The sequence below is a fragment of the Sporosarcina sp. Y838 genome (genome assembly GCF_056786515.1).
Genome location: NZ_JBXCJD010000012.1, coordinates 1 through 57,671, shown reverse-complemented (window position 1 = coordinate 57,671; position 57,671 = coordinate 1). Strand labels below are relative to the sequence as shown.

Below are 57,671 nucleotides of genomic sequence, written 5' to 3'. Positions count from 1 at the left end.
ACGATGTGGGCGTCAATATCGTCCAAGGAAACATTTCCCATACACATGGTGGAGCATATGGCTCACTTATCCTCCAGCTCCTTGGAGATTCAACAATTATTGAGGAAGCAATTCAATACCTCAATGAAAATGATGTTCAGACAGAGGTGATCGGTAATGATTGAAAACCTTTTTCCGAATGTTGATTGGACTAAGATGTGGGAAGCGACAGCAGAAACGCTCTATATGACAGCAATTTCAACACTGTTCACATTGATTATTGGACTCGGACTCGGAATCGTACTCTTCCTAACAAGTCCCGGACAACTGTGGTCGAATAAGTTGGTCAATGTTATTTCAGGGGCATTCGTCAATATTTTTAGATCAATTCCGTTTATCATATTAATCATATTGCTTATTCCGTTTACGAAATTTCTTCTTGGCACAATTCGCGGACCGGATGCAGCATTGCCGGCACTTATTATTGGAGCGGCTCCATTCTATGCAAGAATGGTGTTGATTGCATTGCAGGAGATTGATAAAGGTGTAATTGAAGCTTCGAAGTCAATGGGAGCGAAAACGAGGACGATTATTTTTAAAGTTCTCTTACCGGAATCGATGCCAGCACTTGTCTCGGGTATCACCGTAACAGCAATCGCACTTGTCGGGTACACCGCTATGGCGGGGATCATCGGCGCAGGTGGACTTGGGAATCTCGCGTTTTTGGATGGATTCCAGCGCAGCCGTGAGGACGTTATACTAATTGCAACAATCTTAATTTTAATTATCGTTTTCATCATTCAATTCATCGGGGATTTCGCGGTAAGGAAATTTGACAAGAGATAATTCTACGACAGTAACATCAGGCATTGCCTGTAAACTATAAAAAAGAATAGAAAAAAGGGGAGAAATGATTATGAAAAAGCTTTTTGGGGGAATCGTATTAGCAGTACTTCTATTAGCATTAGCGGCTTGTGGGGCGAAAGATGACAGCGGCGATAACAATGCGAGTAGCGGGGATAATGCTGCCGATGAAAAAGTTGACGCAACGGAAATTGTAATTGGTGCATCTAACACACCGCACGCAATCATTTTGGAAGAGGCAGCACCGATATTGAAAGAAAAAGGTATTGAACTTGATATAGAAACTTACCAAGACTATGTATTACCGAACAAAGATCTTGAATCCGGTGAATTGGATGCGAACTTCTTCCAGCACATACCTTATTTGGATCAACAAGTAATCGACCATGGTTATAAATTTGCAAATGCAGGGGCTATCCATATCGAACCGATGGCTGTTTACTCGACGCAACATAAAACAATCGAGGAACTTCCGGATGGTGCTACTATCATATTTAGTAACTCGGTAGCTGAACATGGCCGCGTACTTTCATTACTGGAATCAGCTGGGCTAATTAAACTGGCTGAAGGAGTAGATAAAGTAAAGGCTGAAGTGAAAGATATTGTAGATAATCCTAAGAACCTTCAGTTTGATGCGAATTACGAACCTTCACTTTTGCCGCAACTCTATAACAATGATGAAGGTGATGCGGTAGTCATCAATGCAAACTATGCAATTGATGCAGGGTTGAATCCAATTGAAGATTCCATAGCGATTGAAGAGACGGAGTCGCCGTATGCGAACATCATCACAGTTAGAGAAGGCGAAGAAAATACTGAAGCAATCAAGACATTGGTTGAAGTGTTGAAATCGAAAGAAATTCAAGACTTTATTCTTGAAGAGTGGGGCGGCGACGTCATCCCAGTAAAGTAATTTGTTGAAGCGAGTGGACAAGGGTGAATCAGATTTAGTGAACGATAGGCAATATCAACCATTCAGGTTAACAGCATAGAGAAAAGGGAGAGTATAAAATGAAGAAATTACTAACAGGAGTTTTATTAGCAGCACTCGTTCTTGTACTTGCGGCTTGCGGTACAAAAAACACCGATGAAAGCAATAATACAAGCGGAAATAGTGAAAACACCGACGAAAAAGAAGCAACTAAGATTGTTATCGGTGCTTCCAATACACCGCACTCGATCATTCTTGAACAAGCAAAACCGTTATTGGAAGAAAAGGGTTACGATCTTCAAATCGAAACATATCAAGACTATGTGTTACCAAACCAAGATCTTGAATCTGGCGAAATCGATGCAAACTACTTCCAGCATATTCCGTATCTTGAATTGCAAATTAAAGATGCTGGATACGACTTTGTAAATGCGGGTGGCATCCATATTGAACCAATTGGTGTCTATTCGAAAAAGTATAAATCACTCGATGAACTTCCTGACGGTGCGACAATTTTAATGAGTAGTTCAGTTTCGGATCACGGGCGTGTACTAGCGATGCTCGAATCAAAAGGACTTATTAAACTTGACGAAAGTGTAGATAAGACAGCAGCTGAACTGAAAGATATCGTTGAAAATCCTAAGAACATTGAATTTGATGCAAACTATGAACCTGGTCTAATGCCGCAACTATACTCGAATGATGAAGGCGATGCATTGTTGATTAACTCGAACTATGCAATCGATGCGGGCTTGAATCCGATTGAAGATTCAATTGCTATCGAAGACAAGGATTCCCCTTATGTAAATATCATCGCAGTAAGAAAAGGCGACGAAAATAATGAGTCAATCAAAGCTTTGATTGAAGTATTGAAGTCGAAAGAAATTCAAGACTTTATCATCAAAGAATGGGGCGGCACAGTAGTCCCGGTTAAATAATAGGTAGAAACCTCTGTCGAAAAGTACGAATTCGACGGAGGTTTTTTGTTTTCCAATAGATGTTAATGTCGAAATGGTGTTTCAATAGCGAAAATATTATGGTATCGTTGTCTCTTAAATACATAAAATCATCTTAGGGGGAACACTGTTTTGAAAAAAATTGGTCTAATTTGGCGTATCGTCATCGCTATTGCACTGGCAGTCGTGTTTGGATCGCTGTTACCGAAAATTAGCGAAGGCTTTGCAGAGTGGTTTGTCGGTCTCGCAGCCACATTTAATATGATATTTGGAGGCTTTTTGAATTTTATAGTGCCTTTGATCATCATCGCTTTCATTGCGCCAGGAATTGCGAAGCTAGGCAAGGGGTCAGGTAGACTACTTGGTTTGGCGACAGCATTTGCTTATATTTCGACAATTGTAGCAGGGATTATTGCCTATTTTGCAGCAACAAGTTTGTTGCCTGGATTTATCGGGAAAATTAGCGAAGGTAGTGTTGCTGAAAGTGGCCGTGCTGCGGCTGAAGCTTTTTTTGAGATTGAATTGATTCCTTTGATGGATGTTATGGCAGCACTTCTTCTTGCATTTGTACTGGGTATCGGGATGGCTTCCATCGGTAGCAAATCTATGCTTAATGTATTTGATGAATTCAATGTGTTAATCGAAAAAGTGATTTCGTTTGTTATTATTCCACTTTTACCATTCCATATTTTCGGAATCTTCCTTAATATGACGTATACTGGCCAAGTTGCTAAGGTTCTATCTGTCTTTGCAATGGTATTTGTTATGATTATTATTCTTCACTTCATCATGCTGACACTTCAATATACGGTTGCAGGATCGCTTTCAAAAAAGAATCCGTTCTTCTTGATGAAAACAATGGCACCTGCTTACCTTACTGCACTTGGGACACAATCGTCTGCGGCGACGATACCGATTACGTTAAGGCAGGCGCGTAAAACAGGTGCGTCGGATAAAGTGACTGATTTTACAATTCCACTTTTTGCGACAATCCACTTGTCAGGAAGTACAATTACACTTGTATCCTGTTCGATAGGCGTCATGCTTATGAATGGAATGCCGATTGTATTTGCGGATTTCCTTCCATTCATCTTCATGCTCGGCGTTACGATGATTGCAGCACCAGGAGTACCCGGCGGGGCGGTTATGGCAGCAATAGGGCTACTCAGCACTATGCTTGGCTTCGATGAAGCGATGATTGCACTTATGATTGCACTTTACATGGCGCAAGACAGCTTTGGAACTGCAACAAACGTTACGGGTGATGGCGCACTTGCTATTATCGTCGATAAGTTTACAAAAAATGATGATGTAGCTAAAGCGACTCCAGAACCAGAACAATACTAATGATTCAAAAAACCGGTACATTGCGTATCGGTTTTTTGAATTGTGTGGATTCTCATTGGGAACTGGATAATTGAAAATGGGCGAGCACTAGAAAAATAGAGGCATACAAGTCTTGAATTAAGGGCATCCCTTTTAAAATGAAAGGATTCTCAATGATTTGCAAGGCACTGGTTAATACGTTAAGATTAGAATGATACTAAATTGAGAATGGATATCCGTTCAACTTTATTATATTGGAGGTATTGGAATGGCTACTTTAGAAATTAAAGACCTTCACGTTGAAATCGAAGGCAAGGAAATATTGAAAGGCGTCGATTTGACGATCAATACAAACGAGATCCATGCAATCATGGGTCCGAACGGTACAGGTAAATCAACACTCGCGCAAGCGATTATGGGGCATCCCAAATATGAGGTGACATCTGGTACGATTACGCTTGATGGTGAAGACGTACTAGAAATGGCAGTAGATGAACGCGCTAGAGCAGGTATTTTCCTTGGCATGCAATATCCAAGTGAAATTACAGGCGTAACGAATTCTGACTTCCTACGTTCTGCAATCAATGCTAAACGTGAAGAAGGCGACGAGATTTCATTGATGAAATTCATTCGTGAACTTGATAGCCGAATGGAATTCCTTGAAATGGATGAAGACATGGCTACACGCTACTTAAACGAAGGTTTCTCAGGCGGAGAGAAAAAGCGTAACGAGATTCTTCAACTTACAATGTTGAGACCTAAATTTGCAGTGCTTGATGAAATTGACTCTGGTCTTGATATCGATGCATTGAAAGTTGTTTCTAAAGGAATTAACGAAATGCGCGGAGAAGATTTCGGTTGCTTGATCATCACTCACTACCAACGTCTTCTAGACTACATCACGCCAGATAAAGTTCACGTTATGATGCAAGGTAAAGTTGTTAAATCCGGCGGTTCTGAACTCGCACATAAACTTGAAGAACAAGGATATGACTGGATTAAAGAAGAACTTGGCATCGAAGACGAAACTGTCGGGCAGGAAGTTTAAGAAAGGAGGACGATTCAAAAATGACGGTTGAAACTAAGTTGGCATTGACCGAACAGGACGTCCGTTCCTATTCAGCTAAGATGAACGAAGCAGATTGGATGGCGGATTTCCGCGCAGACGCATTAGCGAAAGCGGAACAGCTACCAATGCCAAAACCAGATAAAACGAAAATTGATAAGTGGAATTTCACGGAATTCCCTGTCCATACAGTTGAAAGTGCTGTTTATGCTTCATTGGACGAGCTTTCTGAAGAAGCGCGTGCACTTGTAGACAAAGATAAGCAAAACAGTATTTATGTTCAGCACAACAACACACCTGCTTATCTCTCATTATCCGAAGAGTTGAAAGCGAAAGGCGTCATCATGACGGATATTTTCACAGCATCACGCGAACACAGCGATCTTGTGAAAAAGTATTTCATGACAGACGGTGTTAAAGTAGACGAGCATAAATTGACGGCACTTCATGCAGCACTTATTAACGGAGGCGTATTCGTATACGTTCCGAAAAATGTTGTCGTCGAAGAACCGATTCAAGTACTGTTTTTGCATGACGATGAACAAGCATCACTCTTTAACCACGTTCTTATCGTGGCAGAAGCAAATAGTTCAGTGACATATGTCGAAAACTATTTATCGACTGTAGAAGAAGCAAAAGGATTAGCGAATATTGTATCGGAAGTATTCACAGGTGATAATGCCAAAATCACATATGGTGCAGTTGATGTACTTGCGAAAGGGTTTACAACATATGTGAATCGCCGCGGGATTGCAGGACGCGATAGCCGTATTGATTGGGCACTTGGACTAATGAATGACAGTGATACGATTTCTGAAAACATTACTCACCTTGTAGGTAACGGATCTCATTGTGAGATGAAAACAGTTGTTGTAGGACGTGGTAAACAGCGTCAGAATTTCACATCTGAAATCTTTCATTTTGGTACAGATACGGAAGGGTTCATCTTGAAGCATGCTGTTGTGAAAGAAGAATCAACATGTATCTTTAACGGGATTGGGAGAATTGCAAAAGGCGCGACGAGAGCAAATGCAGTCCAAGAATCACGCGTCCTTATGCTAAGTGAAAAGGCACGTGGAGATGCAAATCCAGCGCTTCTTATCGATGAAGATGATGTAACCGCTGGACACGCAGCATCTGTTGGCCGTGTTGATCCGATGCAATTATTTTATCTGATGAGTCGTGGAATTTCACAGAAAGAAGCTGAACGACTTGTTATTCATGGTTTCCTTGCACCAGTTGTCAGCAAATTACCGATTGAAGGCGTCAAGAAACAATTGACGGAGGTTATCGAAAGGAAAGTGCGCTAATGCTTAGCAAAGACATCCGCAAACATTTCCCTATACTGGACCAGGAAATCAACGGGCATCCGCTCGTTTATCTAGATAGTGCCGCGACTTCGCAAAAGCCGCGGCAAGTAATAGAAGCAATTAGCAACTATTACAGCTTTGATAATTCGAACGTCCACCGCGGCGTCCATTCGCTTGGTAATCGAGCGACAGAAGGATACGAAGGTGCACGCGAGAAAGTTCGCAAATTCATTAACGCGAAGTCAACGGAAGAAGTTATTTTCATGCGTGGCACTACAACCGCATTAAATACTGTTGCACAAAGTTATGGACGCGCGAATGTTGGTGAAGGTGATGAAATCCTCATCACTTACATGGAACACCATTCCAATATTATTCCATGGCAACAGCTGGCGAAAGAAAAAGGGGCCGTTTTGAAATATATCGACCTTGAAGTTGATGGAACACTATCCATCGACAAAGTTCGCGCTACCATTACAGACCGTACTAAAATTGTTTCGGTTATGTACGTTTCAAACGTACTTGGTACGATGAACCCTATTAAAGAAATCGCCGAAATTGCTCATGAACATGGTGCTGTTATGGTAGTTGATGGTGCGCAAGCTGCGCCCCATATAAAAATAGATGTACAGAAATTAGATTGTGACTTTCTTGCATTCTCGGGACACAAGATGTGCGGTCCTACAGGGATTGGCGTTCTTTATGGAAAGAAAGAGTTGCTTGAGAAAATGGAACCTGTCGAGTTCGGCGGCGAAATGATTGATTTCGTTGGATTGTATGAATCGACATGGAAAGAGCTTCCTTGGAAGTTTGAAGGTGGTACACCGATAATCGCAGGTGCGATTGGACTTGCTGCTGCAATCGACTTTCTAGAGGAAATCGGTCTGGATAACATTGAACGGCATGAACATGAACTTGCTGGATATGCAATGGAACGGATGTCGGAAATCGATGGACTTACCATTTACGGTCCACTAGATCCTAAAAAACGTGCCGGACTTGTTACATTTAATCTGAACGATGTCCATCCACACGATGTTGCTACTGTGCTCGATATGAACGGTATTGCCGTTAGAGCAGGTCATCACTGTGCTCAGCCACTTATGAAATGGCTAGATGTATCATCCACTGCACGCGCTAGCTTCTATATTTATAATACCGAAGCTGACGTTGACCGCCTCGTGGACGGACTCCGTATCGCAAAGGAGTATTTCGCAGATGTCAACTAACAAATTAGATCAACTTTATCGTTCGGTCATCATGGACCATTATAAAAAACCTAGAAACAAAGGTGTCCTTGAAGAAAGTAACATCACAATCGATATGAATAATCCAACTTGCGGAGATGTCATTCATCTGACTCTGCAAGTGGAAGATGGCATTGTTAAAGATGCTAAGTTTGAAGGTGATGGCTGCTCAATTTCAATGGCATCCGCATCGATGATGACGCAAATTGTTAAAGGAAAGAAAGTGGATGAAGCACTAAAAGCGGCCACAATCTTTTCAGACATGATGCTTGGTAAAGATGTTGACGACTCCATCGACCTTGGTGATCTTGAAGCGCTTGCGGGCGTATCGAAATTTCCTGCCCGCATAAAATGTGCGACACTAGCATGGAAGGCGATGGAAAAGGGAGTCGGAAATGACTCCGAACAATAATAGGACGGAGGAATAGTAATGGCTAAAAAAATGCCGGATATCGGCGATTACAAATATGGGTTTTCTGATAAAGACGTCTCTGTTTTCCGTTCGGAACGTGGTTTAACTAAAGAAATCGTTGAGGAAATCTCAGGTATGAAAGACGAACCTAAGTGGATGCTTGACTACCGATTGAAATCATTGGAGATGTTCTATAAAATGCCAATGCCTCAATGGGGTGGAGATTTAAACTCCCTTAAATTCGATGAGATTACTTATTACGTTAAACCATCTGAAGGTGCAGAGCGCTCATGGGATGAAGTACCGGAAGAGATCAAACGTACGTTTGATAAACTCGGAATTCCTGAAGCTGAACAAAAATACCTTGCGGGTGTTTCAGCGCAATACGAATCTGAAGTTGTTTACCATAACATGAAAGAGGAACTTGTTGACCTTGGAATCGTCTTTAAAGACACAGATTCAGCACTTAAGGAAGACGAAGAACTGTTCAGAAAGTATTGGGGAACAATTATCCCTAACTCTGACAATAAGTTTGCTGCATTGAACTCTGCTGTATGGTCGGGTGGATCGTTCATCTATGTTCCACCAGGCATTAAAGTAGAAACACCACTTCAAGCTTATTTCCGTATTAACTCAGAAAATATGGGTCAGTTCGAACGTACTATGATCATTGTAGATGAAGGGGCAAGTGTCCATTATGTTGAAGGATGTACAGCGCCTGTTTATACAACGAACTCATTGCATAGTGCGGTCGTAGAAATTATCGTTAAAAAAGATGCATACTGCCGTTATACGACAATCCAAAACTGGGCAAATAACGTTTATAACCTTGTAACGAAGCGCGCGGTTTGTGATGCGAACGCAACAATGGAATGGATCGATGGCAACATTGGTTCAAAATTAACGATGAAATACCCAGCGATTATACTAAAAGGCGAAGGCGCTCGCGGTATGACACTTTCCATCGCACTTGCAGGAAAAGGTCAACACCAAGATGCTGGAGCTAAAATGCATCACCTTGCACCAAATACGTCATCTACAATCGTGTCGAAATCAATTTCACAACACGGTGGTAAAGTAACATACCGCGGAATCGTACACTTTGGACGTAAAGCGGATGGTGCACGTGCAAATATCGAGTGTGACACACTTATTATGGATGAACTGTCGACTTCTGACACGATTCCATATAATGAAATCCTGAATGATAACATTTCACTTGAACACGAAGCGAAAGTCTCTAAAGTATCAGAGGAGCAGCTCTTCTACTTGATGAGCCGCGGTGTTCCTGAGCTTGAAGCAACTGAAATGATCGTCATGGGCTTCATCGAGCCATTCACAAAAGAACTACCGATGGAATATGCTGTAGAAATGAACCGTCTCATTAAATTTGAGATGGAAGGTTCAATCGGGTAATTTAAACAAGAAAAACCGGCCACCAGGGCCGGTTTTTCTGTCTCTACATATATATTAGGCTTTAGGTGGTTTACCCCACTAGTATAACGAACAATTCTAGCGAAGGAGCGACAAGTGTGAGCCGAAGCAATAAGACCAAGGAGGGATGCAGTTCAATCCCTCCCAAGTGATCTTCTGACGGGCTTATTGCGTGAGGCCATCACCAAGCGACAAAGCGGTGTCGGAAGAACAACCTATTTGTTAAGTGCCGACTATATAGAAAGAATAGTTTGAGGGTGTAGAGTTCATCAAATCTGTTGTCCATCTATGTTAATATATTAGTATCGATTCATTTGAAAGGGGCAGAGAAGGATGATCCATATCGGACTGACCGGTTGGGGAGACCATCCTGACGTATACAACCTATCCTCCTCAAAGACAGAGAAGCTCATTGACTATAGTTCACACTTTCCAATCGTAGAACTCGATGCTACTTTTTATGCCATTCAGCCAGAACGCAATATTCGGAAATGGATAACGGAGACGCCAAATGATTTCACTTTTATCGTTAAAGCATATCAAGGAATGACGGGTCATCATCGGGGTAAACTACCTTATGCAACCGTCGATGAAATGTACAATTTGTTCCGATTGTCGATGACGCCCCTTCAGGAGGCAGGAAAACTCGCAATGATATTAGTCCAATTTCCTCCGTGGTTTGATTGTAATAAAGTGAATGTCACTAAATTCCGACAAGTATGCAATCAATTACATGGATATGATATTGCTGTTGAATTTAGACATCAATCTTGGTATTCTACTGCATTTAGAGAACAGACTTTACGTTTTCTTACTGATATGAATGTCATTCATTCAGTGTGTGACGAACCACAGGCAGGAGAAGGAAGCATTCCGCTTGTACCTGTGACAACACGCTCCGATAAAGTGCTCTTTAGATTACATGGCAGAAATGTATCTGGGTGGCGTAACACGACTGGTGATGATCAGGCTTGGCGTAAAGTGCGTTACTTATATAACTATAATGACGCTGAACTCCATGAAATCCAGTTAGCGGTTGAAAAGCTCAAACAAGAAACTTCTAAAACGTTCGTTATATTTAACAATAACTCAGGTGGCCATGCAGCTCAAAATGCTAAACGGCTACAAAAGGTACTTAACATTAATTATGAAAGTCTAACATCAAAACAGCTCGACTTGTTTGAAGGAGAATGGTAATGGAGTATTTCTTATTAGCCGTTATCGGTCTTGCGGCAGGGATTATTGGTGCACTCGTGGGTTTGGGAGGCGGAGTCATCCTTGTGCCGGCGACATTATTTGTCGGCATTAATCTGGGCTTGATAGATGGAATTACACCACAAACGGCTGTCGGGCTATCTGTCATTATGATGATTTTCACAGGACTGGCTTCGACGCTTTCTTATATGAAGGGCAAAACAATTGATTTTAGGAGTGGATATATCTTTTTCCTGGGAAGTGTTCCGGGGACTCTCCTAGGTGCTATTGTCAATAAAGGGCTCGATTTGCCATCGTTTAATCTTTATTTCGGCATTTTATTAATTATTTTATCAATCATTCTTTTGGTACGTAAGCATTTAAAACCGGTTGATTGGTTTGTAAATCATGGTAAAAAGAGGACGTTTACAGATAATATGGATGAGACCTATGTCTATGGATTTCCTGTCTGGTTTGCATTGATCCTAACATTTGGTGTTGGATTTGCGTCAGGTCTTTTTGGCATCGGTGGTGGTTCAATTCTAGTACCAGCCATGATGTTACTCTTTTTATTTCCGCCCCATGTTGCAGTCAGTACATCAATGTTCATGGTTTTCTTATCGGCGATTGTCAACTCGATTACACATATATCGCTAGGTAATGTTCCTTGGTTATATACGATTCCGGTCATTCCGGCCGCATACATTGGAGCCAAAATCGGAGCTCGGCTGAACCAGAAAATGAAATCGGAAACAGTCGTTGTTGCACTGCGTATTATCTTGCTTTTACTTGGAGTTAGATCGATTATTGAAGGACTTTTGGGGTGACATATGAATCAAATTGAAGTGATTCACTTTTATCATACAAACGATATCCACAGTCATTTTGAAAGTTGGCCACAGATTAGCCGGTTTCTTTGTGATGAAAAGAATGAACACTTATTAAATGGTGAGGCTTGTTACGTATTCGACATCGGTGATCATGTGGATCGTTCACATCCATTTACGGAGGGAACGAAAGGACAAGGAAATGTTAGACTGTTGAATGAAGCTGGTTATGATGCAGTTACGATAGGTAATAATGAAGGAATCACAATGTCGAAAGCTGCATTAAACTCACTTTACGCAGATGCTCGTTTTGAGGTCATTCTAAGTAATTTGTTTGAAGAGGATGGAAATCGTCCGAAATGGGCAAAACCTTACAAAATTTATGTTACTGCCAGTGGAACGAAAATTGGCGTTATAGGAGCGACTGCAGAATATCAGGCGTTCTATTCAAAACTAGGCTGGAAAATTACACCACCCCGCGAAAGTTTAATGGGCATTGCCAAACAGCTTGCATCAGAAACGGACCTAATCGTTTGCTTATCGCATATGGGTGTTCATGAAGACGAGCAACTCGCAGTGGAGTGTCCAGAGATTGATATCATTTTCGGTGCGCACACGCATCACCTGTTCCACGAAGGCAAGCTAATTGGGGATACATTATTGGCTGCAACGGGTAAATATGGTGAGTATGTGGGTCATGTGACATTGAAAGTTGCTAGCAGCACAAAAAGGACTCTCACTATCGACGCAGAACTGGTTAGGGCGGATTCGGTTAAAAGAAGTGAAAAGGATATCGTCCAATCGAATCATTTAATACAACTTGGGAAAAGGGCGATGGAAGATAAGGTCTTTGATAATCCTTCACGGTTGCAACAGAATCTGTTTGAGGGTAGCCCCTTATCCTCGTTCTTCGGTCGGGCACTCATTGCCTATTCACAGGCTGATTGTGCCATGTTTAACGCAGGGATTTTCCTAGGTAGTCTCGATAAAGGGTGGGTGACGAAAGGCGATTTACATTCACTTCTGCCACATCCCATAAACCCGTGTCTCATCACACTGGATGGAGTCGAACTTATAGAAGTATATAAGCTTTCTTTAAATAAGGATTGGCCACAAATTGAAATCAAAGGCCTTGGTTTCCGGGGCACATTAATGGGCGCGATGATTTATGAAAGATTATATCAGAATAGACATGGACAACTTTTTGCGGGAAATCGTGAGGTCGTACCAGGTCAAAAATATACGCTTGCAACATTAGATATGTTTACGTTTGGACATTTCTTTCCATCTCTCAGACATGCAGAGGTAGAGTATTACATGCCTGAGTTGATTAGAGATGTGCTTGGTTGGTACGGGACCGAACATTTTAAGTCTTAATCATTGGTACTGTTCGCATATTGCCTAAGAATAAACGGCTCAATTCCTGCATAGCTTAAAAGCAGGAGGAGTCGTTTTGAAATTTCAGGGGCAAGTCACCAGAAGAACCAGGAAAACCAGGAAAAAAAAGCGTAGACTATTACCTATTTTGGTACCTACATTTTTTATAGCAGTTTTCTTGTTTTTTTATGTAGTCAATATGAGGCTTACTCCAATATATGTCCAATATGCAGAAGTACAGACGCAAAGAATAGCCTCACATGTTATTAGTAAGGCCATCAATTCAAGGGTTGCTACTGTGCTCGACGTCAATGATATCATCGTGGATATTCCCAATGAATCTACGGGTGTTGTTACATGGAAGTTTAACACGGAAGTGATTAACAGAGTGTTGGCTGAAACCCAAACGCTTGTCGAGTCCCATTTACAACAAGCTTCGGAGGGAAATCTTGATATATTACCCCCACAGAATGAAATCAAATTCGATCCCGATGCAATGGAAACTCAAGGAGGAGTCGTCTTCTTCGTTCCTATCGGTCAAGCGACGAATATTCCATTGCTAGGAAACTTGGGTCCTAAGATTCCAATTCGTTTCCATGTCATTGGTGATGTCAGTGCGACAATCGATACGGAAATTCTTCCTTTTGGTATAAACAGTGCCTACGTTGAAGTGAATATATTATTAACAGTCAATGTCCAGATTATAGTTCCGCTTGCAACTGAAAAAAGTGTTATTAATCAAAAAATTCCGGTAGCCATGGGGCTTATTCAAGGTAAGGTGCCTCAAATCTACAATAATGGAACCGATAATGCTCCTTCGGTTGAAGTTCCATTAAGCACTGAATATGAGTGAAGAAGAATACTTGAAAATGCTGCGGATAACTGATAGGCTATTAGAGGATTAGAAATATCGATTGGGTAGAGGCTGCATTGCTTATTAGTCACACACGCGAGATTGACACCGATGACCGTGTGCAAAAGGAAGCTTTGCCGAAGCGTGGTAAGATCGTCGAGATCTATCAGGCTGGGGTTGTTCCGAATAGGGATAACACTGTCATACGTCTTAAGAACATGTATGATGAGCTACAAGTCGTGAGTTAGATAAGCTGTATTATTTATCCAACAAACGAAACGTAGATAAAGCCGGCTCCAATTACACTCGAGAAGTGTAATTAGCAGTCGGTTTTTTGTATTCCCCCTTGAAAGGGCCTCGACCCGACAAAATGGAGGAATAGAAAATGATTGGAACTTGGGTATCAATATTACCACCACTAATCGCCATTATTATGGTGTTTGCAACAAAAAGGGTGCTGTTATCGCTAGGTGCTGGAATCGTCTCAGGTGCTTTGCTAGCGGCGTCATTCGCTCCTGTAGAAACGCTGAGCATATTATGGCAATCCATTAAAGCGACATTTTGGGATGGTGGACTAAATACAGCGAATATTTACATTGTTCTATTTATCCTGCTCTTAGGTGTTATCACTGCTTTCGTTAGCTTGTCTGGAGGTAGCAGAGCATTTGCAGAATGGGCAGTACGCCATATTAAAACAAAACGTGGGGCAAAATTGCTCACGGTATCACTCGGTCTTGCTATTTTTGTGGATGATTATTTCAATGCATTGGCAGTGGGACAAATCGCGCGTCCGATTACGGATCAGCACAGGGTTTCAAGAGCGAAATTGGCTTATTTCATCGACTCGACTTCAGCACCGATTTGTGTCATTTCACCAATTTCAAGCTGGGGTGCCTTTTTAATCGGACAACTCGCCCTTATATTTGGCGGTGCAGCAGCAATCAGTTATTCGCCATTATCCGCGTTCGTAATGATGGCACCCATGAATTTTTACGTTATCGCAACACTCGCAATGGTATTCTTCCTTGCATGGACCAATTTCGATCTATTCGATATGAAGAAACATGAACAACTTGCAACTGAAACAGGCCAATTATTTGACCCTGACAAAGAAATTCCGGGTCAATTGAAAGAGGAATTTCCTGTACATACGCATGGCCGCGTACGAGATCTTGTGGCGCCGATTGTCACACTCGTTATAGTAACATTTGCGGCGATGTTTGTGTCTGGCTATCTAATCGGAGGATCGATGAATATCTTCTCGATCTTTGAAAGTACGGATGTCGCACTTTCATTGTTGGCGGGTGGAATTATAGCTACCCTAGTTGCGGCAGCGTTATATATGCAGCAGATGAAAAATAATGAAACGGCGAGCTTTTCGCTTATGGGCAGTGCGTTTATAAATGGAATGAATTCTATGATGCCGCCTGTTTTAATCCTTATTTTTGCTTGGTCACTATCGTTCTTAATCGGAACACTTGAAACGGGTCTATTCTTATCTGACCTTGTAATGAAATCAAATATACCGGTTTCATTCTTGCCTGTTATTATGTTCATACTTGCTTGCATTATGGCTTTTTCAACCGGAAGTTCTTGGGGGTCGTTCGGTATTCTTCTGCCGATTGCGGGAACAATCATGATTGAAGCGGCACCGGAAATGTTACTGCCGGCGCTTGCTGCAGTTCTTGCGGGGGCTGTATTCGGAGATCACGCTTCGCCGATTTCTGATACGACGATTCTATCTGCTACAGGTGCAGGATGTAACCATATTGATCATGTTTCGACACAGTTTCCTTACGCGCTAATCAGTGCTGTAATCGCTGCGATGGGCTATATCATTCTAGGCATTACAGGTTCAATCTGGATCGGACTCGTTGGCGTTATTATTATTTTGTTAGTATTTTTTACTGTCTGGACAATGCGGGCTAGTAAAGTGGCACATTAATAGTATTGATAATCTTATACTAAAAAGCGGTGGCTTAGGCTACCGCTTTTTTATTATAATAATAATAGTTTTCTAACAAAAAAATGTTTTGACAATAGTCTGATAGGTGTATATACTAGGCATTAAGACCAAAAAGTGATATGGGATTAATAAAACACTATTTTTTGGTCCTATGTGATCGTAAAGGAGGAATAAACTGGATTTAATCTAGTGATAATAATACAAAAAAAACTGTAAAAATTTACTAGGTCGAATATTTTATTCAGTGAAATATAATTATATGAAAATTGCTATAGACTGAATAAGAAGTTTGTTTTACAATGGGCTTGTAAGTAGGAAAAAAGTGATATTTCTAGGAAAAGAGAATCGTTAGTTTTCTTATGGGGGAGGAACGATTTTAATTATCTGAAATATCAATAAAAAGGGGGATTTCATTTGAAAATGAAAAAATTTGTAAGTGTATTTGCCGTTTCGGCACTAGCTGTCGGAATACTGGCAGGGTGTGCAGGAGAGAAGGCTGAAGAAGGAAGCACAGGCGGCTCTAAGGATGGCGATACGATTAAAATCGGGGTCAACCTTGAATTGTCAGGTAATGTTGCTTCTTATGGTACTTCAGAGTTATCAGGAATTGAACTTGCTGTTGAAGAAATAAACGCAGATGGCGGAATTGATGGTCAAGAAATCGAACTTGTGAAAGTTGATAATAAATCCGATCCTGCTGAGGCTACGAGTGCAGCACTTAAATTGATCACTCAGGATAAAGTAGTTGCAATCATCGGTGCGGCAACGAGTGGTGCTACTGTTGCGCAGGCTGAAATTGCGAACGGCAACGAAACACCGCTTATCAGTCCATCTGGAACAAGCCCTACAGTAACAGTCAAAGAAGACGGAAGTGTGAATGAATTCGTTTTCCGTACTTCATTCATCGATCCATTCCAAGGAACGGTTGCAGCAAACTTTGCAGCTAACGATCTTGGTGTTAAAAACGTAGCGATTTTCACTGATAATGCAAGCGATTATTCAAAAGGTCTTGCTGCATCATTCAAAAAAGATTTTGAAAAAGCAGGCGGTAAAATTATTGCTGAAGAATCTTACGTAGGTAAGGATTCTGATTTCCGTTCAACGCTAACTCGTATTAAAGCCGCGAATCCTGAATTCATCTTCATCCCTGGATATTATGAAGAAGTAGGACTAATCGTTAAACAGGCTCGTGAAATGGGTATCGATGTTCCACTAATGGGAGCAGATGGATGGGATTCTCCTACTCTAATTGAGCTTGCTGGTGCAGATGCATTGAACAATACATTCACAACAAATCACTATTCATCTGAAGATCCAGATGGCATCATTCAAGACTTTAACGATAAGTTCAATGAGAAATTCAGTAAATCACCTGATGCATTCAACGCACTAGGTTACGATACAGTGTATCTTTTAGCTGATGCTATCAAACGCGCAGGCGGTCCGGATTCAGTCAAAATTAAAGATGCCCTTGCTGAAACGAAAGATCTTGAATTGATCACTGGATTGTATTCGGTTGATGAAAACCATCACCCAATCAAATCTGCTACTATTCTTGAATTCAAAGATGGCGAACAAGTCTTTAAAACAAAAGTTAATCCTTAATTTAAACTGTAAGAATGGGGGGAGGATGTCCTCCTCCCATTCTTTTTTAATCCTTACTTTAGAGCTGGAAAAGGAGTGAGAAGTTCATGGAATGGTTACAACAGCTAATAAACGGTATTTCACTCGGTAGCATTTATGCGTTAATTGCACTAGGTTACACAATGGTTTATGGGATCATAAAATTGATTAACTTTGCGCATGGTGAAATATTTATGATAGGTGCGTTTATTGGGTATTACTCCATTGCTGGTTGGGGACTCGGGTTTATCCCTGCATTACTATTATCAATGGTTTCCTGTGCAATTATTGGCGTTCTTATTGAACGAATCGCTTATAAGAGATTACGGAATGCAACGAGAATTGCTGCATTGATTACAGCAATTGGGGTTTCTCTTCTAATTCAAAATGGTGTCATTTATATGCGTGGTGCGCAACCTGATGCGTATCCTGAAGTATTACGCAATAAATCTTTTGATTTTTTCGGTGCTCAAATCAGCAGTCAAGCAATCTTAATTCTATCTGTTTCTGTTACTCTAATGATCATTCTACAATTCATTGTACATAAAACAAAAATCGGAAAAGCGATGCGAGCTGTTTCCTATGATGCTGAAGCAGCTAAGCTTATGGGAATTAATGTCGACAACACAATCTCGGCTACGTTTGCGATTGGATCAGCTTTAGCTGGTGCAGCGGGCGTTATTTTCGGTATTTATTATACAAAGATTGACCCATTAATGGGTATTATTCCTGGTTTGAAAGCATTCGTTGCTGCTGTCCTTGGTGGAATTGGAATAATTCCAGGTGCCATGGCTGGAGGTCTTGTGCTTGGAGTTGTAGAAACGTTTGTCAGTGCGCTCGGGTTCTCTCTATGGAGAGATGCCGCGGCATTCGTCATATTGATTTTAATACTCATCTTCAAACCGTCTGGGCTCTTTGGTAAAAATACACGTGAGAAAGTGTAGGTGAAACAAAGTCATGAAAAAGTCGAAACAGTTTTGGTCATTTGTTGCTTCATCTCTTATCGTTTATACAGTTGTTCAAGTGCTTCTTAATGTAGGCATATTGAATACCTTTCATTCTAATACATTAATTTTTATGGCCATTAATATAATGCTCGCGGTCAGTTTGCATTTAGTAATTGGTATTACAGGACAGTTTTCACTTGGTCATGCCGGATTCTTGGCAGTTGGTGCATATATCTCGGCAATCGTGACAATGAAACTAAACCTACCATTTCCGGTTGCTATAATAGCCGCAGGACTAATTGCTACAATTGCAGGGTTGATAATAGGAATACCTAGTTTGCGGCTACGCGGGGATTACCTTGCGATCGCAACACTCGGTTTTGCGGAAATCATTCGAATAGTATTTTTGAATATCGAATATGTGGGCGGAGCAGCGGGGATGCAAGTTACGCATGCAACTACATGGACTTCTGCATTTATCTGTCTTTTCGTCACAATTGTCGTTATCGTCAATTTTACAAATTCAAGACATGGTCGAGCTTGTATCTCTGTTCGTGAAAATGAAATTGCTTCGGATGCAATGGGGATAAACACAACGTATTATAAAGTACTGGCGTTCGCGATTGGTTCTTTCTTTGCTGGTATCGCAGGCGCATTATATGCTCATAACTTTTATATCATTCAACCTTCAAACTTCGGATTCTTAAAGTCCATTGATATCCTGATTTATGTAGTGTTGGGCGGTTTAGGAAGTTTGTCAGGCGCAATTGTTGCAACGGTTTTGTTAACGATAGTGTCCACGTTCTTGCAAGGTTATCCTGAGACACGGATGATCATCTATAGTCTTGTACTCATCATCGTGATGCTTTATCGTCCAAAAGGTTTAATGGGTACAATGGAAATAACGGATTACTTCAAATTGTGGAGAGGTTCGAAAGGAGGCAGCCAGCATGACAAGTGAACCGTTACTTAAAATTAAAGATGTCGGTATACAGTTTGGCGGGCTGAAAGCTGTTTCGAATTTTAACATGGAAATCAATCAAGGCGAACTAATTGGTCTAATTGGACCAAATGGTGCAGGTAAGACAACGAGTTTCAACCTTTTGACGGGCGTTTATACGCCCACTGAAGGCGATATATTATTTAATGGTAAACGCATTAATGGGATGGCTCCTTTTCAAGTAACCCGTAGAGGAATTGGTCGGACGTTTCAAAATATCCGATTGTTCAATGAGCTATCTGTTTTGGATAATGTAAAAGTAGCTTATCACTCACTAGCAAAGCATTCTGTTCTGAGTTCTATGTTACGCCTTCCTTCCCATTTCGCTGGTGAAAAAGAAATGGAAGAAAAAGCGATGGAGTTTCTGAAAATCTTCGAACTGGATAAATATAAAGATGAAGATGCAACGAACCTGGCATATGGGAAACAGCGCAGGCTGGAAATTGCACGTGCGTTAGCCACAGGACCACAGTTGCTACTACTTGATGAACCGGCAGCTGGAATGAATCCGCAGGAAACGAAAGAATTAATGGAGTTAATCGCTTTTGTACGTAAAAAGTTTAATCTAACCATCTTGTTGATTGAACACGATATGAATTTGGTTATGGGAATTTGTGAACGTATTTACGTATTGGACCACGGTGTACTCCTTGCTGAAGGAACTCCTGAAGAAATCCGTAATAATCCGAAAGTGATCGAGGCTTATTTAGGGGAGGAAGTTCACGAATGAGCATGTTAAAAGTTGAAAACTTAAACGTATATTACGGTAGTATCCATGCCCTTAAAGGCGTTTCATTGAATGTGGATCAGGGTGAAATTGTTACATTAATCGGTGCGAATGGCGCTGGGAAGAGTACATTGTTGAAAACATTATCCGGTTTATTGAAGCCTAAAGTGGGATCCATTGAATACATGGACCAGTCAATAGTGGGTAAACCCGCTCAGTCTATCGTAAAGGCGGGAATTTCCCACGTTCCTGAAGGAAGACGAGTATTCGCAGAAATGAGTGTTGAAGAGAATATCGAATTAGGTGCATTTCTACGAAAAGATAAAGCAGGTATTCAACAGGACTTCCAAAAAGTATACGAAATCTTCCCTCGTTTGCATGAGCGGCGTAAGCAATCGGCTGGAACCTTGTCCGGTGGAGAACAACAAATGTTGGCGATGGGAAGAGCTATCATGGCCAAACCAAAGTTACTGTTCTTGGACGAGCCGTCAATGGGACTTGCGCCTTTAATGGTAAAAACAATATTTCAAGTTGTTAGGGATATTAATAAAGAAGGAACGACAATTCTTCTTGTTGAACAAAATGCAAATATGGCATTATCAATTGCGGATAGGGCATATGTCCTAGAAACAGGTCGAGTTATTTTGTCAGGAACTGCAGAGGAATTACAGGCCAGTGAAGAGATTAAGAAAGCTTATTTGGGTGGACATTGATTGAAGAAAGGTAGCGCAGGATACAAGCGCTACCTTTTTTTAATAACTAATAAGAGTCAGAATTATAGCGTTATGACGGTTGTTTGAAGTCTAAATATATGATACATTGACAACAGTAGTTGAAATACATTAAAAGTTCAGAGGAATGGAGTCGGTCGACGTGTCATGCAAGCCGGAACAAGGAAATAGAACCGAACATGTAAGAAAGCCCGATTGGTTAAAAATTAAGCTTAATACGAATGAAAATTATACAGACCTTAAAAAAATGATGCGAGAAAATAACTTAAATACTGTATGTGAAGAAGCACGTTGTCCAAATATCCATGAATGCTGGGGCGAGCGTCGAACTGCTACATTCATGATTCTGGGTGCTGTGTGTACACGTGCATGCCGTTTTTGTGCAGTTAAAACAGGATTGCCTACGGAACTTGATATTGCAGAACCGGAACGTGTGGCGGATTCTGTAGCTCTAATGAATCTAAAGCATACAGTTGTTACTGCGGTAGCGCGTGATGACCAGAAAGACGGAGGATCTGCAATTTTCGCTGAAACAATTCGTGCAATACGTAGAAAAAATCCGTTTACAACTGTTGAAGTACTGCCATCAGATATGGGCGGTGTATATGAGAATCTGGAACGTCTTATGGACGCCAAACCGGATATTCTGAATCATAACATTGAAACGGTACGTCGCTTAACGCCGAGAGTTCGTGCACGTGCAACTTATGACAGATCACTCGAACTTTTACTCCGTGCAAAAGAAATGCAGCCGGACATCCCAACAAAATCTTCATTGATGTTAGGGCTTGGTGAAACACATGAAGAAATTCTCGAGACAATGGACGACCTTCGCTCCCATAAAGTTGATATAATGACTATAGGCCAGTATCTACAGCCTACTAAAAAACATTTAAAAGTACAAAAGTATTATTCGCCTCAAGAATTTGAGGAGTTAAGAAAAATTGCAATGTCTAAAGGGTTCTCACACTGTCAGGCTGGTCCGCTTGTACGTTCGAGTTACCATGCTGATGAACAGGTGAACGCGGCCGCAAAGGAAAGGCAGCGTCAAGGTGATGAACTACTTGAAACAGCACTGCAAAGCTAAATTGGCGGTGAAAGTTGAATGATAGTAATTGATAGTTGGAAGTTCGAAATAATGACTGACTACCGTGAGGGATTTAATGAAGAAGCGTTGCTTGCAAGATATAGTGACGTGCTCCTTAAATACGATTATATACTTGGTGACTGGGGATACGGACAACTCCGTTTAAAAGGTTTTTTTGATGATACCAACCAGAAAGCAACGTATGAAACAAAAATTAACACATTACAAGATTATTTGTATGAATACTGTAATTTTGGCTGTGCTTATTTCGTATTGAAAAAAATGGAAAAGGTTAAACCGGAAGTTCAGGAGACAATAAAAGTACTGCAAACTCCGGAGACACCAGAAATACAGGTAACCGAGGTTACTGAGTAAACCGGCTCGCGAGTGGATGCCAAATCCGCACGCGGGTCTTTTCAATTCATCGAATCAGATGTAGTATTATTATAAGATAGTCTAAACAATCAGGAGGGAAAGTCAGTGTATTTTGTCGACCGTAATCAAATTAGCGAATCACTTAGCCATATGGAAAGTTTGCTGGCGTTATATAGAAAAGGAAGTGAGTGGCAAGAGGATACAATTCATTCACTTGCGCTTGAACGGATAACACATGTAATCATTGAATCGATTATTGATGTCGGGAACTCGATGATTGACGGTTTTATCATGCGTGATCCAGGAAGTTATGAAGATATTATCGACATCATGGAAGACGAACGAGTTATTACAAAGGAAATGGCAGATCCGTTAAAACGGGTAATTGAGTTAAGAAAAATGATTGTCCGTGATTTTACCAAAATTGATGTGAATGAGATTGAGAATGTACTCAATGCATCGCTGGAAGAACTTCTCATATTCCCTACCAAAGTTCGCCACTACCTAGAAAATGAACTCGGACCAGTCTCCGCTTTCTACCCAGAAGATAAATGAGTATTGCTAATTATAAAGCAATTTGCCTTGACCTTGATGGGACTGTTTACAGAGGTATCGAACCAATTCCGGAAGCGGTCTCTTTTATTGGGAAAATACAAAATAGTGGTTTGGAACCTTATTTTGTAACTAATAATTCTTCTATGACACGCTTGCGTCTTCAGGAGAAGTTGGCAGCATTTGGAGTTAAAGCAAATCGAAAGCACATTATGACTTCCGCCATTGCGGCTGCAAAGTACTGCAAGGAAAATTTTCAAGGCGCATCAGTCATGATGATTGGTGAAGAAGGATTGGAAGAAGCGTTGGCAATTGAAGGTATAGAGCTCACAGTGGAGAATCCAGACATTGTCATCATGGGGATTGATCGTAGTATAACCTATGCTAAATTGGCTGATGCCTGTCTTGCATTACGTAAGGGTGCAAAATTCATCGCGACGAACAGCGACAAAGCGTTTCCGACAGAGAGAGGACTTGTCCCTGGAAATGGATCATTCGTAAAGTTGCTAGAAAACGCAAGTGGTGTATCTCCGTTATTCGTTGGTAAACCCGAGTCATATATGCTTGAGTTCATTCAGCAAGAGAATGACTACTTAAAAAAAGAGATGATTATGATTGGTGATAATTACGATACGGATATACAAGCGGGAATTCGTTTTGGCATTGATACCGTTCACGTTGCAGGGGGAGTTACTTCCTTGGAAGAGGGTATAGGGAAAAGACAGAAACCGACATATTCCTATCAAACATTATTGGAGTTCTAAATCTAAAAAGCTACCCGTTAATGATTGACGGGTAGCCATAATGCTCAAAAGAGCGGATTGTCTTCTATGAATTGATAGATACGTTCTGTTAGTTCGTCATTTGTCTCAGCTTCAACAATTTCACCATTTACAATTGCGTAAAGCGTATCAGTACATTTAGTGCAATAACTTAAACAGCCATATTCGAGAACATCAAGACCCGGATCTTTCTCCAACTTCTCGAATGTTTCCTGTGAACCATTTGCAATATTACTCATGCAAAATTCGACAATTGGATTCACGATGATCACCTCGCCTATTTGGAATCCTACACTTTTTTACCTCTTTCGTCAATAATCGTGTCTTATTGTGAAAGGTGTCACAAACTGTTATAATCGAATTTGGGAAAACAACGGATTATTGTTTTACAAAGGAGAAAAAAATATGAGAAAACTTGTGCTTTTAGGTGCTGGATATGGAAATATGCGTATCTTACTTCGTTTATTAACAAAGGATCTTCCTGAAGATGTAGAAATAACACTAGTCGACCGGACACCGTTTCATAGTTTGAAAACAGAGTTTTATGCGCTGGCGTCAGGGACGGTATCGGATTCTATTGTGCGCGTTACGCTTCCTACACATGAGAGACTTAAAGTTATCGGTGGAGAAATTATCGAAATTAGACCAGATGAAAAGTGTGTCTATCTAGACGACGGCGTGCAAATAAAGTTTGATGAACTTGTTATTGGACTAGGATGTGAAGATAACTATCATGACGTGCCAGGTGCTTCGGAATATACCTATAGTATCCAGACAATTGGTAAGTCCAGGATTACTTATGAGAAACTCCTAGGTCTTGGAGGCGGAGCTACGATAGGTATCGTCGGAGCGGGTTTAAGTGGAATCGAGCTTGCAAGTGAGCTGCGGGAAAGTAGACCGGATTTGAATATCAAATTGTTCGATCGCGGACCGCGTATTTTAAGGGATTTCCCTGAGAGACTCAGTAATTATGTCAAGGGATGGTTTGATGAACATAATGTTGACGTTGTTTCGAGCTCCAACATTACAAAAGTGGAACCAACCACGCTTTATAATCATGAAGAAACGATTGCCGTAGATGCTGTTGTATGGACAGCTGGAATTCGTCCAGTTGCGCCTGTCGAAAATATTGATACAGAAAAAGACAGTTCAGGTCGCGTTAAATTAAATATGTACCATCAGCTCCCTGAATTTAATGATGTATACGTCGTGGGGGACTGCGCAGCGCTTCCATACGCACCAAGTGCACAAGTAGCTGAGGAACAAGCGGAACAGATTGTACGCGTACTGCGCAACGTCTGGAACAACGAACCTTTACCGGAGAAAATGCCTGAAATCAAGCTGAAAGGTTTCCTTGGATCCCTTGGCAAGAAGCAGGGCTTTGCATATCTTGCTGATCGTACCGTAACAGGTCGGATTGCAAGACTATTGAAGTCAGGCGTTCTTTGGATGTATAAATGGCATAACGGATAAGAGGGCCATTAAACGTTTGAGAGACTTTAAAATACGTTACCAACTCACAGTATCACAATTCCTTATATGTCACCGTATCGATTTTGAATCTTTGCGGTGGCATTTTTCTATAATAAATTAGATACAAAACACCCCTAACTCGCATTCATGACTGCGGGGAGGGGTGTTTTGTGTTCTCAATTAAACTGCAGCATTATCATTTCATTCAGTTGCAACATAGCCATGCTTTTCAAGGGCAGTAAATACAGGCTTCAATTGAATATAACCTTCACCAATCATTTCGTCATTGATCATAACGAGCGGATAGAAATATACATCCTCTTGTATTTGTTGTGAAATATGTTTATGTTTTTCGTCTGTAACTTCTGATTCGATGTCGATGTAGTCGATTACGTATGGCTGATTAGGATACTTTCTATCAATCGCTGCCTGCAGCCACTCATATGTATCCTTTGATGAAGGTGCGTTAACACAGCTGGCACAAATAATATCTGCACCATAAATTTCAATGATTGCGTTGCTTTTACTCATTTTTTTGTCCCCTTCCGATTTGAATGATGGATTTTTTCTTCTTTCCAGTTTATAATAAGTATAAGGAAAGGAGAGTTAAAAAACAATGACAGATACAATGCTTACTGAACCAGTACAAGAAGTTTTAAATAAATTACGCCCATTCCTCCTTCGTGATGGAGGAGACTGTGAACTTGTGGATATTGAGGATGGTATCGTGAAACTGCGCCTTCTCGGTGCTTGCGGTAGTTGCCCAAGCTCTACAATAACGTTAAAGGCTGGTATTGAACGGGCTCTTCTGGAAGAAGTTCCAGGAGTCGTTGAAGTAGAACAAGTATTTTAATGTAACCTTTAGGCGGACCGAAAATTGGTCCGTCTTTTTATTTCAAAGTTCGAATTTCCTGCCTAACTCTTTCGCTAGTTCGATGATTTTTGGTTCGGCTGAAGTACACTGGCTTTCCAGGACACGTTAAAAACCGAGGACCGTCCCTTCAGTATATCCGATTCTCCACAAAATTTCGAAAATTGCAATTGTCAAAAGGTGATTTCCTCATCTTTCTATAGCGGGATCAGGATAGACAGGTTTAAAGTTACTCTCATAGGAAGAGACTCGGGTAAATCTTGATTTCATTTTCGAAGTTGTAAAACGATTATTATAATGGAAATATACTACCTTTTTATCGTAAAATGGGCAGATTTCCACTTGAATCTTCCTTTCGAACTAGTATATTCTATTATAACGTATATTTCAAAACGCACGAGCTATTATGATTGCGTTATGGCTGAATTCCTTGTTATGATAAGGAAAAGAAAACAAAGGGAAGGTGAACACGAATGACACAGGTTGTTGAAGTTACACAAGCAGCAGCAATTCATGTTAGGGAAATGATGCGTCATAATGAGGAAGAAGGATCATTTCTGCGTGTCGCTGTGAACGGCGGAGGATGCAGTGGTCTGACATACGGAATGGGTTTTGAAAGTGAAAAATCAGCTGACGACATTTTGCTCGAGCAGCATGGTTTACAAATTCTTGTTTCGAGTGAGGATGCAGGCGTTCTTGAAGGCACACAAGTTGACTATAAAGAGTCCCTCATGGGGGGCGGATTCATAATAAATAACCCGAACGCTATCGCGTCATGCGGTTGCGGTACATCATTTAGAACTGCTAAGAAAGCAGGAGCTCCAGCAGACTGCTGATTGAATAGTACATCCTTCCTGAATTTTATTTGGGAAGGATTTTTTACCGTTTAGAGAACTTTCTGTTTTTGTCAGTATTTTCAAAAAAGTTCTATTTCAAATATACTATTGAAAAGGTGTTTCAAAAGGGCTACTATTAGAAATAGAAGTTTGTCGAAAAAATGACAAAGGCCAGGACTGTGTAAATCGTCAATGTAACCGATTTCACCTGGGCCGGGCATATAAAAAAATCAAAGGTGGTTTCGATCTTCGTGAATAGACCGACAATTTTAGTATTGGGTGCAGGTTACGGTGGTTTATCGGCTATTGTTAATTTGCAGAAATCTCTAGGTGCGGACGATGTAGATATCGTTCTAATAAATAAAAATGATTACCATTACGAATCGACTTGGCTTCATGAAGCCGCAGCAGGGACAATGTCTCCTGAATCTGTACGGTATGATATCAAAGACGTTATTAACAGCAATAAAGTTAAATTCGTTAAAGCTGAAGTTCAAGCTATCGACGTTAATGGGAAAGTTGTAACAACAAATGTCGGTACACATTCATACGATTACCTAGTAATTTCACTTGGGTTCGAAGGAGAAACATTCGGTATCCCAGGTCTTGATAAATATGCGTTGTCTATTGCGAACGTAAAAGCTGCTCGTCAAATTCGCGAACATATTGAATATCAATTCGCGACATGGTCAATTGAAGAAGTTAAAGACGATAGCCGCCTGACAATTATTGTTGGAGGCGCAGGCTTCACAGGTATTGAGTTCCTCGGTGAACTTGGTAACCGTGTTCCTGAATTATGTAAAGAGTTCGACGTTCCACAAGAAAAAGTACGAGTCCTTTGCGTAGAAGCAGCTCCAATGGTTCTTCCAGGATTTGATCCTGAACTTGTGGATTATGCAGTAAAACAATTGAACTCTAAAGGAATCGAATTCTCAATTGGTACGCCAGTTGTTGAAGCTACTCCTGAAGGCGTCAATATTAAAAAAGGTGATGATGAATTTGAATTCATCAAAGCCGGTACAGTCGTTTGGGCTGCGGGTGTTCGTGGTAATCGTCTGATTGAAGAGACAGGTATCGAAAACATGCGTGCTCGTGTTAAAGTTGACAAAGATCTTCGGGCTCCAGGGTACTCTGATGTATTCATCATTGGAGACTGTGCACTAATGATCAATGAAGCAGTTAATCGTCCTTATCCTCCTACTGCACAAATTGCAATGCAACAAGGTGACATGTGTGCGAATAACCTAATCGCGCTGATGAAAGGCGAAGCTACTTCAGAATTCACACCGGATCTTAAAGGTAGTCTTTGTTCACTTGGTGACAACGACGCTATTGGTGAAGTATTTGGTAAAAAAGTTACAGGTACAAAAGCTTCATTCATGAAGAAAATGGTTGATAACCGTGCGCTCTTCATGATTGGTGGAGTAGGATTGACGCTGAAAAAAGGTAAGTTCAACTTGCTTAAATAATATGCATTTCAGCACTCGCCAGTTTTACGGCGGGTGCTTTTTTTTGAGGAAATTCCCAATGCAATGGATAGAATTAGTTCCCGCTAATACCGCACTTGCGCTTTGCAGATGCCTTCCGCGATAAGTGAGGGCACTGAAAAAGTCCGGTTTCCTTCAATCCCGTTGATTTCCGTTCCGAGCGGACGCATTCCGCGGGCACGGCTTCAGCCTCCTCGTCACTACGTTCCTGTGGGGTCTTCAGCTCGCGCTGTTCCCGCTGGAGTCGCCGCTCTCCACTACAATCAACTAGTTCTTATTATAATAAAGGACTTTTTCAGTGGCCTCCGATAAGCCGGAAAGAAGAGTAAGGAGGGATTGAACTACATCCCTCCATCAGTCTTATCGCTCCGGCTACCACGAAGTCGCGCCTGCGCTGGATGGTCTATTTTAGAAAGCACATTTCTTTATTGGGGATTTGACTTGCAATCTATAGTGCGTTTTTCTCCAATGAAATTAGTATCAAATAGTAATCACATTATAATCTCAATGCATACATCTCAGAATTACTATTAATTACTGAACATTCCAGTGCAAGCGCGACAAGGGGTAGCCGAAGCCGTGAGACTGGATGCGAAGCGCTAATCCAGGCTCATTGCGAGAGGCATCCCCAAAGCGCCAAGCGGTCTACGATGTACACTCTGAACTAAAACTTCCTCGATAATGTGCATTCTAGCGTAAGCGCGGCAAAGTGATAGGATTGGTATTTAAAGACATCAAAAATAGTAACAGAGTGACCCATTCTGATATACTTCTGATATACATTACTTCATAAAATGACGAAACTAGATCATATTATCACCACAACGAAATTCGACAAATTATCGAACAGGCATTGTAATGTTGAAAGCATTCATCCGTTCCTGTAAAATTATAAATGGAAAACGGAGGTAGTCACATTGGGAACCATTTCTATAACGCACGTTGTATTATCCGTAATGATTTTCATTGTTATGTTTTTTGGTATAGGATTCCTACTAAATATGCTTCTGCGAATGACTTGGTTGATGGCCATTATTTATCCGATTGTCGTCATACTGATTATTGATGAAGTGAAAGTCTTAGAATACTTCACGAAGCCGAAATACGCATTCAACCTCCTTGGGGAAAAAATTATGTCACTCCACACTGTGGATATCGTTATTTTAGCAAGTGGACTGGTTGGAGCGATAATTTCAGGTATCGTTATTAAGCTATTGAGAAAACAAGGCTATCAAATGTTTTAGGAATGGCCTAGCACACTTAAACAGCAACCCAAGTTGAATAGTTTTACCTTTCTTAATTTAAAAAGAGGGTGTATACAAGCATAAAACTGCTAGTATACACCCTCTTTTTTTATTAAATGATAAATGAATATAGAATGACTGAAATTAGAATACCAGTGACAGCTCCTGCAAATACTTCACTAGGTTTGTGGCCAAGTAATGTTTTTAACTCTTGAATTTTTTGCTGGCCGTCTTTATGCTGCCAACCTTTCGCTTCTTGAACGAACGTCTGGAAGTCCAGACGCATTTGATTGATAATGAGTGCTTGTTGTCCCGCCTGGTAACGGATTCCTGTCGCATCAAACATAACGATAACGGCAAAGATGGCAGAGACTGCAAAGAGAGGAGAGTCAAGTCCTGCTTCATAAGCGATTGCAGTCGTCAGAGATGTGACGGCAGCGGAATGGGAACTGGGCATCCCACCCGTTGAGGTCATCAATTTCCAGTCAAGTTTACCTGTAAGAAAAAAGTGAATTGGAATTTTGATGAATTGAGCAAAGATGATTCCGAATAATGCCGCAAGGAGCGGGGTGTTTTGTAATAAGACCATCTAGTTCAACTCCTTTTAAAGTACGGAATTTATACAAACAGTATACCATAAGAGAATGTTACAAAAAAACGATAGTCCGCCTTCCAGACGAATCAATATAAACGGCCGAAAATTTCCGCTATACTAAACAATGTATTAAAAAATGGAGGTAGTCAAATGAAAACCATAATTATGGAACCTGATTTTGGTAAAGTAGAAGCAGATGTCTTAGTAATTGGTGTACCGGAGCATCCTGAAAATGTAGAAGGCTGGAGTGGTTTCGTCAGTTCTTTTAGTCCCCGTGTGCCAGAATGGGTAAAATCAGGCGATATTAAAACAGAATTCAAAACGATTACAAAAATGCCTACTGTTGAAATACGAGGTTATAAGCGTGTCTTATTCATTGGGCTGGGTCTGCAAAAAGAATTGACTGAAGATCGGTTGCGTCAATCATTTGCAGCGATTGGCAAAGGCTTGGCAGATTTGAAAGTAGCTTCTGCTGCAATTTGGACCGCTCCATTTACGAACGACAAACTGACATGTGCTGATGTCGTCTTTGCGGCATCAGAAGGCATCGGACTTGGACTATATAAGTTCGAAGGATACCGTACCGATTCAAACGAACGCGATGTTACACTCGAAACACTCTCATTCTTGTCATTATTTGACGAAGATGAATTGAAAGCAGCATTTGAAGTGGGGAAGGTACATGCTTATGCAGTTAATGAAGCACGTAACCTTGTCAATATGCCGCCAAATATTTTAACTGCAACTAAAATGGCTGAATATGCAAGTGAGCTTGCTAAAAAGTATGACTTTGAAATTGAAGTTCTGGGTAAAAAAGAAATGGAAGAACTCGGCATGGGCGCAATTCTTGCTGTTAACAAAGGCTCGGTAGAAGAACCCAAGCTAATCGTCATGAAATATGCCGCAACAGAAAAATGGGAAGATGTCATCGGACTTGTCGGTAAAGGTATTACATATGATACCGGGGGTTATTCCTTAAAAACAAAAGATGGAATGGTTGGCATGAAAGGTGATATGGGCGGTGCTGCTGCAGTGCTTGGTGCGATGAACATCATTGGAGAGCTACGACCAGATAAAAATGTAATTGCTGTGATTGCTTCTACAGACAATATGGTTTCTGGTGACGCCTTTAAACCGGATGATGTCATTACTTCACTGAGCGGAAAAACGATTGAAGTGCTCAATACGGATGCAGAAGGGCGTCTTGTACTTGCAGATGCAGTTACATACGCTTTGCAAGCAGGTGCAAGCTGCCTCATTGACGTTGCTACACTAACTGGCGGAGTTATCGTTGCGCTCGGTATGGACAAGACGGGAGCGCTTACAAACGATGAAGGTTTCTTTGAAGAATTCATGCATGCTTCAATGGAAACAGGAGAATTTGTCTGGAGGCTTCCACTGACTGAAAATGATAAGAAGAGAATTCGTAAGAGTGATGTAGCGGATTTGAATAATTCACCTGGCAGAGACGGTCATATGATCTTCGGAGGTGGGTTTGTCGGTGAATTCGTTGGTAACACACCTTGGATTCATCTAGATATCGCGGGAACGTCAGATGCACAGTCCGCACATGACTTAGGTCCAAAAGGTGCAACGGGTGTCATGGTAAGAACGCTAGCGACGCTTGTTGAACGTCTAGCCGAATCTGAACTAGAAGGCTGATAGGCAATTGTCCCCCTTTGAGACACCTCGCTTGAATAGTATAAGTGGGAAGGGAGGATAACTATGACAAGACGTTATGGTGGTTATCGCGGCCATGGCCATGGTCGTGGAAATAGATATGGTGGATTTGGTGGATTTGGTGATTTTGGGGGTCCTTTTCTCGGAGGCTTTGCCGGTAGCTTACTCGGTTCTGTCCTAACCCCATCGTATGGATATGGTGGTTATCCTTATAGAGGATATCCTTCCTACTACGGTTACCCTCCATATCCATATGGCTATCAACCGTACCCTTATGGATATTATGGTCCTTACTAAAACTAAAAAACACATGACAACCTGAACTCAGGTTGTCATGTGTTTTTTAATCTTTGGTTTTATATGTTCCAGAAGCTTTTTGTTTAGCTTCTTTAATCACTTCTGCAAGGTCGTCACCAACAGTTCGTTCTGTTGGTTTAACACCCGAAATATATGCTGCGCGACTCATCAGATGTCCGCCAACCGGAGAGGTAATAAACAGAAATGCGATTGCAAGAAGGAGTTGTATACTAAAGTATCCTTCTTTCAACCAAAAGTGAAAAAATACACCTAACAGAATACTAAGCACGCCCAGAGTCGCACTTTTAGAAGCCGCATGCGCTCTTGTATACAAGTCTGGTAAGCGAATGACGCCAATGACTGTCACGATGGTGAAAACAATACCAACGACGATTGAAAGGACAATGAGGATATTAGCTATTACGATCACGCTCAATTATCTCTCCTTTCTCAATGAATTTAGAGAATGATGCGGTTCCGATGAATGACATAATTGCAATCAGCAAGATGACTTCCATGAAAAACCCTGTATCGAAAATGACAGACAGCAGAGCAATCGCTGAAATAAGCATGACGCCAATTGCATCAAGTGCAACAAGCCGATCCGGGATTGAAGGACCAAGGTAGAGACGATACAATAGTCCAACAATCGACAGGATAACAAGAATGAGAGAAACCCATATGAATGTTGTCATGGTCGACTCACCTCCTTAATTGCTTTTTCAAATGTGTTTTTAATGGAGTCAATTGCATCATCGACATCATCGACATCGATGGCGTGGACATAGAGTGTTCGTTGATCATCCGAAACGTACAAAACAATCGTTCCAGGAGTCAATGTGATCAGACTAGATAACAATGTGATTTCCCAGTCATATTCAAGGTCTGTCGGCAAAGCGAAAATCATAGGCTGAAGATTTAACTTCGGACGCAGGACGACCTGTAACACTGAAATATTGGACAATGTCAACTCCTTAAAGAAGAGGAATACTAATTTCCATGCCGCCCAAAGTCGCCAAATGTATAGTCTGTTCGGGAAAAAGCGTCTCGTCATAATGATTAATAGCAGACCAATCAAGAATCCAATGATGAATGTCGAAGCGGTGAATGAGGTGCTTATGAACATCCAGACGAGAGCGATGAAAAAGTTCAATAATAGTTGAAATGCCATCGTCATCTACTCCTTTAACACCGCATCAATATAGATGGACGGTTGTAGTAATACATCTGTTGCATCCGTCATGTAAGGAACGAGCCATTCAGTACCTACCCCGTACAGCACGGACAAGATGACTAATACAATAGCTGGAGCCATCATCTTCCGGTAAGAACGACTGTCTGTTTTAGGTAATTCTCCATGAAGTTCGGGCTTGCCCCAGAATGCATAGACAAAGATTCGAATAACGGATAACAGTACAACAAGACTCGATACCAGGATGACGATACTTCCGAAGACGTGACCTGCCTCAAATGCACCTTGGACGATTAAAAGCTTTCCGACAAAACCGCTTAATGGCGGAATACCTACCAAACCAAACGCTGCGATTAAGTAAATCCAACCAAGGGAAGCATGAGTGTTCATCAAACCACCCATTTTACGCAAATTGTATGTACCCGTTACATAAGCAATGATTCCAATTAGAAGGAATAAAGCCCCTTTAATTAGCATGTCGTGGATTAAATAGAATACAGCACCAGTTAAACCAGCCTCGTTCATTTGCGCAGCGCCGAATAAAATGACGCCCACGGCAATTACAATATTGTAGATGATAATTTGTTTTAAATCGAAATAAGCGAGAGCACCTATACAACCCGCAATGATTGTGAGTAGAGCGAGTATGGATAATAACCCATGTGTAAAATCTAAATCATGAACAAAGAACAGTGTATACGTTCGGATGATTCCGTAAATACCCACTTTAGTCAGCAACGCTCCGAAGAGTGCAAGAATGGGTGTGGGCGGTGCTGCATAAGAACCCGGCAACCAGAAGTAAAGTGGAAATAGGGAACCTTTGACTCCGAAGACGATAAGAAAGAGGACTGCGATTACGGTTATGATACCGGGTTGTCCAATTTCAGCTATCTTTACCGAAATATCAGCCATATTTAATGTACCGATGACTGAGTAAAGGAATGCCACCGTAATAACGAAAAGGGCAGAAGATATAACATTGACGAGTATGTATTTGATTGATTCGCTGAGCTGTTTTTTCTTGCCGCCGAGAACGATTAGTAGATAAGAGGCGATAAGCAGCACTTCGAAAAATACGAACATATTGAAAATGTCACCTGTTGTAAACGCACCATTAATGCCTGTAATCATGAACAAGATAGCAGGATAATAGAAGTAGCGCTCCCGCTCTTCACCAATTGCTGTGAAGCTGTAGATTACAACAAACAGTGTTATTAAGAGTGTTGTCGTTACTAGCAATGCGGATAACATATCTGACACCATCGAAATACCAAACGGTGCCGACCAACTTCCGAGAGTGATTGCTTGCACGCCATCCGCTTTCACTTTTGCAACAAGAAAAAATGCGGCAACCAAGCTTACCAAAAGTCCGATGCATGTTAGCGAGCGCTGTACCTTGATATTCTCCTTGAAAAAAAGAAGAATAATTGCGAAAAAGAAGGGCAATAGGATTGGAAATAAAAGCAGATTAATCATGTTCGTCATTTCCTCTCATGAGATTCATGTTATCAGTCTTGTGCTCAGCATATGTCCGATAAGCCAACACGAGAATGAATGCGGTCACTCCGAAACTGATTACAATAGCCGTTAATATTAGCGCCTGTGGTAAAGGATCTGCATAATCAGTTATGCCTTCGGCCAAGACAGGCGGGGAAGCACCACCAAGTCCACCCATCGTAAGGATTAGTAAATGTGCACCATGACTCAACAGGCCCGTCCCGAGAATGATTTTAAGGAGGCTTCTGGAAAGTATCAAATAGACAGCTGCCATGAAAAGAATTCCGATGACGATAGCCATTATAAATTCCATTACTCATCTCCTCCTATCGTTTGAATCATTGTAACGGCGGCACCAACAACAACGAGATATACACCGGCATCAAAGATCATTGCAGTATGAAGGGAAGTTGTCCCAAATAGAGGCAAAGTGAAATCATCGTATACATGTGTAAAAAATGGAACGTTGAAGAAAATTGAACCTGCAGCCGTTCCGAGTGAAAGTAGTAAACCGATAGCTGTCACAATTGTGAAGTTAAAAGGCAAAGCTCTTTGCACAGTTTTCAGGTCGAATGCTAAAAGCAGCAGAACAATTGCGCCAGTAGTGAGGAGTCCTCCTACGAAGCCTCCCCCTGGTGTGTAGTGTCCCGCAAAGAAAATATGAATTGAAAAAAGGAAAATGATGAAGAATACGAATTTTGTTGCCGTTTGCAAAATGACATCATTTGTTTTCATCCGTACTCTCCTCCTTTCTAGACAACTTTAGGCGGATCATAGCAATGACGGCGATTCCGACGATTGATAGAACGGTGATTTCAAATAATGTATCAAAACCACGATAATCAACGAGAATGACGTTGACGATATTCCCGCCCCCAGCTTCTGTAGCGACTGTATCTTTGTAATACTGCGATATTGATGGAATCAGTTTTTGTGAATGGGCTGATAGAGCTACCAAAGTTACTGTAATCCCTACACCGGCAGCTATAATCGCATTTCCTACCTTGTTGGGCTTTGTTTGTCCATGGTTATTAAGCGACGGCAAATGTTTATAGGCCAACAGGAACAGTGCAACTGAGATGGTTTCAATTACGAGTTGTGTAAGCGCTAAATCCGGTGCTTTAAACAGAACAAAGAATAATGCAACCGAATATCCGACTGCGCCGAGTGCGATAATTGCCGACAGCCTCGTCTTGGCTAGAAGAACCATACTAACCGCCAGAACTAAGATAATCGCAGTCAGGATTCCATATAAGGTTACCGGTGCAAAACTATTCATATCTAAGACGAATGCTTCTTTGATAAAGAGCGTTGCCGCCGTTATGGCAGCGATAAAAGCAAACATATAAATCAGATACGTACGGATTAACCCAGTCATGTAAAAACGAGAAAGACGGTTCATTCCGCCTTCACTAAATAACATGGCTGAATCATAAAGTGCATTTATTGACAAATACTCCGGTTGAATGTCGTATAACTTGTGCCATCTTTTCATTGTCAAGAAGAGAACGAGACCTACTCCGACAAGTGAAATCGTCATCCATAGTTCAGGAGCGGCGATTCCGTGCCAAGCCGCAACATGGACTGCAACTTCAGAAGGATGGCCATACAAATCGGGCTGGACAGCTATCACAGCTGGCTTAACCAACCATTTCCCAATCAAATTCGGGATAAAGAAGATAGTAACAACGAGTATTGCTAGAATGACAGGAGCTACAAGCATGCCAAAAGGTGCTTCATGCGGTTTTTTCGGAAGGCGTTCACTTTTTTGTTGTCCAGTGAACGTCTTGAATACAAAGTAGAAACTGTAAACAAATGTGAACACACTAGCAATCCAAGCGATGACAGGGAAGATAATTCCCCAAGTTGCAAAGTCGAACAGTTCAAAATGACGAATGGCGAGCATTGATTGAAGGAACATTTCTTTACTCAGGAAGCCTCCGAATGGGGGCAATCCTGCCATCGACATAGACCCGATGAATGCCACTGTGAAACTGACGGGCATGATGCTCATTAATCCGCCAAGTTTACGAATATCGCGGGTACCGGTTTCATGGTCGACAATACCTGCAACCATGAACAAGCTTCCTTTGAAGACCGCGTGATTAATCAAATGAAAGATTGCTGCGAATGTTGCGAATTTTAAAACCGGATCGTCTGAGTGGTAGGCAAGTGCACCTGCACCGAGCAAGGACATGATAAGTCCAAGTTGACTAATTGTCGAAAAAGCAAGGATCGCTTTCAAATCGGTCTGTTTCACTGCAAAAAGAGAGCCCCAGAACAATGTTAGAAGGCCGATGCCAGTAACAAGCCAAATCCAAACTTCAGAAACTGCGAAGATAGGAGTGAACCGAGCGACAAGGTAAAGGCCTGCTTTTACCATGGTTGCAGAGTGCAGATATGCACTTACCGGGGTAGGCGCTTCCATCGCATCGGGCAACCAGATGTGGAACGGGAACTGTGCTGATTTCGTAAATGCACCTAGTAAGACTAGAACGAGTGCCAGCGTGAAGTATTCATGTCCTACAAAAGTGGAAGCATTTGCGATAAGTTCACGTATAGAAAACGTGTCGCCCATTATTCCGAGTAAGACAAATCCACCAAGCATCATTAAACCGCCAAATACGGTAATCATCATCGATTTTAATGCACCAAATCGAGAACGATCACGTGTATTCCAATAGCCAATTAGCAGGAATGATGAAATGGATGTCAGCTCCCAAAATAAATAGAGGGAAATTACATTATCCGATTGCACGACTCCTAACATGGCGCTCATGAAAATAAGTAGAAAAACGTAAAAGTTGTTTAGTTTCTCCCGATTTTTATCGAGATAAAAAATGGAGTAGAGGACCACGAGTGCGCCAATACCTGTAATTAGCAAGGTGAACAGCAGGCTAAGCCCATCAATATACGATACGAACGAAATACCGAGCGATGGAATCCATTGAAGCTCTGATACAGCATGTCCGCCGTCCATTGTTGTCTTGATAAATCCAATGTAATAAATGAAAAGGGCTACAGGAACTAGTAAAACGAACCAACCAGTATGTATATCTTTTAATTTCCTGAATAGGAAAGGTACAAATAAGGCTGCCACAATAGGCAGAAAAATCAGCAATACGAAATTCAAGAAAATTCTCCTTCCTGATGATTGAAACATAACTTTCTGCAATGTTATAAAGTATAACGTATATTGGGGGTATTTGCATTGAACATTTCCGCACCTTATTGCATCTTTCGACTCTCTTCTTATATTATAGAGTTGAAGAAAGAGAACTACTTTTGAGGTGTAAAATGAAAAATCCATACATATTCGGTTATTTGCCTTTCTTTACAATTGTGCTTTTCAGTTTGACATTCGGTGTTTACACAGTAGGCGTGTCTGTTGAGCAGTTCAAAGGAATTGGTCTGTATGCAGGTATGAGAGAATTCCTAACGGAAATACAGTTACGTATTTTCTTATTAGTCATCTATTCATTATTGTTTTTCATGGTGTTTTCAGCGTTAAAGTTAATTGCGGAGACAATTCATGAAACAGCAATGCTGTTCTTTTCAAAAGACGTATTGGGAGAATCGTATAGCCAAGCTCGGGGAGGTAATGTCATTTACTTTTTCGGCGCGCTCGCATCAGTGTTAGGTGTCAATTCAATCGTACTATTAGGTACTTTGTTTTTACTGACGACTTTCATTTACTTTGTCTATGTCGTTTACAAGTTAAGCAGATACATGACAATTGTCAGCACGATTGGACTTATTATTTTTGAAATAACATTATGGTGTGTTCTCATCTCAACAATTATCTATATTTTGTTGAAACTCTATACAGGAGTTATCGCAAGCTTGCCGTTCATAGGCGAAAAAATAGACTAGCCATTTGGTGAAGGGCTAGTCTCGGAGTAACGCTGAAAATATCTGGAGATGCAGTTTTTGGTCACTCACATTTTTAACTGACTGCGGAATATCATAGCCGACCCAGACAGCCGTTGTATAGGTATCGTTCATGCCGCCAACCCATAAATCTTTATAATGATCCGTTGTTCCAGTTTTTGCACCAGTATACGCTGTGTTATAGCTGATGCCGCGCCCCGTTCCATTTAATACGACATCCTGCATCAAGTCACGAACTATTTTAACTGTAGAAGGGGACCAGACATCGCTCTTAACTTCCGGCCATTGATAAAGAATAGTACCCTTTCTATCCTTCACTGCACGAATCGCATGGACAGGTGAATACGTCCCATTGATAAAACTGGAATAGGCACCTGCCAGTTCAATAGGTGTCACACCTTTTGAAAAACCGCCGAGTGCGGCTGAATAGTTCATATCTCGTTTTGTAACGGATTTAAATCCAAAGGGTTCTATAAAACCGAATGCATCTTCAATTCCAACCATCTGAAATAACCTAACGGCTGCCGTGTTATGACTCTGTCGGAATGCCTCTTTGACCGTTACACCGCCATAGACAAAACCGCCAATATTTGTTGGACAGTACGAGCCGATGCATATATTTCCGCTATTGATGGGCATATTTTCAGTATAGGGACCACTTTCAAATAGCGGGGCATAGACTAGAAGCGGTTTGATGGCGGAACCTGGTTGTCTGACTGCCTGATAAGCACGATGGAAGTCAAACTTTTTATAGTCGACACCGGCAAAAATACTGACGATTTCTCGTGTTTCATTGTCGATAACAGCAGACCCAGCTTCTACACCAACGGGTTTTAAAATCGCGGAGATTGTCTGTTCATCGCGCAACTGTTTTTTTGAATCAAGGGCTGTTTCAATAATGAGTCCGTCTGATAAAACCTCAGCGGTACGCTGTTTCATTAACGCTTCAAGTGCATTTTTTTCTGCATCACTTGAAGCGTTTGCTACTGCTTCTGACAAACCTTCTGATTGCGCTATAAGATTAGTAAGTTCAGCAAGGACATATGTACTGTATGCGGGGAAGGCATTCATTTTTTGTTTTAGGTTTAATTGAACGCTCGTATCTTTATATCGTTCAGCTTCATCGGCAGTAATGCTCCGAGCCTTTACTAAGACAGAAAGAAGACGTTCCTGTCTAGTTTTAGTCTGATCGAAATGCTTTATAGGATCATACATACTTGGGTTATTCGGAATCGCTGCGAGAAAGGCAAGTTCAGCTTCATTCAGCTCATTTAGAGATTTGCTAAAGTAGTATGTTGCGGCGGCACTAATTCCGTAGACTTGATTGCCGAAATACATTTCATTCAAATACATTTCTAAGATTTCATCTTTTGATGATTGTTTTTCTAGTTCAGCTGCATAGATAAGTTCAGTCAGCTTTCGTTCATAAGTCTTCTCTGTGGATAAAAAGCGCATTCGCACGACTTGTTGTGTAATGGTAGATGCTCCCTGTCTGATATCGTCTGTCACTGTGTTAACAGCAAAAGCACGCACGATTGCTGCAATATCATATCCGCGGTGCTCGTAGAAACCTGAGTCTTCACTTTCGAGAAAAAGTTGGCGAACGAATAGTGGAATGGTTGATAGTGGGACAGGGTCGCGCCACTCTATGTATTCCTCCGCAAAAATTACACCGTTGCGATCCTTCAGTGCTAAGGGATTGTTACTCGTTGGGGGGGACAGCTCAATGTATTGATCTATCTGTTCTTTGAAAGACTGTGCACTTTTCAATTCGACCGCAATCTCTTTTTGAACAATGAGTAGCAAGGGAATCGTGAGAAGGATAAATATGAAACCGATAAATTGCTTCAATGTCTTTGAGCTCCGTTCAAAAATCATATAATAACAAAAATATAGCACACTACGGATATCGAAGTGTGCGAATTTTTAAGGATGTATTCGTTTTTCTTCAGATGCTAGGAAATCCTCAAAGTCCTGAACGGGTTTTCGTTTGGCATAATAGAGAAATGCGAAACCTAGCAAGAATAGAACGCCGGTGACCAGGAAGACGGAAGAAATACCAATATAACCACTGATAATCCCACCGAACATTGGACCGATAATATTCCCAAGAAAACGGAAGCTCGTATTATAACCCATGACTTCACCTTGAATATCGATGGGTGCTTCGCGTCTAACCAGTGCAGTCGTTATGGGAATCATTCCACCAAGTGCTATTCCGAACAGTAGCCGCCAGAAAATAAGCTGCCATAGCTCTGTCACGAAAGCTTGGGGTATGATAAAGACGAATGATAAAATCAGCAAAACTGAAAGAACCTTTTCATAGCCGATATCGTCGCCGAGCTTACCCCAGCGCCGTGCAAATAGGAGATTACCAACCCCTGCTGCACTGAAGGTGATACCGGCGAGGAACGCCACATCTTTCGCATCTGTCAGATGTGAAACATATAAAGAAAGAAGTGGCTGGATACTGAAGTTTCCGATCTGGATAAGTGCTGTTACAATCATGACATTTAACATAAGTCTGTGATGTAGAAGACCACTTATTATTGACTTTCTGGAGTATTGAATTGCTTTCGGATTTTTAATCCGTTTCTGTTCTTTAATCCCGAATAGGACAATAATTGCAGCGACGATAACGGAGATGGACGTAATGATAAAGGTGTACTGAAAGCCGAAAGTATCCGCAAGTAACCCCCCGAAAACTGGACCAAATAACGTTCCTGTAACACTGCCCATCTGTAGCGTACCGAGCATTTTCCCAGCTTCTTTTTTTGCGGTCTGTGAAGAAATAAACGCAAGTGACGTAGGTATAAATCCAGTGACAAGCCCATTTAAAAGACGTAGGAGGAAAAATGCCTCAACGGAATCGACAAATCCCATTAAAAAAACGGATGTTGCAATGCCGAATCCGTTGATGAGAAGGATAGGCTTAAAACCATACTTATCGGCGACCCGTCCCCAAACGGGAGACATGATAAAAGCGGTAACAAATGTAGCGCCAAAGATTAAACCAGCCCATTTTTGAACATATGCATCGGAATGGTCACCGAATGTTTCAATATAGAGAGATAAAAAGGGCATAATCATCGTCATGGTTCCAGCAACGAGCACGTTCGAAATCCAGATGATGATAAAATTCCGTTTTTGCACGTCCATATGAAAACCTTCTTTCTGCGTCGTGCCTTTAGATTAAGTATAAAACAGTTCGGTAAACGAAGGAAGTTTCATGCTTATTTATCGAAATAGAAGGTATGATATGATAAACTGATTCGGGGTGAATCATAATGAGGAAAATAATTTTCTCCCTTCTAACAATTTCTATCAGTCTCTTACTATTAGCCGCTTGCGGAAATAGTGCTACAGAGAACGAGAAACAAGAAGATGAAGTGCCTGTTGGTAAAACGCCAGCGGAAAAAAATAGTACTAAGAACTTAGAGGAGGCAACAACAATGTATCCACAATTATCGAATGAAGTAGCAGCAAACGAGGCGCTCGTTGTTATGAACACAACTATGGGGCCAATCAAAATCAAGCTTTTTCCCGAACAAGCACCAAAAACAGTTGAAAACTTCTTGACACATGCAGAAAACGGTTACTACAACGGCATTATCTTCCACCGCGTTATCGAAGATTTCATGATTCAAGGTGGAGATCCAACAGGTACAGGTATGGGCGGAGCTAGTATCTACGGCGATTCCTTCGAAGACGAATTCTCTGAAGAACTATTCAACCTAAAAGGAGCTCTTTCGATGGCAAACGCTGGTCCTGGTACAAATGGCAGCCAGTTCTTCATTGTTCATGCATCACAAGCTCCAGGTACAGTTGAACAAATGACAAAAGGCGGATGGCCTGCTGATATTGCACAAGCGTACAGCGAAATGGGCGGAACACCTCACCTAGACCAAAAACATACGGTATTTGGCCAAGTTATCGAAGGCATGGATGTTGTCGATGCCATTGCAAAAGTTAAAAAAGGCCGTCAAGACAAACCAGTTGAAGATATTTCAATTGAATCTATCGAAATTCTTCAAAAGTAATTTTGATTATGAGAAATTAATAACGTAAGGAAGTGGATGGAAGTGAACGCTCTATTAATGCCGTTCCTTTACTTTCCGGAAGATAAATCAGAATACATCCCGGCTGCGTTATCGTTTGCAGCCTTCATGGTTCTCATGTTTTTCGCTTTTAGGTGGATTCGAAAAAATTCGAAGAAACAGGAATTGGAAACAAAAGAACTTGAAGAACGCATTTTGCGAGAACGCCGCGAAGCGAAAGAGAAACAGCATCCTCCCAACTGAGGATGCTGTTTTTTTGTTGAAATGAGTAATCTCTCATTACAACTATCTCAATCACTCAATGCAGTGATAAAGCGATTGACGCCATCTATGACAACTGACAATGGTGTTGCCATATTCATACGAAGGAATCCACGTCCAGCCTCTCCGTACTTCGATCCAGGTTCGAGCGCAAGCTTCCCTTTATTCAAAAGCTTGTCCATTATTTCTTTTTCTGAAAATCCAGTACCACGGAAATCAATCCAAAGAAGATATGTCGCATGCGGTTTAGCTATTTTTAAACCAGGAATTGCTTTTGTTAATTCAAGAATTGCATAATCCATATTGTGTGAAATTATTTCCAACAGCTCCGTAAGCCAAGGTCCGCCTTCCTTGTATGCTGCAGTTAAAGCGACACTTGCAAATGAATTCAATCCCATCTGGCCGTGTGCCATGGCATTTAGTGAAAGCTTTCCTCTCACATCTTTATCCGTCGCAATCATTACAGCAGCTTGAATTCCGGCAAGGTTAAACGTTTTCGTAGGTGCAACACATGTTATGATACGTCCGGTTTCTTCGCCAGCAACGGCAGCCAGTGGAATATGCTTATGTCCTGAGAAAACAAGGTCTGAGTGTATTTCATCCGATAAAATCAGTACATTGTATTTTGTACAGAGTCGCACCATTTCTTTCAGTTCGGCTTCTGTCCAGACGATGCCGCCAGGGTTATGCGGATTACATAAGATGAATAGTTTTACATCTTGCTGAAGGCTTTTCTCGAATTCTTCAAAATCGATGGAGTAAACGCCGTCCACTTCATTCATGATACATTCGACCAGGTTCCGTTCTTGACGTTTGGGAAGTTGGAAGAACGGCGGATAGACGGGGGAAGTGACTAGGATTCCGTCACCCGGATTTGTAAACGTTTCAATTACTGAAGCGATGGCTGGAATAACACCTTGGTGGAATAACATCCATTCGTTTTTTGTTTCCCAACCATGACGTTCAGAAAGCCATGAGCTAACTGCATCTTTACATTCATCATGAATGTAAGAATAGCCGAATACGGCATGGTCGAGTCGTTCTTTCATGGCATTTACGACAACTTCAGGAGCGGCAAAATCCATATCCGCGACCCACATCGGTAAAATATCGGATGCATCTTCAATACCATAGACCATTTCCATTAAGTCCCATTTTGCAGAACGTGTTTTACGTCGTTCAATCACAAGTTCAAAGTTATGCATGGAAATCCCTCTTTTCTTTTTTCTTTTCTATGTTATCATAGTCTAAAATAATGAGAAAAATTAGGTGACTCATCGTGCATACAATTGAAATGAATAAAAAGGCTGTTGCACTTCTTGAACAATGGGACCCATTCGAAGTCGGACCAAAAGCGTATGCACTTGAAATTGTCGATATCGTAGCGGATTTACATCGACTTGATCATCCTACAGACCTTGCAAAGCGAATTCGGGAAGTTTATGAACATACCTATGAGCAATGGATTCCGATTGAAAACTGTGTACAAATTTCTTATAAGTTGCTAGCGATTAAATACGAGGCGAAATGTATCGTCTAACCTGTTGAGCTGTACCCGCATTCAAATGGGTATGGCTTATTTTTTACAATAAAATAACTTCGGATTGTGAAACAAATTTCAATACAGGATAATCTTTGATATAATTGAAATAATTAGAATTATGTACTGGAGGGGTGCCTGTGGAAGATGCCGAGTTGAGTCAAAAGGTGAGGGCTGGCGAAATTGACGCTTTTGAACAATGGATGAACATCTATTCGGGAGACATTGAGCGTTTCGCCGTACAGTATGGCTGTCCGTTAAAACAAGCGGTGGATGTAACGGGGGAAACATTTAGGAACTTTCACAATCAGCTAGAATCCCATGACTTTGAAAAGCCGCTTATTGAGACTTTATATAAACATGCAGTAAATATTCTATCAAATACGCGACTAGCCAATACACCGAATGAACCGATATTTCTATTTGAAGAGGATCAGGAATTGCATATCAAGATTGTTATGCTTGAAATAGATAGGAAAGTACCGTTTATTCTCTCGAAATTTCATCACCTGGATGATGTAAGCATTGCAGCAATTTTGGATACTACTGAGGAAACAATTGAACAAGCTATTGCGGAAGCATTTTACGACCTGGAAATCGCGTCGCTAAAAAAGAGGCTTGAATTCCTTACTAAATCGTATGGACGATTAAAAACTACATTTAGAAAAGAACAGGTTTTTGAAGAGTCGCAGAAGGTAGTTCAGACGACTGGGAAAGCGGCACAATCGATTTCAAAGAAGGCTATGATTTCTTGGAGTGTGGGAGTCCTTGTCCTTCTATCACTGCTGATTGTTCCTGTTGTGACAAGTGAGGAATATAAAAAGGCTGCCGCCGAAAAATATATTGAAAGGCTAAAGGCATCATTTGAGAAAGAAGTCGGAAATCGCTACACCGAACTGGGTCTGACTGAACCGACTGTAGGCAGCGAGGCATTTAACCATGTTTTTTATGGGGAGAAAGAACGAGCCGATTTTGAGTCTATGATCCTTCGGTACGAAGGTGTTATGAGTAACACTGGTACCTTGAATAAGAAGAAGGTAGAAGAAGAGTATGGGGAAATAATCAAGTCATTGGAATTGCCATCTGAGATGACTAAACGGTTATTTAAAAAATCGCTTGCAGACGACTTGGAAAAGAGCAATGAATTTATGTTAGATTATTTGGAAAAGATTTACCTAATTCAACAAACCTATTTCTCGATTCTCTACAAACACGAACAGATTATCGAGGATGCAGTAGATAACGGAATCATAGATATTGAAGGATTCATGAAACGAAAGGATACATATCCTGAAGATTTACAGTTTGCCTTGGATGGCATGATTAAGCAAAATATGTATCCGGTGTCCATAAAAAACTGGGCGCCTATTGCTCCTGTTTTTAAAAAGAATGAGCATAGCGCTAAAATTAGATCCTCTATCCACCCCGATCTTAGCGGCTATTTGACGGGTTTGGAAGCGACGCCGTTGGTTATGTATCCGGGTCTTGTGCATCCGCTAGAAGACTCAATCGACTATTTACTAGAAATAGAAAAAACGTTATTAGCCACAACGTTTACGGATGAAGTATTTCATAACCTGGGTTGGTCGTACAGTGAACTTTTTTACGAAATCATTGGGGGAACGGAGCCTGATCAGGTATTCGATACTAACGGTAAAGTGAAAATGGATTATCGAGCAGGATGGGAAAGAATCGCTAGTGCTGGAAAGAGTTCACCAGCAGCTTATCTCATGCAAACAATTAATTCAGAGATGAAAGCGACGGATTGGACGGAATCGAATAGTCACAGCCGATTAGAAGCCTACGATGTTCATCAAGCATTGGAACTTGCAAAATCCGGGAGACTCGATACGTTTAGCATGCAAGGATTTAGACAAAATCCATCTGGCTTTGAAAGTGTGTCTTTCCCCGATACCTTCTTCGAGGACTTAGTTAAAGAGACGTACCATTCATTTTCATCAAATTACGACCAATCCACACTGCAAGGAATCAGTCCATTGGTCATTATCGGGGTATACTTGTACGCAAATGAGCGAGAAGATTCCGAGACGATGTGGCGGCTTTATAGCACCAAAAATAATACGGCTACGCTCGAAGAATACACTGCTCAATGGAGTCTAGTGGAAATAGCAATTGATAGCTACGATGGTCTGCATTTCAATAGTGACGGAGAAACAACAGGTTCGATTGGATTTCAACAAGGAAGTACGACAGCATATTTGGTTCAGATGGTTTTGGAAGATGAAAATGTATGGAGAATCAGTCATGCGGACTTAGATCTTTTACTGCACGAATTTGAGGATTAACATGTGTGGCAGTGTAATAAAGTTGAACCCTTTCAAGCTGTCGAATTTTTGCCCGGTCACTTCAAACATGATATAATTTTAAGTGGCCTTAAGGGCAGAATCGATACCAAAATAGATTGGGAGCTGTTTTACATGGCGCAAAAATTCGAAGCAGGAGAAGAGTTTTCCGGCAAAGTAACGGGTATCCAACCGTACGGTGCATTTGTAGCACTTGACGATGAAACACAAGGACTTGTCCACATCTCTGAAATTACGTATGGTTTTGTCAAAGATATCAATGAATTTCTAACTGTGGGGCAGGAAGTACAAGTAAAGGTACTAGAGGTCGACGAAGCTGCAGGAAAAATCAGCTTGTCCATTAGAGCTCTTCAAGAAGCACCGGCTACCATCCGAAAAGACGACCGTCCACGTAAATCATTGCAAGCACGCGTCGATGAAAGCGATGCAGACGGATTCAACTCACTGAAAGAAAAACTCCAAGACTGGATTGAAAAATCAGGGCAATGAAGAAAAGCGTAAGCGGCCGCTAAGGCGCGACAGGCATAAGCGGACCAAAAGGAAGGCAGTCTAAGTGCGCGACGTCGTGTCGCAATAAAGAGGGATGAAGTTCAATCCGTCCCTGCTGGAAGGTTTGAAGATAAAGGCGTTCTTTGCCTTTATCAGCAAGACTGAAGCGACTCGAGGGGCTAGGCGCTGAAGCTGGACAGAAAAAATGAGGAAGGAGGCAAACATGCCTTCTCCCTCATTTTTTTAATTTCCTCAAACGATATTGTAAATTCTGTCTGCTCATGCCAAGTGCCTGTGCAGTTTTTGTGATGTTTTCATTATTGAGTTTCATCGCTTTTTTTAAATAATAGCCTTCCGCTTCACGCAAAAACTGATCAAGCGGCAACAACTCTTTATCGGACTGCACAATAAAGTCCGTAGCCTGCGTCGGTTCCTCGGTAATCTCTGCGCCTTTCATCCGGAAATGTAACGGTAGTAGATCATATGTAATGGCCATCTCAGTAGTGGCAATAGAAGAGATTTCATCCAGAAGAAATTCAAGTTCTCGCATATTTCCCGGCCACTCATATCCGAGGAATAAATCCTCAACCTCCACAGTAATCCCTTTAAGTGTAGAACCGTACCGTTCACTCCGACGCTCTAAATAAGCCAAAACGAAAGGTAATATATCCTCTTTCCGTTTTCTTAAAGGAGGAATTCGAATGGTGAAAGAAGCAAAGAAATAATACAAATCTTTCAATAAAGCCCCCGAAGCGATTAATTCCACTGGATCATCCCCGATACTCGCGATGAATTGCTTATTGCTGTAAGGGTTTTCTAATAGTATCGCTAGTAATTTCTGTTGCAGTGGAATGGACAGCAAATCGATTCTCTCGCAAAAAAGAGTTAATGGTTCTGGTACGTTCAAATCTTTACCTAAACGATCTAATGCTAGTAGGTCTGAACTGTGGCAGAATAGGGTGTAAAATAGTGTGTTGGAAGTAGAGCATTCATTATGTATACTCTCGGCGATAAGGTCTTTACCTGTTCCGGTTTCACCGATTAATAGTACAGGTAATTTTGCTCGCGCTGCTTTTTTTGCAGTCGTAATCACCACTTTCATAGAAGGTGAGGAAGCAATAATCTGATTGAATGTCACTGGAACACTGTTTTTTCTAAACGGTTGAAGAATAAATCTTTCAAGTGCCGTAACGTCGCGGGCTAGTTCTACGGCTCCAATTAGAATTTCGTTGTCAAAAATCGGAAACGTATCATTAATTGTTGTAATTTCGGTACCGTTCCTATTCCAGTAAGTCTGTTTTACATTTAATTGCTCTTTGCCACTTTGCAAAACTTTTAAAAGTGTACTTTCCTCCAGGTCAAAATTGAACAGCTCTAAAATTGACCGATCAGCGACATCTTCAAGTGCGAGTCCTTCAATTTCTTTCATCTTTTCATTATAGATGACAGTTCTTCCGATTTTATCAACTGCATGTATACCAGCCGCTGCGCGACGCACCGCAAACTGAAAAAAAGGGAAGAGTGAAATGTCGATATTCTTCAAAGTAATCACCTTCCAACTCCTATTTTTAAAAAAATAATGAATAATGCTTGATATCCGCAACAATCTTTTGCATTATTATATATGTAATCAAATACAAAGTGCAAATAAATTTTGCGTCCTACTACTGAAGAGGAGGAATAATATGATTCCATATAAACATGAACCATTTACAGATTTCACAGTAGAAGAGAACAAACAAGCTTTTCTTGAGGGTATAAAAGTGGTTGAAGGTTATCTAGGACAGGATTATCCACTAATCATCGGTGGGGAACGCATCATGACTGAAGAAAAATTGGTTTCAACTAACCCTTCTAATAGAGAGCAAGTAATAGGTCGCGTTTCGAAAGCAAGCAAAGACCTTGCCGAAAAAGCAATGAAAGTTGCAGATGAAACATTCAACACATGGAAAAAAGTGAAACCTGAATTCCGTGCAGACGTACTATTCAAAGCTGCTGCAATCATTCGTCGCCGTAAACACGAATTCTCAGCACTCCTTATGAAGGAAGCAGGGAAACCTTGGAACGAAGCAGATGCCGATACAGCTGAAGGAATCGATTTCATGGAATTCTATGCTCGCCAAATGCTAGATTTGAAAAATGGTATTCCCGTTGTAAGCCGTCCTGGTGAATACAACCGCTTTGACTACATTCCTCTTGGAGTGGGCGTAATCATCTCGCCATGGAACTTCGCTTTCGCAATCATGGCTGGAACAACAGTTGCTGCATTAGTTACAGGAAATACAGTTCTTCTTAAACCAGCATCGACAACACCGGTTATTGCATACAAATTCATAGAAGTTCTCGAAGAAGCAGGAATGCCAGCGGGAGTTGTAAACTACATCCCTGGATCTGGTGCTGAGGTTGGCGACTACCTAGTTGATCATCCTAGAACACGTTTTGTTTCATTCACCGGTTCTCGTGAAGTAGGCTCACGTATCTATGAACGTGCAGCTAAGGTGAATAAAGGTCAAATTTGGTTGAAACGCGTTATCGCTGAAATGGGCGGAAAAGATACAATCGTTGTTGATAACGAAGCTGACTTGGAACTTGCCGCACAATCAATTGTAAAATCAGCGTTCGGTTTTAGTGGGCAAAAATGTTCAGCTTGTTCACGAGCGATTATTCATGAGGACGTTTACGACCAAGTTGTCGCGCGCGTTGAGGAGTTGACAAAAGAATTGACGTATGGCGATCCAGAAGACAACTCAAACTTCACTGGTCCAGTGATCGATCAAGCTTCATTCGACAAAATCATGAGCTATATTGAAATTGGTAAAGAAGAAGGACGGATTGTCGCAGGCGGAACTGGAGACAGTTCTAAAGGATTCTTTGTTGCTCCAACAGTAATTGCGGACTTGGATCCAACAGGTCGTGTTATGCAAGAAGAAATCTTTGGTCCTGTTGTCGGCTTATCGAAAGCAAAAGACTTCACTGAGGCGATTGAATATGCCAACAATACAGACTATGGATTGACAGGCGCAGTCATTACGAATAACCGTTTCCATATTGAACAAGCTCGTGAAGATTTCCACGTAGGTAACCTTTACTTCAACCGTGGTTGCACAGGTGCAATCGTCGGTTACCAACCGTTTGGTGGGTTCAATATGTCAGGGACAGATTCAAAAGCCGGCGGTCCGGATTACTTGCAACTTCATATGCAAGGGCAAACAACGTCAGAAACACTATAAGAAAAGCTAAGGGCGCCCGGAGCTAGACACCGATAAACAAGCCCATCTGCTGATTGGCCTGACTTACATAATCAAAGGAGGTAAATAAGTGTCAGTCTCAGAAAAAATAATTCTCAAAACGGAGAAATTTGGGGCAAATAATTACCATCCACTACCAATTGTTATTTCTGAAGCGCAAGGGGTTTGGGTAAAAGATCCGGAAGGCAATAAATGCATGGATATGCTTTCTGCGTACTCAGCAGTAAATCAAGGCCATCGTCATCCGAAAATTATTCAAGCACTTAAAGACCAAGCCGATAAAGTTACACTTACGTCACGTGCTTTCCATAATGACCAACTTGGTACGTGGTATGAAAAAGTTTGTAAACTTTCAGGTAAAGAAATGGCGCTTCCGATGAATACAGGCGCTGAAGCTGTTGAAACAGCTATTAAAGCGGCACGTCGTTGGGCTTATGATGTTAAAGGAGTAGCAGAAAATCAGGCAGAAATTATTGCATGCGAAGGAAACTTCCATGGCCGTACGATGTTAGCGGTCTCTTTATCATCAGACGCTGAATATAAACGCGGATTCGGTCCGATGCTATCAGGCATTAACCTTATTCCTTATGGTGATATCAAGGCACTTGAAGCTGCAATCACTCCGAATACAGCTGCATTCCTTATTGAACCGATTCAAGGTGAAGCAGGTATTATTATTCCCCCTGAAGGCTATATGAAAGCAGCGCGTGAATTATGTAAAAAGAACAACGTCCTCTTTATAGCAGATGAAATTCAGGCCGGCCTATGCCGTACTGGTAAAATGTTTGCATGTGAATGGGAAGACATGGAACCAGATATGTACATCCTGGGTAAAGCACTAGGTGGAGGAGTATTCCCGATTTCTTGTGTGTTGGCTGACAAAGCAGTTCTCGGTGTATTCAATCCTGGATCACACGGATCGACTTTCGGTGGAAATCCAATGGCTTGCGCAGTATCCATTGCTTCTCTTGAAGTGTTGGAAGAAGAACAATTGGCGAAACGCTCTCTCGAACTTGGAAATTACTTTATGGAAGAGTTAAAGAAAATTGATAATCCGACTATAAAATCAGTACGTGGGCGCGGATTATTCATCGGCGTTGAATTGAAAGAAGCTGCACGTCCATACTGTGAAGAGCTAAAAGAACTCGGCTTGCTTTGTAAAGAGACGCACGATACAGTAATTCGATTTGCTCCACCGCTTATTATTACAAAAGAAGAACTCGAGTGGGCACTTGTTAGAATAAAAAAAGTTTTCAAAAAATAAATTTTTTGTCCAAATAAGTGTCTGATATGTTACAATATATGCATAGAAAAAATTATGAATCAAAGAGGCGAACCGTTAAATGAGTGAAAACTTGAATCTGTTTACGTCTACTCAAGAACTATATAAAGATGCACTTGATAAATTAGGCTACGATGAAGGAATGTACGAACTTTTAAAAGAACCACTTCGTATGGTTGAAGTGCGTATTCCAATTAAAATGGACGATGGCAAGGTTAAAGTTTTCACGGGTTTCCGTGGACAGCATAACGATGCAGTTGGACCGACAAAGGGCGGCGTTCGTTTCCATCCAGATGTGACGCTTGATGAAATTAGAGCACTGTCAATGTGGATGACGCTTAAAGCTGGTATTGTCGATTTACCATATGGTGGAGGTAAAGGTGGAATTATCTGTGATCCCCGTGAAATGTCAATGGGTGAACTTGAACGCCTAAGCCGAGGTTATGTTCGTGCATTAAGCCAAGTAATGGGACCTAATAAAGATATTCCAGCACCTGATGTATTTACAAATGCTCAGATTATGGCATGGATGATGGATGAATATAGTCGTATTGATGAGTTCAATTCTCCTGGTTTCATTACAGGTAAACCGATTGTTCTTGGTGGATCACAAGGTCGTGACCGGGCAACTGCGGAAGGCGTAACGATTATTATCAATGAAGCGGCAAAACGTCGTGGAATCGATATGAAAGGTGCGAAAATTATTATTCAAGGTTTCGGGAATGCTGGAAGTTTCTTATCCAAATTTCTTCACGACGCAGGTGCAAAAGTAATCGGAATTTCCGATGCATACGGAGCGCTTCATGATCCGGATGGTTTAGATATCGATTATTTACTTGATCGTCGCGATAGCTTTGGAACAGTAACAACACTTTTCGATAACACAATAACAAATCAGGAATTGCTTGAACTTGATTGTGATATCCTAGTTCCTGCAGCAATTGAAAACCAAATTACTGAAAAAAATGCACATGATATCAAGGCTAAAATCGTTGTTGAAGCAGCGAACGGACCAACAACGAGTGAAGGAACGAGAATCCTTAAAGAACGTGGAATTCTCTTAGTACCTGATGTTCTTGCAAGTGCGGGAGGCGTAACAGTCTCTTACTTCGAGTGGGTCCAAAACAATATGGGGTACTACTGGACTGAAGAAGAAGTGCGTGAAAAAATGACGAAAAAAATGGTTGATGCATTTGATAACGTCTATGCAACTGCAGAAACCCGTAACATAGACATGCGTCTAGCAGCATATATGATTGGTGTACGTAAAACTGCAGAAGCATCACGTTTCCGTGGTTGGGCATAAGTTAAATATAAAAGGCATCTCCCGTTTTATTAAGCGGGAGATGCCTTTTATGATTTTTCCCAGTATCGTAACAATAGTGTTTTCATACGCACCCTTTAGAATTGCAAACTTGCTTATTGTTTTGGATAATGAAAAGAGTAGAAGGAGGTAATAATATGAATGAATTCATATTTCACAATCCAACAAAGTTAATTTTCGGGAAAAACCAAATTCAAAAATTAACGATAGAACTAACGAATTACGGGAATAGAGTGCTTGTTGTTTATGGCGGTGGCAGTATTAAGAAGAATGGCCTCTATGATGAAGTAATGACGATTTTACGTGAAAACAATAACGAAGTATTTGAATTAGCGGGTGTGGATCCGAATCCGCGCGTTTCGACCGCGCGTAAAGGTGCAGCGATTTGTAAAGAAAAAGATATTGACTTCATCCTAGCAGTAGGGGGCGGTTCAGTTATAGACTGTGTGAAATTGATTGCATCAGCCGCGAAATACGATGGTGACGCTTGGGATCTAGTCACGAAGAAAGCGTTAGCGGAAGACGCACTTCCATTTGGGACAGTTTTAACGCTTGCAGCAACGGGCTCAGAAATGAATGCAGGCTCTGTCATTACAAATGAAGAAACAGAAGAGAAATACGGATGGGGTGGTCCGTTCAATTTCCCGAAATTCTCAATTCTTGATCCGACATATACAATATCTGTTCCGAAAGACCAAACAATTTACGGTATTGTTGATATGATGTCACACGTATTTGAACAATACTTCAATAATGCTGAAAACACACCCGTACAAGATGAAATGTGCGAAGGCGTACTTCGCGCGATCATGGCTAATGGTCCGAAGCTGGTTGAAGATCTCACTAATTATGATTTGCGGGAAACGATTCTGTTTGCAGGGACTATGGCATTGAATGGTTTCCTTCAAATGGGATATCAAGGCGACTGGGCTACTCATGATATCGAACACGCTGTATCCGCAGTCTATGATATTCCGCATGCGGGTGGACTTGCGATTCTTTTCCCGCACTGGATGCGTCATAATGTTAAAAGTAATCCAACACGATTTGCTAAACTTGCAGTCAACGTATTTGGTGTCGAGCCGGAAGGGAAACGTGAAGAAGAAATTGCTTTTGAGGGTATTGAACGATTGAGAGCATTCTGGACCTCAATAGGTGCACCTGAAACACTTGCGTATTATAATATCGATGATTCCAAACTGGGATTAATGGCAGACAAGGCAACCATTAATGGGCCACTTGGGAAATTCAACAGGCTTGATAATGAAGATGTGCTTTCAATATTAAAAGCTTCATTGTAAGAAATATGAAAACGTCACGTTGGAGAAATCCATACGTGACGGTTTTTTTTGTGCTTATTCCGGAAGTTTTGAATTAAACTGTTCCGAAGCTCCGTGTAAATTGGATCTCATCCATGTAGATTCAACACCATCATCTTCATCGAATGAAATGAGGACGTCTCTTACGCCTTTCTGATTTAGAACAATATCCATCAGCTTATCGCGCACATCATCGATATAAGCGAGGGTAAGAGTAGGCTCCACTTCAGCTACAATTTCAACATGAAGAAATTCTCCTTCTTTAATAACTTCAATTCGTTGAATATCTTTTACATCCGGATCAGCCGCAACTAGATGTGTAATGTGATGAAGCATTTCCTCATCGGTTTCTCCAATAGCTCCGCGTGCATTTTCTAGGAACACTTTGCCGACAACATAGAACATCATCAAACCGATTAGGATAGATGCAATACCTTCTGCTACAAGTAATCCTAGGAAATGGGCTATTAGTATAGCGGCAAATGCAAGAATACCACCCAATGTTGCAACAAAATCTTCCATGAATACTAATTTAGTGGCAGGCTTGGCGCGATTGAGATTACGGAACCCAAGGGTAATCGGTGCAAGACCGCCCTTAATGATGCCGGCTTCATGTAAAACTTCTTTACCTGCTTTATAAAGGACGACGCATTCAAGAATGATCCCGATGCCCAGAACTGACAGGTTAATAACTAAATTTTTAATTCCACCTGATTCAGCTGGATTAATAACATGATGCCATCCACCTATAATTGCTTCATAAGACATAATTCCGACGATGATGACAGCACCAAGGCAAACTAAGTTGACTACCCTGCCAAATCCATTTGGATACTTTGGGGTAGGTGCTTTTTTAGACAAGGCCGAACCGATGAACACGAAAAATTGATTGGCTGCATCACCAAAGGAATGCATCATTTCAGCAAACATTGCTACGTTGCCTGTGAAGAAGAAGGCGGCAGCTTTTAAACAGGCGATAATTGTATTTACGATTGCTGCCAGTAGGGAAGGCTTGTTGCCTTCTTTTAATAGTTTTAATAAATCTCTCATAGTTTTCCTCCATTATGGAAATATTTCGATTTCAACCGATTCGATATAAGGTAGTGTCGTTAGTTCGATGTACAAAAGGGAAGTTGCTTTTTTGGGAAGTGTGGAGAGTCGAAAATCTAGTTCGTGTTGGATTTGTTTATCATTTCCGATGATCTGTCGAATGCGTAAATTCTCGATGGTCATGCTCTCAGCCTCTAGGTAAGTAATTAGATCTTCAATCTTCGACTTATCAGATAACACTACAATGAAAGTAGCCTCTTTAGTTCTTAGTCTTTTTGGACCGAATTTACCAAGAGCAGGAGCGAGAACCTCGATAACAAACATCACGCTAAGTACAGCGAACGCAGCTTCAATATAGAACCCTGCCCCAACAGCTATCCCAATACTTGCCGCACCCCAAATCATTGCCGCAGTCGTCAAACCGGTAATGTTGTCATTATCCCGTCGCAGAATAGCCCCTGCTCCAAGAAAGCCAATTCCGCTAACAATTTGTGCGGCAAGTCTAAGTGGATCCATTGTTACGTTTATATCGTCGCGAGCTGGAACGAGATAAGCTGCTTCTATAGAGACGACTGTTAGAAGGCAACTAAAAGTGGCGATGACGGCACTAGTCTTTAATCCAATCGGCTTCTTCTTTATTTCCCTTTCTACACCGATTACTAAACTTAATACTAAAGCGAGTGTAATCTTAATTAAAACTTCAGGATACATTGCCTCGTTCGCAATCCAAGTCATTAGCCTTCCCCCCTTAATGTCCTCTCTTTTTAACCATGTTATACTTATAATTATCTAATACCTTAAAAGTGTAATAGGTAACCTATTTTATCGAAAGAGATGTGTTAGAAGTGGAAAGACCTGCAATTCATCCCTATATACCAATAATCATCGGTGTAATTTCCGTGGCACTATCAGCAATATTTGTAAAACTTGCTACAGCTGATGCGGGAGTTATTGCATTCTATAGAATGTTGTTCTCGGTTTTGATCATGTTACCGCTCTTCTTAATGAAGTATAGGCATGAAGTTTTTACGCTCAGCAAAAAGGATTGGACTTTTTCAGCAATAGCTGGGGTGTTCTTAGCGTTTCACTTCATATTATGGTTTGAATCTCTAAATTACACTTCGGTTGCAAGTTCAACTGTACTTGTTACATTACAACCGATTTTCGCTTTTGCCGGAACGTACTTTATATTTAAAGAGAAACTTGGTTTCAAAACAATCTTATCCGCACTGATAGCTCTATCGGGAAGTGTCATTATCAGTTGGGGAGACTTTAAACTGAGCGGAACGGCTTTTTACGGAGATATGCTTGCATTGATTGCTTGCGCGCTTATCACCACCTATCTTTTATTCGGGCAAGATGTGCGTAAACGTCTCTCCCTTATTACTTATACGTTTGTTGTTTACTCAATTAGTACAATCACATTGTTTTTTTATGTACTTATCAAAGGAGAGTCGTTTGGACCTTATCCCGGTTCTGATTGGTTCTGGTTTGTCATGCTAGCTCTAATTCCGAATTTGTTGGGGCATACTCTTTTTAACTGGGCGCTCAAATGGGTAAGTACCAATGTAATATCCATCGGAATTCTCTTTGAACCAGTTGGAGCAGCTATTCTGGCGTTCTATATCTTTAATGAAACATTATCAATGTCCCAAATAGCAGGCGGAATCATTGTCATAGCGGGGATTGTCCTGTTCGTAATAGACGGAAAAAAACTGCGGGAAAAATTCTTTTTCAAAAAGACTTGATTTATAGTGCTAACTTGTTGTATATTAATACATGTCCTCAGGGAGCGAGAAACAACGAGTGAAAAAGAAGTTAAAAAAGTTGTTGACTCCTTCCGGAAGAAATGTTATATTAAGAAAGTCGCCATTACGACGACATCAAATGAAGTGTTTGAGAAACTTGATATTTTCTCTCACGAATGAACCTTGAAAACTGAACAGCAAAACATCAATGAGATATCGCGAGAGTGCTAACGCACTTGAGCAAAACGTTTCTAACTAAGCTAGCTTTGGTTGGCTGGAAAGAAACACACACAAGAATCTTTGGATTCGAGTCAGCAAGAAATGAGCTATTCATTTTCTTCTATTATGGAGAGTTTGATCCTGGCTCAGGACGAACGCTGGCGGCATGCCTAATACATG

General features: G+C 41.2%; 58 protein-coding genes and 1 riboswitch (1 of these 59 running past the window's edge). Of the genes, 42 read left to right on the top strand and 16 right to left on the bottom strand.

Annotated elements, in window-relative coordinates:
• From AC1TO4_RS14230 to AC1TO4_RS14115, 24 genes are all read left to right on the top strand, one after another.
• A protein-coding gene (locus tag AC1TO4_RS14230; protein WP_482105876.1) for a methionine ABC transporter ATP-binding protein crosses the window boundary here: on the top strand, positions 1-164 show its 3' portion. 862 nt of this gene lie to the left of the window's left edge; the window shows 164 of its 1,026 coding nt (coding positions 863-1,026); its start codon lies beyond the left edge, outside the window; its stop codon occupies positions 162-164.
• Positions 157-825: a methionine ABC transporter permease gene (locus AC1TO4_RS14225; RefSeq protein WP_482105875.1), complete on the top strand. Its 669-nt coding sequence runs from the start codon at positions 157-159 to the stop codon at positions 823-825. The genes AC1TO4_RS14230 and AC1TO4_RS14225 overlap by 8 nt, the downstream gene beginning before the upstream one ends.
• Positions 826-895: 70 nt before the next feature.
• Positions 896-1,756, top strand: coding sequence for a MetQ/NlpA family ABC transporter substrate-binding protein (locus AC1TO4_RS14220; protein ID WP_482105874.1), 861 nt, complete (start codon positions 896-898; stop codon positions 1,754-1,756).
• Between the two features lie 98 nt (positions 1,757-1,854).
• Positions 1,855-2,712: a MetQ/NlpA family ABC transporter substrate-binding protein gene (locus tag AC1TO4_RS14215; protein ID WP_482105873.1), complete on the top strand. Its 858-nt coding sequence runs from the start codon at positions 1,855-1,857 to the stop codon at positions 2,710-2,712.
• Between the two features lie 150 nt (positions 2,713-2,862).
• The gene (locus tag AC1TO4_RS14210) at positions 2,863-4,077 is read left to right on the top strand and encodes a dicarboxylate/amino acid:cation symporter (RefSeq protein ID WP_482105872.1); all 1,215 of its coding nucleotides are present in this window, start codon (positions 2,863-2,865) and stop codon (positions 4,075-4,077) included.
• 247 nt (positions 4,078-4,324) lie between these two features.
• Entirely contained in the window at positions 4,325-5,104 is a 780-nt protein-coding gene (sufC, locus tag AC1TO4_RS14205) for a Fe-S cluster assembly ATPase SufC (RefSeq protein ID WP_482102253.1), read from the top strand.
• A 20-nt stretch (positions 5,105-5,124) separates the two neighbouring features.
• Positions 5,125-6,432, top strand: coding sequence for a Fe-S cluster assembly protein SufD (sufD, locus tag AC1TO4_RS14200; protein WP_482105871.1), 1,308 nt, complete (start codon positions 5,125-5,127; stop codon positions 6,430-6,432).
• A complete protein-coding gene (locus tag AC1TO4_RS14195) occupies positions 6,432-7,661 on the top strand; it encodes a cysteine desulfurase (RefSeq protein WP_482105870.1) in 1,230 nt (409 codons plus the stop codon). The genes sufD and AC1TO4_RS14195 overlap by 1 nt, the downstream gene beginning before the upstream one ends.
• Positions 7,651-8,091: a Fe-S cluster assembly sulfur transfer protein SufU gene (gene sufU / locus AC1TO4_RS14190; protein WP_482105869.1), complete on the top strand. Its 441-nt coding sequence runs from the start codon at positions 7,651-7,653 to the stop codon at positions 8,089-8,091. Before AC1TO4_RS14195 ends, sufU begins: the two co-directional genes overlap by 11 nt.
• 18 nt (positions 8,092-8,109) lie before the next feature.
• Positions 8,110-9,507: a Fe-S cluster assembly protein SufB gene (gene sufB / locus AC1TO4_RS14185; protein WP_482105868.1), complete on the top strand. Its 1,398-nt coding sequence runs from the start codon at positions 8,110-8,112 to the stop codon at positions 9,505-9,507.
• A 351-nt stretch (positions 9,508-9,858) separates the two neighbouring features.
• Entirely contained in the window at positions 9,859-10,722 is an 864-nt protein-coding gene (locus AC1TO4_RS14180) for a DUF72 domain-containing protein (RefSeq protein WP_482105867.1), read from the top strand.
• Positions 10,722-11,546 carry a sulfite exporter TauE/SafE family protein gene (locus tag AC1TO4_RS14175; RefSeq protein ID WP_482105866.1) on the top strand — a complete coding sequence of 275 codons (825 nt, stop codon included), beginning with the start codon at positions 10,722-10,724 and terminating at the stop codon, positions 11,544-11,546. Before AC1TO4_RS14180 ends, AC1TO4_RS14175 begins: the two co-directional genes overlap by 1 nt.
• A 3-nt stretch (positions 11,547-11,549) precedes the next feature.
• The gene (locus AC1TO4_RS14170) at positions 11,550-12,923 is read left to right on the top strand and encodes a bifunctional metallophosphatase/5'-nucleotidase (protein WP_482105865.1); all 1,374 of its coding nucleotides are present in this window, start codon (positions 11,550-11,552) and stop codon (positions 12,921-12,923) included.
• Between the two features lie 76 nt (positions 12,924-12,999).
• Complete coding sequence (yunB, locus tag AC1TO4_RS14165; protein WP_482102245.1) at positions 13,000-13,776, top strand: sporulation protein YunB; 777 nt, start codon at positions 13,000-13,002, stop codon at positions 13,774-13,776.
• Between the two features lie 58 nt (positions 13,777-13,834).
• Positions 13,835-14,017, top strand: a riboswitch (Lysine riboswitch).
• 144 nt (positions 14,018-14,161) lie between these two features.
• Positions 14,162-15,721, top strand: a complete 1,560-nt coding sequence (locus AC1TO4_RS14160) for a Na+/H+ antiporter NhaC family protein (RefSeq protein ID WP_482105864.1) — start codon at positions 14,162-14,164, stop codon at positions 15,719-15,721.
• A gap of 441 nt (positions 15,722-16,162) precedes the next feature.
• Complete coding sequence (locus AC1TO4_RS14155) at positions 16,163-17,347, top strand: ABC transporter substrate-binding protein (protein WP_482105894.1); 1,185 nt, start codon at positions 16,163-16,165, stop codon at positions 17,345-17,347.
• Positions 17,348-17,433: 86 nt separating this feature from the next.
• Positions 17,434-18,309: a branched-chain amino acid ABC transporter permease gene (locus AC1TO4_RS14150; protein ID WP_482102243.1), complete on the top strand. Its 876-nt coding sequence runs from the start codon at positions 17,434-17,436 to the stop codon at positions 18,307-18,309.
• 13 nt (positions 18,310-18,322) lie between these two features.
• Positions 18,323-19,273: a branched-chain amino acid ABC transporter permease gene (locus AC1TO4_RS14145; RefSeq protein WP_482105863.1), complete on the top strand. Its 951-nt coding sequence runs from the start codon at positions 18,323-18,325 to the stop codon at positions 19,271-19,273.
• Complete coding sequence (locus tag AC1TO4_RS14140; protein WP_482105862.1) at positions 19,263-20,042, top strand: ABC transporter ATP-binding protein; 780 nt, start codon at positions 19,263-19,265, stop codon at positions 20,040-20,042. The genes AC1TO4_RS14145 and AC1TO4_RS14140 overlap by 11 nt, the downstream gene beginning before the upstream one ends.
• 2 nt (positions 20,043-20,044) lie before the next feature.
• Positions 20,045-20,752 (top strand): ABC transporter ATP-binding protein, encoded by a 708-nt coding sequence (locus tag AC1TO4_RS14135; RefSeq protein ID WP_482102356.1) that lies wholly within the window; start codon positions 20,045-20,047, stop codon positions 20,750-20,752.
• 145 nt (positions 20,753-20,897) lie between these two features.
• Positions 20,898-21,857, top strand: a complete 960-nt coding sequence (gene lipA / locus AC1TO4_RS14130) for a lipoyl synthase (protein ID WP_482102240.1) — start codon at positions 20,898-20,900, stop codon at positions 21,855-21,857.
• 18 nt (positions 21,858-21,875) lie between these two features.
• Complete coding sequence (locus tag AC1TO4_RS14125; protein ID WP_482105861.1) at positions 21,876-22,232, top strand: YutD family protein; 357 nt, start codon at positions 21,876-21,878, stop codon at positions 22,230-22,232.
• A 105-nt stretch (positions 22,233-22,337) separates the two neighbouring features.
• On the top strand, positions 22,338-22,787 hold the full coding sequence (locus AC1TO4_RS14120) for a DUF86 domain-containing protein (protein ID WP_482105860.1): 450 nt from the start codon (positions 22,338-22,340) through the stop codon (positions 22,785-22,787).
• A complete protein-coding gene (locus AC1TO4_RS14115) occupies positions 22,784-23,548 on the top strand; it encodes a TIGR01457 family HAD-type hydrolase (RefSeq protein ID WP_482105859.1) in 765 nt (254 codons plus the stop codon). The genes AC1TO4_RS14120 and AC1TO4_RS14115 overlap by 4 nt, the downstream gene beginning before the upstream one ends.
• Before the next feature lie 44 nt (positions 23,549-23,592).
• Here the strand turns inward: AC1TO4_RS14115 and AC1TO4_RS14110 are convergent, their stop codons facing one another.
• Positions 23,593-23,829, bottom strand: coding sequence for a YuzB family protein (locus tag AC1TO4_RS14110; RefSeq protein WP_482102236.1), 237 nt, complete (start codon positions 23,827-23,829; stop codon positions 23,593-23,595).
• Between the two features lie 142 nt (positions 23,830-23,971).
• Between AC1TO4_RS14110 and AC1TO4_RS14105 the strand changes: the two genes are divergently transcribed.
• Entirely contained in the window at positions 23,972-25,039 is a 1,068-nt protein-coding gene (locus AC1TO4_RS14105; RefSeq protein WP_482102235.1) for an NAD(P)/FAD-dependent oxidoreductase, read from the top strand.
• Between the two features lie 201 nt (positions 25,040-25,240).
• Here AC1TO4_RS14105 and AC1TO4_RS14100 read toward each other — a convergent pair whose 3' ends face one another.
• Complete coding sequence (locus AC1TO4_RS14100) at positions 25,241-25,570, bottom strand: YuzD family protein (RefSeq protein ID WP_482102234.1); 330 nt, start codon at positions 25,568-25,570, stop codon at positions 25,241-25,243.
• An 85-nt stretch (positions 25,571-25,655) separates the two neighbouring features.
• Here AC1TO4_RS14100 and AC1TO4_RS14095 point away from each other — a divergent pair, with 85 nt between their 5' ends.
• The 4 genes from AC1TO4_RS14095 (at position 25,656) to AC1TO4_RS14080 (ending at position 29,477) form a co-directional block, all read left to right on the top strand.
• Positions 25,656-25,892 (top strand): NifU family protein, encoded by a 237-nt coding sequence (locus AC1TO4_RS14095; RefSeq protein ID WP_482102233.1) that lies wholly within the window; start codon positions 25,656-25,658, stop codon positions 25,890-25,892.
• A 491-nt stretch (positions 25,893-26,383) separates the two neighbouring features.
• Positions 26,384-26,746: a HesB/IscA family protein gene (locus AC1TO4_RS14090; protein WP_482102232.1), complete on the top strand. Its 363-nt coding sequence runs from the start codon at positions 26,384-26,386 to the stop codon at positions 26,744-26,746.
• A gap of 251 nt (positions 26,747-26,997) precedes the next feature.
• Positions 26,998-28,215, top strand: a complete 1,218-nt coding sequence (locus AC1TO4_RS14085) for an NAD(P)/FAD-dependent oxidoreductase (RefSeq protein ID WP_482102231.1) — start codon at positions 26,998-27,000, stop codon at positions 28,213-28,215.
• A 935-nt stretch (positions 28,216-29,150) separates the two neighbouring features.
• Positions 29,151-29,477 (top strand): YuiB family protein, encoded by a 327-nt coding sequence (locus AC1TO4_RS14080; protein ID WP_482102230.1) that lies wholly within the window; start codon positions 29,151-29,153, stop codon positions 29,475-29,477.
• A gap of 112 nt (positions 29,478-29,589) precedes the next feature.
• Here the strand turns inward: AC1TO4_RS14080 and AC1TO4_RS14075 are convergent, their stop codons facing one another.
• Entirely contained in the window at positions 29,590-30,066 is a 477-nt protein-coding gene (locus tag AC1TO4_RS14075; protein ID WP_482102229.1) for a divergent PAP2 family protein, read from the bottom strand.
• 156 nt (positions 30,067-30,222) lie between these two features.
• Here AC1TO4_RS14075 and AC1TO4_RS14070 point away from each other — a divergent pair, with 156 nt between their 5' ends.
• Together AC1TO4_RS14070 and AC1TO4_RS14065 are read left to right on the top strand one after the other, a co-directional pair.
• Entirely contained in the window at positions 30,223-31,734 is a 1,512-nt protein-coding gene (locus AC1TO4_RS14070; protein ID WP_482105858.1) for a leucyl aminopeptidase, read from the top strand.
• A 63-nt stretch (positions 31,735-31,797) separates the two neighbouring features.
• A complete protein-coding gene (locus tag AC1TO4_RS14065) occupies positions 31,798-32,049 on the top strand; it encodes a hypothetical protein (RefSeq protein WP_482105857.1) in 252 nt (83 codons plus the stop codon).
• A 46-nt stretch (positions 32,050-32,095) separates the two neighbouring features.
• On the opposite strand, the gene mnhG is transcribed toward AC1TO4_RS14065, so the two are convergent.
• Genes mnhG through AC1TO4_RS14030 form a run of 7 tightly spaced genes read right to left on the bottom strand, consistent with a single transcriptional unit; the run spans position 32,096 to position 37,901 of the window.
• Positions 32,096-32,479, bottom strand: a complete 384-nt coding sequence (mnhG, locus tag AC1TO4_RS14060) for a monovalent cation/H(+) antiporter subunit G (protein WP_482105893.1) — start codon at positions 32,477-32,479, stop codon at positions 32,096-32,098.
• A complete protein-coding gene (locus AC1TO4_RS14055) occupies positions 32,463-32,744 on the bottom strand; it encodes a Na(+)/H(+) antiporter subunit F1 (protein WP_482105856.1) in 282 nt (93 codons plus the stop codon). Before AC1TO4_RS14055 ends, mnhG begins: the two co-directional genes overlap by 17 nt.
• On the bottom strand, positions 32,741-33,220 hold the full coding sequence (locus tag AC1TO4_RS14050; RefSeq protein WP_482105855.1) for a Na+/H+ antiporter subunit E: 480 nt from the start codon (positions 33,218-33,220) through the stop codon (positions 32,741-32,743). The genes AC1TO4_RS14055 and AC1TO4_RS14050 overlap by 4 nt, the downstream gene beginning before the upstream one ends.
• A gap of 6 nt (positions 33,221-33,226) precedes the next feature.
• Positions 33,227-34,717 (bottom strand): Na+/H+ antiporter subunit D, encoded by a 1,491-nt coding sequence (locus AC1TO4_RS14045; protein WP_482105854.1) that lies wholly within the window; start codon positions 34,715-34,717, stop codon positions 33,227-33,229.
• Positions 34,710-35,051, bottom strand: a complete 342-nt coding sequence (locus AC1TO4_RS14040) for a Na(+)/H(+) antiporter subunit C (protein ID WP_482102223.1) — start codon at positions 35,049-35,051, stop codon at positions 34,710-34,712. The genes AC1TO4_RS14045 and AC1TO4_RS14040 overlap by 8 nt, the downstream gene beginning before the upstream one ends.
• Positions 35,051-35,473, bottom strand: coding sequence for a Na(+)/H(+) antiporter subunit B (locus tag AC1TO4_RS14035; RefSeq protein WP_482102222.1), 423 nt, complete (start codon positions 35,471-35,473; stop codon positions 35,051-35,053). Before AC1TO4_RS14035 ends, AC1TO4_RS14040 begins: the two co-directional genes overlap by 1 nt.
• Entirely contained in the window at positions 35,460-37,901 is a 2,442-nt protein-coding gene (locus tag AC1TO4_RS14030; protein ID WP_482105853.1) for a Na+/H+ antiporter subunit A, read from the bottom strand. Before AC1TO4_RS14030 ends, AC1TO4_RS14035 begins: the two co-directional genes overlap by 14 nt.
• A 134-nt stretch (positions 37,902-38,035) precedes the next feature.
• On the opposite strand from AC1TO4_RS14030, the gene AC1TO4_RS14025 reads away from it, so the two are divergent.
• A complete protein-coding gene (locus AC1TO4_RS14025) occupies positions 38,036-38,611 on the top strand; it encodes a DUF5366 family protein (RefSeq protein ID WP_482105852.1) in 576 nt (191 codons plus the stop codon).
• 15 nt (positions 38,612-38,626) lie between these two features.
• Here the strand turns inward: AC1TO4_RS14025 and AC1TO4_RS14020 are convergent, their stop codons facing one another.
• Together AC1TO4_RS14020 and AC1TO4_RS14015 are read right to left on the bottom strand one after the other, a co-directional pair.
• Positions 38,627-40,480 carry a transglycosylase domain-containing protein gene (locus tag AC1TO4_RS14020; RefSeq protein ID WP_482105851.1) on the bottom strand — a complete coding sequence of 618 codons (1,854 nt, stop codon included), beginning with the start codon at positions 40,478-40,480 and terminating at the stop codon, positions 38,627-38,629.
• Positions 40,481-40,555: 75 nt separating this feature from the next.
• Complete coding sequence (locus AC1TO4_RS14015) at positions 40,556-41,788, bottom strand: MFS transporter (RefSeq protein WP_482105850.1); 1,233 nt, start codon at positions 41,786-41,788, stop codon at positions 40,556-40,558.
• 293 nt (positions 41,789-42,081) lie between these two features.
• Between AC1TO4_RS14015 and AC1TO4_RS14010 the strand changes: the two genes are divergently transcribed.
• Together AC1TO4_RS14010 and AC1TO4_RS14005 are read left to right on the top strand one after the other, a co-directional pair.
• Positions 42,082-42,669, top strand: a complete 588-nt coding sequence (locus tag AC1TO4_RS14010; protein ID WP_482102354.1) for a peptidylprolyl isomerase — start codon at positions 42,082-42,084, stop codon at positions 42,667-42,669.
• Between the two features lie 36 nt (positions 42,670-42,705).
• Complete coding sequence (locus tag AC1TO4_RS14005) at positions 42,706-42,930, top strand: hypothetical protein (RefSeq protein ID WP_482105849.1); 225 nt, start codon at positions 42,706-42,708, stop codon at positions 42,928-42,930.
• 47 nt (positions 42,931-42,977) lie between these two features.
• Here the strand turns inward: AC1TO4_RS14005 and AC1TO4_RS14000 are convergent, their stop codons facing one another.
• Entirely contained in the window at positions 42,978-44,153 is a 1,176-nt protein-coding gene (locus AC1TO4_RS14000; RefSeq protein ID WP_482105848.1) for a MalY/PatB family protein, read from the bottom strand.
• Between the two features lie 74 nt (positions 44,154-44,227).
• On the opposite strand from AC1TO4_RS14000, the gene AC1TO4_RS13995 reads away from it, so the two are divergent.
• From AC1TO4_RS13995 to yugI, 3 genes are all read left to right on the top strand, one after another.
• Positions 44,228-44,488, top strand: coding sequence for a DUF1871 family protein (locus tag AC1TO4_RS13995; RefSeq protein ID WP_482105847.1), 261 nt, complete (start codon positions 44,228-44,230; stop codon positions 44,486-44,488).
• Positions 44,489-44,628: 140 nt separating this feature from the next.
• Positions 44,629-46,794: an RNA polymerase sigma factor gene (locus AC1TO4_RS13990; protein ID WP_482105846.1), complete on the top strand. Its 2,166-nt coding sequence runs from the start codon at positions 44,629-44,631 to the stop codon at positions 46,792-46,794.
• Between the two features lie 132 nt (positions 46,795-46,926).
• Positions 46,927-47,301, top strand: a complete 375-nt coding sequence (yugI, locus tag AC1TO4_RS13985) for a S1 domain-containing post-transcriptional regulator GSP13 (RefSeq protein ID WP_482105845.1) — start codon at positions 46,927-46,929, stop codon at positions 47,299-47,301.
• Positions 47,302-47,536: 235 nt separating this feature from the next.
• Here yugI and AC1TO4_RS13980 read toward each other — a convergent pair whose 3' ends face one another.
• A complete protein-coding gene (locus tag AC1TO4_RS13980; RefSeq protein ID WP_482105844.1) occupies positions 47,537-48,853 on the bottom strand; it encodes a sigma 54-interacting transcriptional regulator in 1,317 nt (438 codons plus the stop codon).
• 133 nt (positions 48,854-48,986) lie between these two features.
• Between AC1TO4_RS13980 and pruA the strand changes: the two genes are divergently transcribed.
• The 4 genes from pruA (at position 48,987) to AC1TO4_RS13960 (ending at position 54,456) form a co-directional block, all read left to right on the top strand.
• A complete protein-coding gene (gene pruA / locus AC1TO4_RS13975) occupies positions 48,987-50,531 on the top strand; it encodes an L-glutamate gamma-semialdehyde dehydrogenase (protein WP_482105843.1) in 1,545 nt (514 codons plus the stop codon).
• Positions 50,532-50,619: 88 nt separating this feature from the next.
• Positions 50,620-51,813 (top strand): ornithine--oxo-acid transaminase, encoded by a 1,194-nt coding sequence (locus AC1TO4_RS13970; protein ID WP_482105842.1) that lies wholly within the window; start codon positions 50,620-50,622, stop codon positions 51,811-51,813.
• A gap of 79 nt (positions 51,814-51,892) precedes the next feature.
• Positions 51,893-53,137 (top strand): Glu/Leu/Phe/Val family dehydrogenase, encoded by a 1,245-nt coding sequence (locus AC1TO4_RS13965; RefSeq protein WP_482102209.1) that lies wholly within the window; start codon positions 51,893-51,895, stop codon positions 53,135-53,137.
• Positions 53,138-53,292: 155 nt separating this feature from the next.
• Positions 53,293-54,456: an iron-containing alcohol dehydrogenase gene (locus AC1TO4_RS13960; protein ID WP_482105841.1), complete on the top strand. Its 1,164-nt coding sequence runs from the start codon at positions 53,293-53,295 to the stop codon at positions 54,454-54,456.
• A 54-nt stretch (positions 54,457-54,510) separates the two neighbouring features.
• Here the strand turns inward: AC1TO4_RS13960 and AC1TO4_RS13955 are convergent, their stop codons facing one another.
• Positions 54,511-55,524, bottom strand: coding sequence for a cation diffusion facilitator family transporter (locus AC1TO4_RS13955; RefSeq protein WP_482105840.1), 1,014 nt, complete (start codon positions 55,522-55,524; stop codon positions 54,511-54,513).
• Between the two features lie 12 nt (positions 55,525-55,536).
• Positions 55,537-56,259: an MgtC/SapB family protein gene (locus tag AC1TO4_RS13950; RefSeq protein WP_482105839.1), complete on the bottom strand. Its 723-nt coding sequence runs from the start codon at positions 56,257-56,259 to the stop codon at positions 55,537-55,539.
• 110 nt (positions 56,260-56,369) lie between these two features.
• Here AC1TO4_RS13950 and AC1TO4_RS13945 point away from each other — a divergent pair, with 110 nt between their 5' ends.
• On the top strand, positions 56,370-57,272 hold the full coding sequence (locus tag AC1TO4_RS13945; protein WP_482105838.1) for a DMT family transporter: 903 nt from the start codon (positions 56,370-56,372) through the stop codon (positions 57,270-57,272).
• Positions 57,273-57,671: the final 399 nt, after the last annotated feature.

Excerpts from the sequence above, each read along its gene's own strand:
- AC1TO4_RS14225 (WP_482105875.1), top strand. The coding sequence starts at position 157 with ATGATTGAAAACCTTTTTCCGAATGTTGATTGGACTAAGATGTGGGAA.
- AC1TO4_RS14220 (WP_482105874.1), top strand. The coding sequence starts at position 896 with ATGAAAAAGCTTTTTGGGGGAATCGTATTAGCAGTACTTCTATTAGCA.
- AC1TO4_RS14215 (WP_482105873.1), top strand. The coding sequence starts at position 1,855 with ATGAAGAAATTACTAACAGGAGTTTTATTAGCAGCACTCGTTCTTGTA.
- sufC (WP_482102253.1), top strand. The coding sequence starts at position 4,325 with ATGGCTACTTTAGAAATTAAAGACCTTCACGTTGAAATCGAAGGCAAG.
- sufD (WP_482105871.1), top strand. The coding sequence starts at position 5,125 with ATGACGGTTGAAACTAAGTTGGCATTGACCGAACAGGACGTCCGTTCC.
- AC1TO4_RS14195 (WP_482105870.1), top strand. The coding sequence starts at position 6,432 with ATGCTTAGCAAAGACATCCGCAAACATTTCCCTATACTGGACCAGGAA.
- sufU (WP_482105869.1), top strand. The coding sequence starts at position 7,651 with ATGTCAACTAACAAATTAGATCAACTTTATCGTTCGGTCATCATGGAC.
- sufB (WP_482105868.1), top strand. The coding sequence starts at position 8,110 with ATGGCTAAAAAAATGCCGGATATCGGCGATTACAAATATGGGTTTTCT.
- AC1TO4_RS14180 (WP_482105867.1), top strand. The coding sequence starts at position 9,859 with ATGATCCATATCGGACTGACCGGTTGGGGAGACCATCCTGACGTATAC.
- AC1TO4_RS14175 (WP_482105866.1), top strand. The coding sequence starts at position 10,722 with ATGGAGTATTTCTTATTAGCCGTTATCGGTCTTGCGGCAGGGATTATT.
- AC1TO4_RS14170 (WP_482105865.1), top strand. The coding sequence starts at position 11,550 with ATGAATCAAATTGAAGTGATTCACTTTTATCATACAAACGATATCCAC.
- AC1TO4_RS14160 (WP_482105864.1), top strand. The coding sequence starts at position 14,162 with ATGATTGGAACTTGGGTATCAATATTACCACCACTAATCGCCATTATT.
- AC1TO4_RS14155 (WP_482105894.1), top strand. The coding sequence starts at position 16,163 with ATGAAAAAATTTGTAAGTGTATTTGCCGTTTCGGCACTAGCTGTCGGA.
- AC1TO4_RS14150 (WP_482102243.1), top strand. The coding sequence starts at position 17,434 with ATGGAATGGTTACAACAGCTAATAAACGGTATTTCACTCGGTAGCATT.
- AC1TO4_RS14145 (WP_482105863.1), top strand. The coding sequence starts at position 18,323 with ATGAAAAAGTCGAAACAGTTTTGGTCATTTGTTGCTTCATCTCTTATC.
- AC1TO4_RS14140 (WP_482105862.1), top strand. The coding sequence starts at position 19,263 with ATGACAAGTGAACCGTTACTTAAAATTAAAGATGTCGGTATACAGTTT.
- AC1TO4_RS14135 (WP_482102356.1), top strand. The coding sequence starts at position 20,045 with ATGTTAAAAGTTGAAAACTTAAACGTATATTACGGTAGTATCCATGCC.
- lipA (WP_482102240.1), top strand. The coding sequence starts at position 20,898 with ATGGAGTCGGTCGACGTGTCATGCAAGCCGGAACAAGGAAATAGAACC.
- AC1TO4_RS14125 (WP_482105861.1), top strand. The coding sequence starts at position 21,876 with ATGATAGTAATTGATAGTTGGAAGTTCGAAATAATGACTGACTACCGT.
- AC1TO4_RS14115 (WP_482105859.1), top strand. The coding sequence starts at position 22,784 with ATGAGTATTGCTAATTATAAAGCAATTTGCCTTGACCTTGATGGGACT.
- AC1TO4_RS14105 (WP_482102235.1), top strand. The coding sequence starts at position 23,972 with ATGAGAAAACTTGTGCTTTTAGGTGCTGGATATGGAAATATGCGTATC.
- AC1TO4_RS14100 (WP_482102234.1), bottom strand. The coding sequence starts at position 25,570 with ATGAGTAAAAGCAACGCAATCATTGAAATTTATGGTGCAGATATTATT.
- AC1TO4_RS14095 (WP_482102233.1), top strand. The coding sequence starts at position 25,656 with ATGACAGATACAATGCTTACTGAACCAGTACAAGAAGTTTTAAATAAA.
- AC1TO4_RS14090 (WP_482102232.1), top strand. The coding sequence starts at position 26,384 with ATGACACAGGTTGTTGAAGTTACACAAGCAGCAGCAATTCATGTTAGG.
- AC1TO4_RS14075 (WP_482102229.1), bottom strand. The coding sequence starts at position 30,066 with ATGGTCTTATTACAAAACACCCCGCTCCTTGCGGCATTATTCGGAATC.
- AC1TO4_RS14070 (WP_482105858.1), top strand. The coding sequence starts at position 30,223 with ATGAAAACCATAATTATGGAACCTGATTTTGGTAAAGTAGAAGCAGAT.
- AC1TO4_RS14065 (WP_482105857.1), top strand. The coding sequence starts at position 31,798 with ATGACAAGACGTTATGGTGGTTATCGCGGCCATGGCCATGGTCGTGGA.
- AC1TO4_RS14055 (WP_482105856.1), bottom strand. The coding sequence starts at position 32,744 with ATGACAACATTCATATGGGTTTCTCTCATTCTTGTTATCCTGTCGATT.
- AC1TO4_RS14050 (WP_482105855.1), bottom strand. The coding sequence starts at position 33,220 with ATGGCATTTCAACTATTATTGAACTTTTTCATCGCTCTCGTCTGGATG.
- AC1TO4_RS14045 (WP_482105854.1), bottom strand. The coding sequence starts at position 34,717 with ATGATTAATCTGCTTTTATTTCCAATCCTATTGCCCTTCTTTTTCGCA.
- AC1TO4_RS14040 (WP_482102223.1), bottom strand. The coding sequence starts at position 35,051 with ATGGAATTTATAATGGCTATCGTCATCGGAATTCTTTTCATGGCAGCT.
- AC1TO4_RS14035 (WP_482102222.1), bottom strand. The coding sequence starts at position 35,473 with ATGAAAACAAATGATGTCATTTTGCAAACGGCAACAAAATTCGTATTC.
- AC1TO4_RS14030 (WP_482105853.1), bottom strand. The coding sequence starts at position 37,901 with ATGTTTCAATCATCAGGAAGGAGAATTTTCTTGAATTTCGTATTGCTG.
- AC1TO4_RS14025 (WP_482105852.1), top strand. The coding sequence starts at position 38,036 with ATGAAAAATCCATACATATTCGGTTATTTGCCTTTCTTTACAATTGTG.
- AC1TO4_RS14015 (WP_482105850.1), bottom strand. The coding sequence starts at position 41,788 with ATGGACGTGCAAAAACGGAATTTTATCATCATCTGGATTTCGAACGTG.
- AC1TO4_RS14010 (WP_482102354.1), top strand. The coding sequence starts at position 42,082 with ATGTATCCACAATTATCGAATGAAGTAGCAGCAAACGAGGCGCTCGTT.
- AC1TO4_RS14005 (WP_482105849.1), top strand. The coding sequence starts at position 42,706 with ATGGAAGTGAACGCTCTATTAATGCCGTTCCTTTACTTTCCGGAAGAT.
- AC1TO4_RS14000 (WP_482105848.1), bottom strand. The coding sequence starts at position 44,153 with ATGCATAACTTTGAACTTGTGATTGAACGACGTAAAACACGTTCTGCA.
- yugI (WP_482105845.1), top strand. The coding sequence starts at position 46,927 with ATGGCGCAAAAATTCGAAGCAGGAGAAGAGTTTTCCGGCAAAGTAACG.
- pruA (WP_482105843.1), top strand. The coding sequence starts at position 48,987 with ATGATTCCATATAAACATGAACCATTTACAGATTTCACAGTAGAAGAG.
- AC1TO4_RS13965 (WP_482102209.1), top strand. The coding sequence starts at position 51,893 with ATGAGTGAAAACTTGAATCTGTTTACGTCTACTCAAGAACTATATAAA.
- AC1TO4_RS13960 (WP_482105841.1), top strand. The coding sequence starts at position 53,293 with ATGAATGAATTCATATTTCACAATCCAACAAAGTTAATTTTCGGGAAA.
- AC1TO4_RS13955 (WP_482105840.1), bottom strand. The coding sequence starts at position 55,524 with ATGAGAGATTTATTAAAACTATTAAAAGAAGGCAACAAGCCTTCCCTA.
- AC1TO4_RS13950 (WP_482105839.1), bottom strand. The coding sequence starts at position 56,259 with ATGACTTGGATTGCGAACGAGGCAATGTATCCTGAAGTTTTAATTAAG.